Here is a 57,671-nt window from a genome sequence, read left to right as displayed (position 1 = left end):
GCAAACGGCATTAGACGAAGCGCTTGAAGCCTTAAATGTTCTTGGATACGGTGATCGTGAAATTAAAAAGGTTCTTCCATTATTAAAAGAAGAAAAGAATCTCACAACCGATCAATATGTGAAAAAAGCTTTACAAAAAATGTTGAAATAGGGTGATGTCTCATGGATGAACGGCTCGTCTCAACTGAAGCAGACAACCATGAATCAGCCATTGAGCAAAGTCTGCGGCCACAGACACTTAGCCAATATATCGGTCAGCAAAAAGTAAAAGATAACCTCAGTGTGTTTATTGAAGCTGCCCGCATGAGGCAGGAAACACTCGATCACGTCCTTTTATATGGACCGCCTGGACTCGGGAAAACAACGCTTGCGTCGATTATCGCCAATGAAATGAATGTTCAGCTGCGTACAACATCTGGACCAGCGATTGAACGTCCTGGCGATTTGGCGGCAATCTTAACTTCTCTTGAGCCAGGTGATGTGTTGTTTATAGATGAAATTCATCGCTTGCAGCGCTCAATTGAGGAAGTGCTTTATCCGGCAATGGAGGATTTTTGTTTAGATATCGTCATTGGCAAGGGAGATACAGCGCGCTCTGTACGGCTTGATTTACCGCCATTTACACTTGTAGGTGCCACGACCCGTGTAGGGCTTTTAACAGCACCGCTTCGTGACAGGTTTGGGGTACATGCAAGATTGGAATACTATGAGCAAAGAGATTTGGCTCACATTGTGGCAAGAACAGCCGAGCTGTTTGAGATTGGGATCGATCTTCGCTCAGCCGAAGAGATCGCAAGACGTTCCCGGGGCACGCCAAGGGTTGCCAATCGTCTGCTCAGAAGAGTAAGAGATTTTGCGCAGGTGCTTGGGAATCATGCGATTACCGAGGACATTGCGGAAGATGCCCTTGAGCGCCTTCAAGTCGACAGGCTTGGCCTGGATCATATAGATCATAAGCTGCTTTTAAGTATGATCGAAAAATTTAGAGGCGGTCCTGTAGGGCTTGATACAATCTCAGCGACAATTGGAGAAGAATCACATACGATTGAAGATGTGTACGAACCGTATTTACTGCAAATTGGTTTCCTGCAAAGAACACCAAGAGGACGGGTCGTCACAAGAGAAGCGTATGAACATTTTCAAATGGAGGTTCCGATTCGTGACTGAATTCCCTAAAATATTGATGATTTTAGGTGGTGTCCTTTTTGCCGCAGGATTAGTATTTCAATTGGTTGGTAAGCTTCCAGGTGATATTTTTGTGAAAAAAGGAAATGTGACGTTCTTTTTTCCTGTGATCACATGCATTGCCATTAGCATTGTGCTAACCATATTACTTAATATCTTTGGACGGATGAAATAACGTTAACTAGTTAACTACAGAATAGGTGAAGGAAATGAAGCTAGAACTATTTGATTTTGATTTACCAGAAAGATTGATTGCACAAGTGCCGCTTGAAAAACGAGATGCATCAAGACTGATGGTCTTAAACAAACAAACGGGTGCGATGACACATGATACATTCTCACAAATCACCGATTATTTTCAAACGGGTGATTGTCTCGTTTTAAACAATACACGCGTTCTGCCGGCACGTTTGTTTGGAATGAAAGAGGATACAGGTGCAAAAGTTGAACTTCTTCTATTAAAACAAGAGGAGGGAGACAACTGGGAAACACTTGTAAAACCAGCCAAACGGGTGAAAAAAGGAACGGTTATCACATTTGGTGATGGACGGCTTCAAGCGGTATGTACAGAAGAGATGGAACATGGCGGAAGAAAAGTTAAGTTTCAGTATACAGGCATTTTTTATGAAGTACTTGAATCCCTCGGTGAGATGCCGCTGCCTCCTTATATTAAAGAGCAGCTGGACGATCGTGAACGCTATCAAACGGTGTATTCAAAAGAGGTTGGCTCCGCTGCTGCTCCAACTGCTGGTCTTCACTTTACAAACGAGCTGCTGGATGCGCTGAAAGCAAAAGGTGTGCATATAGCTTTCATTACACTGCACGTGGGGCTTGGTACTTTTCGTCCGGTCAGTGCAGAACGTATTGAAGAACACGAAATGCACGCAGAGTTTTACGAAATGAATGAAGAAACAGCTGAAGAGCTCAATCGCGTTCGCAAGGAAGGCGGACGGATTATTTCAGTTGGGACAACGTCAACGAGAACGCTCGAAACCATTGCAAGTGCGCATGACGGCGAATTCAAAGCGTCAAGCGGCTGGACGTCAATCTTTATTTACCCTGGCTATACATTCAAGGCCATTGATGGCATGATCACGAATTTCCATCTGCCAAAATCCTCGTTAATCATGCTTGTCAGCGCATTAGCTGGACGAGAGCATGTACTAAAAGCGTACAATGAGGCTGTAAAAGAGGAATACCGATTCTTCAGCTTTGGCGATGCCATGCTGATTCAATAACATCATACAACAAAGACAGGAGGGCTCATTTTTGTCGCAATTACCGATACGTTATGAGTTCATTAAAACATGCAAACAAACAGGTGCACGACTAGGACGCGTTCATACACCGCACGGCTCCTTTGAAACACCTGTATTTATGCCGGTAGGTACACTGGCTACAGTCAAAACGATGGCACCTGAAGAACTAAAGGCAATGGATGCAGGCATCATCTTAAGCAATACGTACCACCTATGGCTCCGTCCGGGTCATGACATTGTGAAAGAAGCAGGCGGGCTGCACAAATTTATGAACTGGGATCGAGCGATTCTGACCGATTCAGGCGGATTCCAAGTATTCTCTTTGAGTGAATTTAGAAAAATTGAAGAAGAAGGCGTCCACTTCCGTAATCACTTAAACGGAGACAAGCTGTTCCTTTCTCCTGAAAAGGCCATGGACATCCAAAATGCGCTTGGCTCTGATATTATGATGGCATTTGATGAATGTCCGCCATATCCAGCAGAGTACGACTACATGAAACGTTCTGTGGAGCGGACAAGCAGATGGGCAGAGCGCTGTCTAGAAGCGCACCAGCGTCCAGAGGATCAAGGGCTGTTTGGAATTGTCCAAGGCGGAGAATACGAAGAGCTTCGGAAACAAAGTGCAAAAGATCTGGTTTCACTTGATTTCCCAGGCTACGCCATCGGAGGCTTATCTGTTGGTGAACCAAAAGATGTGATGAACCGTGTACTGGAGTTCACAACGCCATTGTTACCGGCAGACAAGCCAAGGTACTTAATGGGTGTCGGCTCACCAGATTCCTTAATTGACGGTGCCATTCGCGGTGTAGATATGTTTGACTGTGTATTGCCGACGCGAATTGCAAGAAACGGCACCTTGATGACAAGCGAAGGACGTCTTGTTGTGAAAAATGCAAAATATGAGCGTGATTTCAGACCAATCGATGAAAATTGTGACTGCTACACATGTAAAAACTACACACGCGCCTATATTAGACATTTAATCCGAACAAATGAAACGTTCGGAATTCGATTAACAACTTATCATAATCTTCATTTTCTGTTAAAATTAATGGAGCAAGTGAGAGAAGCTATCCGTGAGGATCGTTTAGGTGATTTTAAAGAAGAGTTTTTTGAGCGTTATGGCTTTAACAAACCGAATGCGAAAAACTTTTAACGCATAAACGAAAGGCTTTATAATGCTTTAGAAAGGGGTGAAATAGAATGGATGGTGGTATGGGTTCAATCATTATGATTGTTGTCATGTTTGCTGTGCTTTACTTCTTGTTAATCCGTCCACAGCAAAAGCAACAAAAAGCTGTGCGTCAGATGCAGCAATCTTTATCAAAAGGCGATAAAATCGTCACAATCGGTGGTTTACACGGTGAAATCGACTACATTGATGAATCAAAAGTGGTCATCAAAACTAGCGAGAACAACCGTTTAACTTTCGATCGACGTGCTATTAGAGAATTAGCTGACAAAGGTTAATCCTCCGATACATAGCCATAAAAAAAGAGCGATATGATCCGCTCTTTTTTTATTTGCCTCGAAGATTGACGCCAATCATTCCGCCCAGCATACAAATCCCTAGAAATGCCCCATGATAGATAAACTGCCCTGGTGAAAAGGTTTCTCCAAACCCTAAATATTGAAATAAGAATACAGTGAGAGAAAAGATCATAGAAGTGATCGCGCCAATGAGCCAGCCGCGCTCCTTTGCTTTTCCTCCAGAAATGATCCCCCCTAATAAAAGTGCCACAAAGGACAAAATCATAATCATCCATTTAAACGATGATTCCTGCATACTTGTGAAGGTAAGCATGAGCGATACAAGTAAGCTTGTGACAATCATCACGATAAAAATGGCCATTAAGCCGGATAAAATCCCTTTTCCGATTTGTTTCGTTTCCTGCATGTGATTCGTCTCCTCTCCAATTGACCGAAGCTTGTCTTTTACTAAAATGTATTCACCGTGAAGAAAAAATAGACATGTTTCTCACGATAAAAACAGAGGCTTTCTTTTCTACATAAATAAAGTGTTTTGACACAAGCTATGGTGGAGAAGGAGGGTTTACATCACATGCAGGACATCTTGATTATCTCCATGAGAACAATCATTTTATATTTTCTTGTTTGGTTTATTTTTCGGTTAATGGGCAAGAGAGAAATTGGCGAATTGAGTATTTTAGATCTTGTCATTTTTATGATGATCGCAGAAATTGCAGTTCTCGCCATAGAAGAAGTCGAAGATCACATGTTACATACGGTATGGCCGATCCTGCTGTTAACCTTCATTCAAATCACACTCGCCTACCTCTCATTGAAATTCCAAGGTGTCCGGCGCTTTCTAGACGGCAAACCGACCCTGCTCATCATCAATGGGAAAATCGACGAGGGTGCGATGAGAAAACAGCGATACAATTTTGATGACCTGCTTATACAATTAAGAGAAAACAACATCGATAGCATTCAGGACGTCTCTTACGCCATTTTAGAGCCATCCGGAAAGCTTGCGGTCGTTGAAAAAGAAAACAAGCACACACACGGAGCGCTTGAGCTGCCACTTATTGCAGATGGTGTTGTACAGCACGATCATCTGAAGCAAATTAATCAAAATGAACAGTGGCTGAAAGATGAGCTTGCCAAAAGGGGCTATCATGAAATTGATCAGATTTCCTACTGCAGCTTTAATCAAAAGACATTTTATATTGATTTGAAAGATGAAGTGATCAAGAAGAGATGAGCTAAAGCAGTTTCCCAATGAATGGGATGCGGCGAAGCTCTTCACGCTTCACTAGCCCTAGACAGATTAATAGAATGACATATAGCATACACGTAACAAAGATCAGCATCACAAGCTCAATAGGGGCAGAAAAGAGCCCGTTTACTTGAGACTTCAGCCAAAGGCTGACAGCCCCGGTGCCGATGATCACAAGAACGCATATCCCATATTCCTTCATTGGTAAATGAATAGGCAGTACTTTACCGACAGTTGCCGCATGAAGCAGCGTGACAAGGACGATGCCGATTAATATCGCGAGTGCTGCCCCCATAATGCCAAAGCCCGGCTGTGAAGCAAGGACAAAAATCATCCCTGTTTTCACAACAGCACCTATCAGACTATTCGTCATCGCCGCACCAGCTAAATTGAGTGCTTGCAGGACAGCTTGAAGCGGCCCTTGAAAATAATATAATAGAAAAAATGGGGCCATGAATTTTACATAGATAGCCGCATGCGATGAACCATACATAAAGAGCGTTAAATCTTCTGCATAAACGAAAAGAATAATACAGGAAATGCCTCCGCTGAGTAGACAAAGACGCATCGCCTGCTTCAGCCGGTATTCGACCGTTTTGCGTTTGTTCTGCTCCATTCCTTCACTGATCGCCGGGACCAATGCAGTGGATAGAGAGTACGTAATAAAGCTAGGCAGTGTCAAAAGGGTCAGCGCAAGACCAGTCAACTCCCCATACTGCCGTGTCGCTTCTACAGCCGCATATCCAGCAATAGCAAGACTTTGCGCGACAACTATCGGCTCTAAAAACCACGAAATATTCCCGATGAAACGGCTGCCTGTTGTTGGCAGGGCAATACTCATCAGCTGCTTAAACGTATCCTTACCGTCATGAATCGCCTTAAAAAATCGTTTTCGAATACGAATGGTCTTTTTATAACGAAAGGCAATCAGTAAATATGCAAGTGAAATCATCTCTCCAATGACAGATGAAATCATCGCACCAGCTGCCGCGTATTCAATCCCATAAGGAAGGAAAGCTGTTGTACATACTGCCACTAGAGAAATTCTTGCGACCTGTTCCAGTACTTGAGATATGGCAAGCGGGCTCATTTGCTGTCTGCCTTGAAAATATCCTCTCAACACACTGGAAATGGCGATGACTGGAACAACGGGCGTAATAGCAAGAAGTGGATAGACCGTTCTAGGATCTGTCAGCATATTTTCTGCCATAATGGGTGCAAACCATAAAAAGAGCGGCGTGAATATCAGGCTGAGTGTTCCTGTTATCGCAAGGGACATGACTAGAATACGTTTAGTTTTCTGTTTGTCACCCCGGGCTTCTGCTTCTGCGACAAGCTTGCTAATAGCGACAGGCAGTCCAAATTGTGTCAGCGTCACAGCGAGAAAAAAGGTAGGGGCAGCCATCATATAAAGCCCGACTCCTTCTTCGCCAATGAACCTTGCAATCACAATCCGATTGACAAAACCCAATATTCTCGTGATAAAACCTGCTAAAATTAAAATAATCGTGCCCTTTAAAAACGTTTGCTTCGTCAAATCAAAGATCACCTGCCTTCTCAAACGACATAGAATCATATACAATAAGATATGCGTGTATATCGTCCAAGCATGACAAGTCTCTCGATAAAAACTGAAAAGGGGGAGCATCCCATTGACACAACATCCGGCTGCAATTTACAAAGACCATTTAAAGCCTTTTCTGTTCAGTAAGCTTGAAGAATTCATCGTTTTGGGCTATAAAGATGTAGATTTAGAGGAATTATGGTCATACTTAGAGAATAAGAAGTGGAAGAAAAAACAAGAGTATCCGATTCATGAAATGGTTGCAGATATTTTATCTGTGAAAATTGGCGAATTTATGAACTATGCAACCGTTCAGTCGTTTAAAACGTCTGCTTTTTTGGACAGTGAAGATGGCAAGAATATGCTAGATGAACTGTTGAAATAAGCCATCTTAATGGATTCAGGTGTTTAAGGAGGAAATACATAATGAAAAAAGGGCGCATTCTTGCGTTTTTCTTAGTGGTTCTGTTAATCGGAACTGGCGTAGGCTTACTAACAAAGCCTGTTGCGAAAGATATGACGCTAGGGCTGGATTTGCAGGGTGGATTTGAAGTCCTGTATGATGTACATCCAGTGAAAAAAGAGGACAAGATTACAAATAGTGTCCTCGTCAGTACAGTGGAGGCTTTAAACCGAAGAGCCAATGTGCTAGGTGTAAGTGAACCGAACATCTCGATTGAAGGCAACAATCGTATCCGCGTGCAACTTGCGGGAGTAAAAGATCAAAACAGAGCTAGGGAGATTCTTTCCACTGAAGCACAGCTATCCTTCAGAGATACGAATGATAAAGAACTCCTAAACGGGGCTGACTTGGTCGAAAACAGTGCAAAACAAACATTCAGTCAAACGAATGAGCCAATTGTGACGGTTAAACTAAAGGATGCGAAAAAATTTGGTGACGTCACAAGAAAAGTAGCGGCGATGGCGCCGAATAACCAGCTTGTCATTTGGCTTGATTACCACAAAGGAGATTCCTTCAAAAAAGAAGTCTCAAAATCAAACCACAAGTATGTCTCTGCGCCGAATGTGAACCAAGAAATTAACAGCAGTGACGTGCAAATTGAAGGGAAATTTACTGTCCAAGAGGCAAAGGACCTTGCAAGTATTTTAAATGCTGGGGCATTGCCAGTGAAATTAACAGAAAAATATTCAACATCTGTGAGTGCACAGTTTGGTGAACAAGCACTGAACGAAACGGTGTTCGCAGGAATTGTAGGAATCGCATTTATCTTCTTATTCATGCTGCTTTATTACCGATTACCTGGTCTTATTGCTGTCATCACACTTTCAGCTTATATTTACATTACGCTTCAAGTGTTTGACTGGATGGGTGCAGTCATGACTCTGCCTGGAATTGCGGCACTGATTCTAGGGGTAGGGATGGCTGTTGATGCCAACATTATTACTTATGAGCGGATCAAAGAAGAACTCAAGCTCGGCAAATCTGTCCGTTCTGCTTTTAGATCAGGGAACCGCCGATCATTTGCGACCATCTTTGATGCAAACTTAACAAGTATCATTGCCGGCGGCGTGCTGTTCTTCTTCGGGACAAGCTCTGTAAAAGGATTTGCAACGATGCTCATCCTCTCGATTTTAACAAGCTTTATCACAGCTGTCTTCCTATCAAGATTCCTTCTTGGTCTTCTTGTTGAAAGCCGCTATCTTGACCGGAGAAAAAGCTGGTTTGGTGTTCGTCAAAAAAACATTATGAACATTCACGAAACAACAGAAAATACCGAGCCGAAAACGCCATTTGATAAGTGGGATTTCGTCAGCAAACGTAAAGGATTTATGATTTTCTCAGCTACTATCACCATTGCGGGAATCATCGTTCTTTCCATCTTCAAGCTGAATGCCGGAATTGACTTTACAAGTGGAACTAGAATTGATATCCAAAGTGATCACAAGCTGTCAACTGAACAAATCGAGCAAGACTTTAAAAAACTGGACCTTGAGACAGACAGTGTCGTGTTATCGGGTCAAAAAGAAAATCAGGCAGCAGCGAGATTTGTCGGTGTGCCGAACAAAGAAAAGATTGCTGAAGTGAAAGATTACTTCAAAGATAAATACGGAACGGAGCCGAACGTAAGTACAGTGTCTCCGACTGTTGGAAAAGAACTTGCCCGAAATGCATTATATGCTGTCATCATTGCTTCAATCGGGATCATTTTATATGTATCCATTCGTTTTGAATATAAAATGGCAATTGCAGCGATTATCTCACTACTATATGATGCGTTCTTTATCGTGGCCTTCTTTAGTATTACGCGTTTAGAGGTGGACGTCACCTTCATTGCGGCGATTCTCACAGTCATCGGATATTCGATCAACGACACGATCGTCACCTTTGACAGGGTTCGTGAACAAATGAAGAAACGCAAACCAAAAACCATTGAAGATCTTTCGTACATTGTGAACTTGAGTTTACAGCAAACCTTTACGCGATCTGTCAACACGGTATTAACCGTACTTGTCGTTGTGATCGCACTGCTTATCTTTGGATCAGCATCTATTACAAACTTCTCCATCGCCTTACTTGTCGGTCTGTTAACAGGGGTGTACTCATCTCTATATATCGCAGCGCAAATTTGGCTCATGTGGAAAGGCCGTGAGATGAAAAAACCGGCGAAGATTGATACTGAGCAAGATATTTAATGTAGCGAGACTGCCTAATTGGCAGTCTTTTTCTGTAGTTTCTCCGGATCAGCAGTCGATTCGAAAAAAACATTTCGGGTTTCATTGATCTTGAAATGGTCTTTTGCTATAATGACATACGTTTAGATCAGTATAGAAAGCAAGTGTCCGTTTGAGGCATTTGGCTTTATTCATTGGAGGGGCTGTTATGAAGGTTCGGGAAACTGAACTGCCAGGTATCGGTCACAAAGCCGAAATGATCACAAGAAATAATGAGAAGCTTGCCATCATTACACACGATGACGGCAGAAGAGAAATGTATCATTTTCAAGAGGACGACCATGAAGAATCTATTTCTGGTATTTTGCTAAACGATGAAGAAGCAAGACAAATTGCAGCTATTTTAGGCGGCATGGTATATAAGCCGAAAGCGCTTGAAACTGTAGAGGTAGCCATTGATGAACTGATGATTGAATGGTTTAAGATTGAAAAGAATGCACCAGCTGTTCAGCAGACAATCGGAGACCTCAATGTCCGCCAAAACTATCAAGTAACAGTCATCGCTATCGTGAGAAAATCACATGAGAAGATTTTAAATCCAGGACCTGATACGGTCATTGAAGAAGGGGATACCCTTGTTATTTCTGGAGAAAGACAAGAAATAAAGAACCTCATTAAAGAAAAACTCAGCAGCTAATCATGCCCATGCTGATAGATTTTCTTCCGCTCTTTTCTTTCTGTGTTTAAAAAGGACAAGGAAAAGGGAAGAATAAAAGAAAAAGCTTGGGGGATATGTAGATGAACAAACAACAATGGACCATCATATTCGCATTTATTTTCGTATTAATTGTTTCAGTATTTGCCGTGATCAATGTGCGGCCAGTGCAAGTTGACTACTTATTTGGAACGGCTGAATGGCCGCTGATTCTTGTCATTATTGGTTCTGTGCTCATGGGCGGACTCATTGTGGCTTTTGCAGGGATTTTCCAAATTGTGAAACTAAAACGTGAACTAAGGGCTTTAAAAGCTGAGCGTGCAGCCGCACCTGCACCTGCTGCTTCGAATAAAAAGATCGACAAAGACGTTCAAAAGAAACCGAATGTGACGCCTTTAAAAGAACAGCCAGCATCATTTGACCGGAAGGAAAAATAATCTTCCAGCACAATTTCATAAAATAAAAATTGAAACCCCTCAGGCCACTCTAGTATAATAGTGTGGTTGAGGGGTGAATTTATGTTATTATCCAAAATGCGCTGGGAATATGAACATCCAAGCGAAGAAAAAGTGAAATCACTCTCTGAAAATCTGAATATTTCAGCGCTGACTGCATCGCTTCTTGTAAAAAGAGGACTCGAAGAAGTAGAAGAAGCGAGGTCTTTTTTATTTGATCAAAAAGCCGAATTTCATGATCCATTTCTATTAAAAGGAATGAAAGAAGCAGTAGAGCGCATCAACAAAGCGATCGAAGAGCAGGAATCGATTGTGATCTTCGGAGACTATGATGCGGATGGTGTGACAAGTACGTCTGTGCTTTTACATACATTAAAAGAGCGGTCTGCGAAAGTAGACTTTTATATTCCAGATCGATTTAAAGAAGGCTACGGGCCTAATGAACAGGCTTTCCGATATATCAAAGAGCAAGGCGCATCGCTTGTCATCACGGTCGATACAGGCATTGCAGCTGTAAATGAAGCACGTATTGCAAAAGAAATAGGGTTAGACCTGATCATTACAGATCACCATGAACCAAGTGAGGAGCTGCCTGAGGCACTTGCGATTGTCCATCCTAAGCAGCCGGGCTGTGAGTATCCCTTTAAAGAACTTGCCGGTGTAGGCGTAGCGTTTAAAGTGGCGCATGCACTCCTTGGAAAGCTGCCAGCTCAGCTGTTAGATCTTGCGGCAATTGGGACAATAGCGGATCTTGTGCCGCTTCATGATGAGAATAGATGGCTCGCCAAAAAAGGGCTTGTGCAGCTTAGGCAGTCGAATAGACCGGGGCTGAAAGCGTTATTGAAAGAAGCGGGAGCTACTCTTGAAGAAGCAAATGAAGAAACGGTCGGCTTTCAAATTGCGCCAAGGCTGAATGCTGTAGGGCGAATTGAGCAGGCAGATCCAGCTGTTCATCTTCTCATGACAGAGGATAAGGATGAAGCAGAAGAGCTCGCTCGTTTTGTACAAGAACTCAATAAAGAACGTCAAAAAATTGTGAGTACGATCACAGAAGAAGCCATTCAAATGGTGGAAGAGACAGGTGATGACCAGTCTGCGATCGTTGTAGCGAAAGCTGGCTGGAATCCGGGTGTTGTCGGAATTGTTGCCTCTAAATTGACGGATAGATTTTCACGTCCGGCGATTGTGCTTGGAATAGATGAAGAGACGCAAATGGCAAAAGGATCAGCGCGGAGTATTCCTGGCTTCGATCTATTTTTCCATTTAAGCAAATGCCGCGACATTCTGCCGCATTTCGGCGGGCACCCGATGGCTGCGGGTATGACACTTCGAGCGGATGATGTTCCTTTACTAAGGGAAAGATTAAATCAATATGCGAATGAAACGTTGACAGAAGAAGATTTTATTCCGATTCAGCGGGTCGATGCCGTATGCAAGGTAGACGCATTGACGGTTGAAGCGATTGAAGAAGTGGGGATGCTGTCACCATTTGGCATGCAGAATCCAAAGCCGTTCATCATGATTGAAGATGCGAGGCTTGAAGAGATCCGAACGATTGGGGCAAATCAGAATCATATTAAAATGTCTCTGAAAGACGAAGACAAGCTGCTTGACTGTGTCGGTTTTCATCAAGGTCAATTAAAAGAAGAAATTGTCACAGGTAGCCGCATTTCCGTCATTGGTGAAATGTCCATCAATGAATGGAATAATCGGAAGAAACCTCAGCTCATGCTAAAAGATGCCCGAGTAGATGAATGGCAGCTGTTTGATTTGCGCGGCAAAAAGGATTGGGAAAAGACAATCTCCACGCTTGATCCAGAAAAATATGTGGTGGTCTGTTTTGACGAAGAAACAAAACAGGAAGTCAATATCCCAATTTATCATGTCCATGCAGAAAATGTTCCAACGTTCGATGTAGAGGGCAAGTATATCGTCTTTGCGGATGTTCCTGCAGATGAGCATTTGCTAAGGCAACTTTTAGAAAACCAAAAGCCAGCTAGAGTTTATACGGTTTTTCAAAGAAAAGAAGATCATTTTATGTCCTCTTTCCCTAGCCGTGATCAATTCAAATGGTTTTATGGGTTCTTGTTAAAACGAGGAAGTTTTCCCCTCAAAGAGCAAGGAATGGAGCTTGCGAAACATAGAGGCTGGACAAAAGATACAATGATTTTTATGACAAAGGTGTTTTTTGAACTCGGTTTTGTTAAAATAGAGAATGGTGTGCTGTCAATAGTACGTGATGCCCCTAAAAAAGATTTAACGGCATCGGCATCCTATACAGCAAAACAACGATTGATGGAACTCGATCAAACACTAACATATTCCTCAGCCAAAGAGCTGAAGGAATGGCTGAATAGCATGATGAGCGAAGTCTCACCTGTGCTTTGACGTACGAGGAGGAAAAGGAAAAGATGGATTTAAAACAATATGTGACAGTTGTACCTGACTACCCAAAGGAAGGTGTACAATTTAAAGATATTACAACGTTAATGGATAAAGGCGAAGTGTACCGTTATGCAACGGATCAAATCGTTGAATACGCGAAGGAAAGAGACATTGATCTCATTGTTGGACCTGAAGCGCGTGGATTCATTATTGGCTGCCCTGTAGCATACGCACTTGGTGTAGGTTTTGCACCGGTTCGTAAAGAAGGAAAGCTTCCTCGTGAAGTCGTTAAAGTCGATTACGGCTTAGAATATGGTAAAGATGTATTAACGATTCATAAAGATGCGATTCGTCCTGGTCAGCGTGTATTGATTACAGATGACTTACTTGCGACTGGTGGAACAATTGAAGCGTCCATCAAGCTTGTAGAGGAATTAGGCGGCGTTGTGGCAGGGATTGCATTCTTGATTGAGCTGACGTATCTGGACGGCAGAAAGAAGCTTGACGGTTACGACATCTTGACGTTAATGCAATACTAATGGAGTTTTACGCAAAAAGCACTCGGTAAGAAGGGTGCTTTTTTCCTATCAAAAATCTTTTAGCGGACTTCTTCTCTTTACATCTATCGAATTTTTCTTGATAATAAACTACAATACAGTTTTCATTTAAAAAGGTGATTCCATGGCGAACGAACAAGTTTTAACGGCGCAGCAGGTCATTGACAAGGCAAGAGAATACCTGTCCGCTGAACATATTCAATTTATAGAGCGAGCATATGAATATGCTGAAAATGCACACAAGGAGCAATACCGGAAATCTGGTGAGCCCTATATTATCCATCCAATTCAAGTGGCGGGGATTCTTGTTGACCTTGAAATGGACCCATCGACCATTGCAGGCGGTTTCCTGCACGATGTTGTCGAGGATACAGATGTGACATTACAGGATTTAAAAGAGCATTTTAACGAAGAAGTTGCGATGCTTGTTGATGGTGTAACAAAGCTCGGGAAGATTAAATATAAATCACAAGAAGAACAGCAGGCCGAAAACCATCGAAAAATGTTTGTGGCAATGGCGCAGGATATACGCGTCATCTTGATTAAACTGGCAGACCGTCTGCACAATATGAGAACGCTCAAACACCTTCCTCAGGAGAAGCAGCGAAGAATTTCAAATGAAACCCTTGAAATCTTTGCACCGCTTGCGCACAGATTAGGGATTTCCAAGATTAAGTGGGAGCTTGAAGATACAGCGCTCCGTTACTTAAATCCTCAGCAATATTACCGGATCGTGAATCTCATGAAGCGCAAACGAGCGGAACGTGAGGAATACTTGGACGAGGTTGTTAATGAAGTGAAAGACCGTGTGTCTGAGGTGAACATCAAGGCTGAATTTTCCGGCAGACCAAAGCATATTTATAGTATTTATCGCAAAATGGTCCTGCAAAATAAGCAGTTTAATGAAATTTATGATCTGCTGGCCGTTCGTATTTTGGTTGACAGCATTAAAGACTGCTATGCCGTGCTCGGGATTATCCATACATGCTGGAAGCCGATGCCAGGCAGGTTTAAGGATTATATTGCGATGCCAAAGCCGAACATGTACCAATCCCTTCATACAACAGTGATTGGGCCAAAAGGTGACCCGCTTGAAGTTCAGATCCGTACAGTGGAAATGCATGAAATTGCAGAGTACGGAATTGCTGCTCACTGGGCATACAAAGAAGGAAAAGAGTCAGCAGAATCAACGGAGGAAGCTGTCTTCCAGAAGAAGCTCTCTTGGTTTAGAGAAATCCTTGAATTCCAAAATGAATCGACAGATGCAGAAGAATTTATGGAATCGTTAAAGATCGATCTCTTCTCCGATATGGTGTTTGTGTTTACACCAAAAGGAGACGTCATTGAACTGCCGTCGGGTTCAGTTCCGATTGACTTCTCTTACCGGATTCACTCGGAAATTGGGAATAAAACGATCGGTGCTAAGGTCAACGGAAAGATGGTCACGCTCGATCATAAATTGAAAACAGGTGACATTATTGAAATTCTGACATCAAAGCACAGCTATGGGCCAAGTCAGGATTGGGTCAAACTTGCCCAAACCTCCCAAGCGAAGCACAAGATCAGACAGTTTTTCAAAAAACAGCGCCGTGAAGAAAATGTCGAAAAAGGCCGAGAACTCGTGGAGAAAGAAATCAAAAACCTTGAGTTTGATGTCAAAGACATACTGACAGCTGAAAACCTGCAAAAAGTGGCTGACAAATTTAATTTTTCAAATGAAGAGGACATGTATGCAGCGGTTGGTTATAACGGAATTACTGCACTTCAAGTCGCAAACCGTTTAACAGAAAAAGAAAGAAAACAAAGAGATCAAGAAGAACAGGAGAAAACTGTTCAAGAAGTGACAGTAGAGTCAAAGACGTATCATGGGAAAAAACGAGAAGCGGGCGTAAGAGTTAAAGGGATAGATAACCTGCTTGTCCGCTTATCTAAGTGCTGTAATCCTGTTCCAGGTGATAGCATTGTTGGGTTTATTACGAAAGGCAGAGGCGTGTCTGTTCACCGTGATGACTGTCCGAACGTGAAGACAGGAGAAGCGCAGGAACGGTTAATCCCGGTAGAGTGGGAGCATGAACAGCCTGCTCGAAACCGTAAAGAATACAATGTGGAAATTGAAATATTAGGATATGATAGACGCGGCTTACTCAATGAGGTGCTTCAAGCAGTCAATGAAACCAAAACGAACATCTCTTCGGTTTCTGGGAAGTCTGACCGTAACAAAGTGGCGACGATCCATATGGCGATCTTTATCCAAAACATTAACCATTTGCACAAAGTGGTAGAACGCATTAAACAAATCAAAGACATTTACTCTGTTCGCCGATTCATGAATTAGAAAGGAAGTATATCGTCTATGAGGCTTGTTGTGCAGCGTGTGACAAGTGCATCTGTGAAGGTAGAAGAAGAGATCACAGGTGCCATCAATGAAGGATATATGGTGCTCGTTGGTGTCACACATGAAGATACAGAAGAAGATGTGCTTTATTTAGCAGAAAAGCTTGCATATTTACGTATTTTTGAAGATGAAAACGGGAAAATGAATCATTCGTTATTGGATGTAAAAGGAAGCGTCCTGTCTGTGTCTCAATTTACCCTTTATGGTGATACGAGAAAGGGCAGAAGGCCGAATTTTATGAAAGCAGCCAAGCCAGATGCCGCGAACTCCCTTTACGAATGTTTCAATAAAGCCCTTAGAGAAAAAGGCATTCATGTAGAAACTGGTCGCTTTGGCGCGATGATGGATGTGTCATTGACCAATTCAGGGCCCGTCACCATCTGGATGGATAGCAAAGAATAGATTCGCTTTAGACTGTAGATAAACTCATGCAGGAGTTTGTTTAGAGTCTTTTTCTTTTGCGATCAAACAAAAAAGAGGCGCAGAGGCCTCTTTCTTTTTAACGGAAATATTGTTTTAATCCTTCCGTCATTCCTTCTGTGACTCGTTCTTGGTAAGAGGCGCTATAAATGATCGCTTCCTCCTGAGGATTGCTTAAATAGCCGAGTTCATATAAAAGAGAAGGGCGTTTGTTCTCTCTTAAAACAAAATAATCTCCGAATTTGACACCCTTATCAGGGATTTGAGAGCGTTTAGCGACTTCTGTATGGACATTTGTCGCTAATTGCTGGTCTTTTGCTGCTTGATAATAATACGCTGTACTTCCTCTGACACTTGGGTCCATAAAACTATCATAATGAAGACTAATAAATGCATCTGCATTTCTGTAATGAGATGTCGCGACCCTCGATTGAAGGCTGATAAAAGTATCATCACTTCTTGTTAAATAGACATTTGCACCAGAAGCCCTTAATTTGCCTGCAAGTAAATTGGCGGTTTTGATGGTAATGTTCTTTTCAAATGCACCATCTGCGCCAATCGTGCCGCTGTCTTTTCCGCCATGACCAGGATCAAGAACAATCGTTTTTCCTTTTAAAGACCCAGTTCCAGACGATGAATCCTGCTGTGGTCTTGGTGCTTCGCTGCTATTTTTATTCGTTTGAACGACCCAGCTTGCCACATAACCAGTTCCGCCGTTTGATAGTGTCACCTCGTACCAGTCACCTTGCGTGCGAACAATTTGATAGGCAGCGCCTTTTGTGGCTCTTTCTGCAATTCCAGCAGAGGTAGAAGCGCTTTTTCGGATGTTGGTGCCATCGTAGACAATGTACGCTTTCTTTTGGGAAGACGAAGAAGATGAATTCTGTTCACCCGCCGAACTCGCTCCATTGCTTGTGACGATGTAATAGCTTGCAGCCCATCCTTTTACGCCTTTTGCCTCAATTTCATACCAGCCGTTCTGCTCGCGCAAAATGGTGATCTGTGCGTTGCGGGCAAGTGAAGCGACGACTTGTGCATTCGGTGCCGCCGATTGCCTTACATTCAAGCTCGATACGCCAACTGTGCCTGTCTGTTTAGAGCGAGAGGACTCGCCAGAGCTTGATTGAGAAGCTTTTTTGCCGCCTGAAACATAATCAGAGTGAACCCAGCCTACTGCTTGTTTATACGAAATTTTTGTCCATTCGCCGCTTGTTTTCAGCTTTTTAGCGGAAGCGCCTTGCGGGAAAGTTCCGATGACTTGATAGGAAGTCCCAGGGCCTGTCCGTATGCGAAGATCCGAGGCTGTCGATGTAATGGAACTGCTGCCTGATGCGCTCTGATTTTGCGCCTTTGGCTTAGCAGATTTTTGGCTGCCAGATGATGTGGTAATCAGCCATGAGACGACCCAGCCTTTTTGACCGTTTGACAATTGGATCTGCACCCATTCTCCTTGTTTAATGAGAATGGGATAGCTTTCTCCGCGCTTCACAACAGCTGCGATTCCATAGCTTAAACCAGGGCCCGTTCTCACATTGATTTCATCTGTTGCAACCACAGCTTGATCTGTTTGTGCTGTAGCATGTGTCATAGGCAAAGTACTTGCGATGAGAACAAAACAGGTAAGAAGCATCAACATTTGATTGTGTTTTTTTAGATTCAAAACGGTGTTTTCCCCTCCCTTGTAAAACCGATGAATGTAAATTCGTTATGTAATGGACTAATTCCTTGCAGTTTCCCTAATAAAAATGAATCAATCTGTTTATACTAAATAAAAACGTGATAAAAGGATGTACAAACATGAGATTAAGCAGAAAATTAGGACGAGTGCAATATAATGGACACCGTGATATCGATCGCTGGCAGCACGACGAAATGGATCAACCAGGCTTCCTTGAAGAAACCGCATCTGAATACGGATGTACGTCAAAAGAAGAGCTGGAAAAGAAAAAGAGGCACGGCAAGGGTTGACAGAGTGGCAGCACCGACCTTATTATAATATAAATCAACACACTTGAAAATTTAAAATGTGGAACTGATGATAGAGAATAGTAGGGTAAATTGCGTGAGCAGAGAGGAATCGCCTTAGGCTGAAAGCGAATCCGCATGGCATTTATCACGAAAGAACACTCTGTAGGTTTCCTGCTGAACGCTCTAAAAATGAGTCAATAGGCGGAGAACGTGAATCTGCGTTAAGGATTTGAGCGGGAACATGGCTGGATCATGTTCCAACTAGGGTGGCACCACGGGTTTAACTCTCGTCCCTACTATACACATAGTAGAGGCGGGGGTTTTTTATATGTCCACATAAAAAATGAATGATGGTCGTAGGAGGACGAAAAATGAGTTTTAATATTCCAAGAGGCACACAGGATATTTTACCTGGAGAGTCAGAACGCTGGCAGTATGTTGAACAAATTGCAAGAGATACATGTGCAGCCTTTCAATACAAAGAAATCCGTACACCGATTTTTGAGCATACTGAGCTGTTTGCACGGGGAGTAGGCGAATCAACCGATATCGTTCAAAAAGAGATGTATACATTTGAAGATAAAAAGGGACGCAGCATCACCCTTCGTCCAGAGGGAACGGCTTCAACTGTACGTTCTTATGTTGAAAATAAATTATTTGCACAGCCCGCGCAGCCAACAAAGCTGTATTACATTGGACCGATGTTCCGCTATGAACGTCCGCAAACAGGGAGATATCGTCAATTTTATCAATTTGGGATTGAAGCGATCGGTTCAAAGGATCCTGCCATTGATGCAGAAGTCATTTCACTTGCGATGAGTGTTTATGAGAAAGCAGGCCTTTCTAACTTAAAGCTCGTCATTAACAGCCTTGGTGACAAAGAGAGCCGTGCAGACTACCGCAAAGCACTTGTCGAGCACTTTGAGCCAAGAATTGATGAATTCTGTCATGACTGTCAAACCCGTTTACATCAAAATCCGCTGCGAATTCTTGATTGTAAAAAGGATCGTGACCACGAATTGATGGCAACGGCTCCATCCATTCAAGATTACTTAAATGAAGAATCACGGACTTATTTTGAAAAGGTCAAACAATACTTAACAGATATAGGCATTGAATATGTCGTCGATCCGAACTTAGTGCGCGGTCTCGATTACTACAATCACACGGCATTTGAGATCATGAGTAATGCAGAAGGCTTTGGCGCGATTACCACATTAGCCGGCGGCGGCCGTTATGATGGACTTGTTGAAGGAATTGGCGGTCCTGAATCACCAGGAATCGGTTTTGCTATGAGTATTGAGCGTTTCCTATCAGCAATCGATGCTGAAGGGATTGATCTTCCTCTGCAAGATGGCATTGATCTATACATTGCTGCACTCGGTGATGAAGCGAAGGATTACTCTGTTTCATTATTAAATCGTCTGAGAAAAGAAGGCATTTCAAGTGAAATGGACTATACAGGGAAGAAATTAAAAGGGCAATTTAAAGCGGCTGATCGATTAAAAGCCAAGTTTATTGCAGTCCTTGGTGAAGATGAGCTGGCGCAGCGCATTGTGAATGTAAAAGATACGACAACGGGTGAACAAATTGAAGTGAAGCTTGATGAGCTGATTCAAATGATGAAGGCCCACAAGAAGGCGTAAAGAAGGAGTGGAATGTTTGTGTTTGGTAGAACTTTTTATTGTGGAGAAGTAACAGAAGACCAAATCGGTCAAACCGTTGTATTAAAAGGATGGGTTCAAAAAAGACGTGACCTTGGCGGATTAATCTTTATTGATCTGCGCGACCGTACAGGGATTGTACAAGCTGTCTTCAATCCAGACCTATCAAAAGAGGCGCTTGAGACAGCAGAGTCGATTCGTAATGAATATGTCCTTGATATTAAAGGAACGGTTGTCGCAAGAGAAGAAGCAACAATCAACCCAAATTTAAAAACAGGGAAAATTGAAATTCAAGTCGAAACGGTCAGCGTGTTAAATGAAGCGAAGACCCCTCCTTTTGTGATTTCAGATCAAGCGGACGAGGTATCAGAAGATGTGCGCTTAAAATACCGTTACTTAGACCTTCGCCGTCCTGCTATGTTTGAAACGATGAAAATGCGACATGAAGTCACAAAAGCATTCCGCCATTTCTTAGATGACAACGGCTTTCTAGATATTGAAACACCGATTTTAACGAAGAGTACGCCAGAGGGTGCACGTGACTATCTTGTTCCAAGCCGTGTACACGAAGGAGAGTTCTATGCCTTGCCTCAGTCTCCGCAACTATTTAAACAATTGCTGATGGTCTCAGGGATGGATCGTTACTATCAAATTGCCCGCTGCTTTAGAGATGAAGACTTGCGTGCTGACCGTCAGCCGGAATTCACACAAGTCGATATTGAAATGTCCTTTATGAGTCAAGAGGACATTATGACGCTTGCCGAAGAGATGATGGCAAAGGTGATGAAAGATGTCAAAGGCGTAGACCTGACATTGCCATTACCTCGTATGACATACGATGAAGCAATGAATTCTTATGGATCTGATAAGCCAGATACACGTTTTGAGATGAAGCTTGTCAACATTTCAGATACGGTAAAAGATTCCGATTTCAAAGTCTTTAGCGGAGCTGTGAAAAATGGTGGAGCTGTGAAAGCCATCAATGTCAAAGGTGCTGCAGCCAACTACTCAAGAAAAGACATTGATGCCCTTGGTGCATTTGCAGCGAACTACGGTGCAAAAGGTCTAGCTTGGCTAAAAGCAGAAGGGACAGAATTAAAAGGACCGATTGCTAAATTCTTTGATGAAGCAAAGCAGGCAGAATTAAAGGAGCAGCTGCAAGTCGAAGAAGGTGACCTGTTACTTTTTGTTGCAGATAAGACGTCTGTTGTCCATGATGCACTTGGTGCCCTTCGCCTAAAACTCGGCAAAGAGCTTGAACTCATTGATGAGTCTCTATTCAACTTCTTATGGGTTGTTGATTGGCCGCTGCTTGAAAAAGATGAAGAAGAAGGCCGCTTCTATGCTGCCCATCATCCTTTCACAATGCCAGTACGCGACGATCTTGAATTAATTGAGACAAGCCCGGAAGACATGAAGGCACAGGCTTACGATCTTGTGCTGAATGGCTATGAGCTTGGCGGAGGTTCGATTCGTATTTTCGAAAAGGATATTCAAGAAAAAATGTTTAGCTTACTTGGGTTTTCAAAAGAAGAGGCATATGAACAATTCGGCTTCCTTCTAGATGCTTTTGAGCATGGAGTTCCTCCGCATGGCGGAATCGCGCTTGGTCTTGACCGCTTAGTGATGCTGCTTGCCGGCCGCTCTAACTTAAGAGATACCATTGCGTTCCCGAAAACGGCAAGTGCGAGCTGTGTGCTAACAGATGCTCCTGGCACTGTAAGCGAAGCGCAGCTTGATGAGCTAAGTTTAGCCATTAAAACAAAGGTAAAACAGTAAAATAGACGCATGGATATGGGCATGTAAACGCTTGAAAAAGCGGCATGCCTATGATATGCTTTCTTCAATCAATAAATAAAGTCCTGATACGTACGGTGGTTACCTAGTTTTGACCGAACATTTTTTTATACGGGAGCTTGCCTTTCCTTTCTGAATAAATGCCTCTTTAGAGGACTTATAAAGTCAGGAAGAAAGCACCCACCTGCATGGTGCGGGGTTCAAAACGAAGGAAAAGCTGGCGGCGTTGTCGGGACTTTTTTGTGTTTTTTTCTTTTTCAGAAGGATGACGAAGAAGTTTGAATATGATATGATTCTTTCGATTCATTTTAAATAAAGGTGGAGTGAGGCACTTGTTACATCAGTTTTCAAGAAACGAGCTTGCTATAGGCAAGGAAGGCTTAGATATATTAAAAAACAGTACAGTTGCAGTGCTTGGTGTGGGCGGCGTTGGCTCATTTGCAGTTGAGGCACTCGCTCGTTCAGGCGTTGGCCGTATTGTTCTTGTTGATAAAGATGATATTGATATTACAAATGTGAACCGTCAGCTTCCAGCATTGCTTTCAACAGTTGGTCAGCCAAAGGTTGACTTAATGCAGGCGAGAATCGCTGATATTAATCCGGAATGTGAAGTAGTTGCACTAAAGATGTTTTATACAGAGGAAACATATGAGCAATTTTTTGAATATCCGCTTGATTATGTGATCGATGCGTCAGATACGATTCACTATAAAATTCATTTAATGAAAGAGTGTCTGAAACGCAATGTGAACATCATTTCGAGTATGGGAGCAGCAAACAAAACAGATCCGACCCGTTTCAAAATTGATGACATTTCAAAAACACATACCGATCCAATTGCAAAAGTTGTAAGAACGCGTCTGCGCAAAGAAGGGATTCGTAAAGGAATTGAAGTCATTTTCTCTGATGAAAGTCCGATTGTGATTCGCGAAGATGTCAGAAAAGAAGTTGGAAATGATGAAGCGAAGATTCGAAAGGCACAAATGCCGCCATCATCCAATGCGTTCGTCCCGTCTGTTGCAGGGCTGATCATGGGTGGTCATGTCATTATGCAGCTCTTAAAAGATATTCCAATTACACGTGTGAAGGATAAATAAACAGCCCGCCTGCTAACATGCAGGGGGCTTTTTTTATTTTTGACGTTTTAAATTCTCATATACCTGTTTCAGTGCGCCTTCAAATTTGCCTGTTTGCTTCGGTTCATAGTATTGCTTGTTTTTCAGCGGATCAGGTAAGTATTGCTGCTTCACCCAGCCGTTTTCATAATCGTGTGGGTATAAGTAATCGACACCTCTGCCGAGTGCTGTAGCTCCTTTGTAGTGAGCATCCTTTAAATGAACAGGGATTTCACCAATTTTCCCTGATCGAATGTCACCCAGTGCCGCATCAACCGCCTTATATGCTGAGTTGGACTTAGGAGAAAGACACAGTTCAATGACTGCGTTAGCCAGCGGGATTCGTGCTTCCGGGAAGCCGACTCTTTCTGCTGTTTGAACAGCGCTTAACACACGAGGACCTGCCTGCGGACTAGCTAAACCAATATCTTCGTAAGCCATCACGAGTAATCTCCTTGAAATGCTTTCAAGGTCTCCTGCTTCAATCAGTCTGGCAAGGTAATGCAGCGCCGCATCTGCGTCAGATCCTCTAATGGATTTTTGAAAAGCCGAGAGGACATCATAATGAGCATCACCATTCTTATCATGTGAGAAGCTCTTTTTTTGTAAACATTCTTCTGCTGCGGCAAGAGTGATCATAATATGCCCAGCCTCATCTGCTTTTGTCGATAAGACAGCTAGTTCTAGCGCATTTAAAGCAGAGCGTACGTCTCCGCCGCATCCATTGGCAAAATGATTCATCGCTTCATCGTTCACTGTCACCTCATAACCGCCAAGCCCGCGATGTTCATCCTGTAACGCTCTTGTTAACGCAGCCTTGATTTGCTCTGTTTCAAGCGGTTTCAGCTCAAATATTTGTGTCCGGCTTCGGATGGCAGGGTTGATCGCATGATAGGGGTTAGCCGTCGTTGCGCCAATTAAAATGATCATGCCATTTTCTAAATAAGGAAGAAGGAAATCCTGCTTTCCTTTATCAAGCCTGTGAACCTCGTCTAAAATAAGGATGACTTGGCCGCTCATTTTCGCTTCAGCGGCGACAGCTTCCATATCCTTTTTGTTATGAATGACTGCATTCAATGTCCGAAACGCAATGCTTGTACTGCCAGCGATCGCGGTCGCAATCGATGTTTTGCCGATGCCCGGCGGTCCGTATAAAATCATCGAGGATAAATGTTTTGCCTCGACCATTCGTCTAATAATTTGACCTTCTCCAACGAGATGTTCCTGCCCAATGATGTCTTCAATATGACTTGGGCGCATCCGGTACGCTAAAGGTTTCATGATTATCTCTCCTAAAGCAATGTCTTGTTTGTATAGAGTACCGAAATTTCTTCAAATAGAAAAGGGATGCGTCCTCCTAAAGCGCAGAACCGGCAAATGAAAGTTGGCTGAAAGTATGATATAATTGCTTTTGGTCTATATATCAGCGTATATGAAATCAGAAAAATAATTGATGACATAGAATAGAAAACGCAGAGGTGTTTAACTTGAAAATTTCAACTAAAGGCAGATATGGTCTGACGATCATGATCGAATTAGCCAAAAAACATGGCGAAGGCCCCACATCATTAAAATCAATCGCTCAAAACAATAATTTGTCTGAGCATTATTTAGAGCAGCTTGTCTCACCACTTCGTAATGCCCGTCTTGTGAAAAGTATTCGCGGTGCATATGGCGGCTATGTTCTTGCACATGAACCAAACGAGATCACAGCCGGTGATATTATTCGAGTATTAGAAGGACCGATTAGTCCTGTCGAAGTCATCGAAAACGAAGAACCAGCAAAGCGTGAACTTTGGATTAGGATTCGTGATGCAGTAAAAGACGTACTAGACAATACAACTCTTGAAGACTTGGCAAGCTATACAGATGACGGGAATCAAGACGCGTATATGTTCTATATTTAGATCAGAGGTGTACCGGAAATGGAACGAATCTATTTAGATCATGCGGCCACAACGCCGATGGATCAGCGTATTGTGGACAAGATGATGCCTTACTTTACAGAGATATTTGGCAATCCCTCTAGTATTCATTCATATGGGCGCGAGGCAAGAAAGTGGCTCGATGAAGCAAGAGAAGTGATTGCAGGAGAATTACACTGTAAACCGCAGGAGATCATCCTCACAAGCGGAGGGACAGAGGCGGACAACCTGGCGATTACAGGTGTGGCCATGGCAAGACAGCATGAAGGAAAACATATCATCACAGCAAAAACAGAGCATCATGCGGTGCTGCACACATGTGAACGCCTAGAGAAGCTAGGATTTGACGTGACATATTTAGATGTGGATGAAACTGGATTGATTCATCTTGAACAACTAAAACAAGCACTGAGAGATGATACGATTCTTGTGACCATCATGTACGGCAACAATGAAACAGGTGTGATTCAGCCAATCAAAGACATTGGCGAGCTTTTACACAATCACACTGCTCATTTTCATACAGACGCCGTGCAGGCGTTTGGAACAATGCCAATTGATGTAGCAGACCTTCATATTGATCTCTTATCTGCTTCTGGCCATAAGCTAAATGGTCCAATGGGAACAGGCTTTTTATATGTAAACGAAGGCGTGAAACTTTCTCCGCAAATATTCGGAGGAGAACAAGAAAGAAAACGCCGTGCTGGCACTGAAAATGTGGCAGGGATCGTGGGACTTGCAGAGGCTGTTCAATTAACGAAGCAAAATAGAAGAGAAAAAGCCATGCATTATGGTAAGCTCAAAGAAATCATGCTGCAAGTATTCGAAGAGGAATCACTTACTTTCTCTATCAATGGGCACCCGAAAGAGACATTGCCTCATATATTAAATGTTCATTTCCCGGGCGTTTCCATCGAATCGTTACTTGTGAATTTAGATATGGAAGGAATTGCTGTTTCAAGTGGATCTGCATGTACGGCTGGATCCGTCCTTCCTTCGCACGTGTTAAGCGCCATGTATGGCGAAGAAGCAGACAAGCTGACGTCCTCAGTCAGAATAAGCTTCGGTCTTGGGAATGAAGAGGATCATGTGAAACAGGCGGCACGCAAAATAGCAGCTGTTGTCAAACGCTTAGCCAAATAAACGTTCCTCTTTTGTTCGTGTGTGAAAAATGAAACAGCCAGGCACCTGAAGAACGAAACGCACATGCTGTTTCATTGAAAATGGAGTTGATGAAGATGACAAAAAGACCAGAAGACACAAGAGTTGTGGTCGGTATGTCCGGAGGAGTCGATTCATCAGTTGCTGCTCTTATGTTAAAGGAGCAAGGCTATGATGTAATCGGCATATTTATGAAAAACTGGGATGACACAGATGAAAATGGTGTATGTACAGCAACGGAGGACTATGAGGATGTCATCCGCGTGTGTAACCAAATTGGAATCCCTTATTATGCGGTGAATTTCGAGAAGCAATATTGGGACAAAGTGTTTCAATATTTCCTTGATGAATATAAAGCGGGCAGAACGCCAAACCCAGATGTCATGTGTAACAAAGAAATTAAGTTCAAAGCGTTCCTCGAGCATGCATTGTCACTCGGTGCAGATTATTTAGCAACAGGCCACTATGCGCGCGTCGACAGAACTGGTGATGAAGTCAAAATGCTAAGGGGTCTTGATGCCAACAAAGACCAAACGTATTTCTTAAATCAGCTGACTCAGGAACAGCTTGATAAAGTCATGTTCCCAATCGGAGATTTAGAGAAGAAAAGGGTTCGTGAATTGGCAAAAGAAGCAGAGCTCGCAACAGCAACGAAAAAAGATTCAACGGGTATTTGCTTTATTGGGGAAAGAAACTTTAAAACATTCCTCAGTCAATATTTGCCTGCGCAGCCTGGCGTGATGCAGACGATGGACGGAGAAGTCAAAGGTGAACATGATGGACTGATGTATTACACGATCGGTCAACGCCAAGGTCTTGGCATTGGCGGCAGCGGTGATCCTTGGTTTGTCGTTGGAAAAGACTTGAAACAAAATATCTTGTTTGTTGAACAAGGTTTCCACAATCCACTTTTATATTCTGAAAGCATTTCAGCCGTCAATATCAGCTGGACTCGTCCTCATATTGTCGGCGAAAATGGTGAATTAACATGCACAGCCAAATTCAGATACCGTCAAGAAGATCACCATGTGAAGGTCAAAATGACAGGTGAGCAAGAAGCGATGGTCATCTTTGATGAACCCGTTCGTGCTGTGACTCCAGGACAAGCAGTTGTCTTTTATGATGGCGACGAATGCCTTGGCGGCGGAACAATTGACGATGTTTTTAAGGACGGTCAAAAGCTGTCGTATGTGTAACATGTTTTCAAAACCTCAACGTCGCTGTTGAGGTTTTTTAATGAAAGGATGAGAGAGCGAATGAATCATAACGAAATTGGCATAGAAGCCTTAAATCAAGGCAACATCGAAAAAGCAGCTGAAGCTTTTACGAAAGCCATTGAAGAAAGCCCAAAAGATCCGGTTCCATATATTAACTTTGCGAATTTGCTTTCAAGCATCAATGAATTTGAACGCGCGTTAAACTTCTTTCAAAAAGCCATTGAACTTGATCACGCCGCAGCTGCAGCCTATTACGGGGCAGGAAATGTATACACATTAAAAGAAGACTTTATGAAAGCAAAAGACTATTTTGAACAAGCACTACAAGCTGGCATGGAAAATAGTGATTTATTTTATATGCTGGGGCAGACGCTCATCAAATTAGAGCAGCCGAAGCTTGCGATGCCCTATCTTCAGCGTGCCATCGAACTGAATGAAGAAGATAATGAAGCAAGATTCCAATTTGGCATGTGCTTAGCCAATGAACAATTGCTGGAAGAAGCGGTGACAACCTTTACCGAGGTGGTCGCGCGTGATCCGCAGCATGCAGATGCCTTTTATAATTTAGGGGTTGCGTATGCATACTTAGAGAAAAAAGACGAAGCACTTGAGATGCTAGGAAAAGCCCTTGACGTGCAGCCTGACCATATGCTGGCACTACATGCGCAAAAGCTGATTCAAGAGGCAGAATAGACGGAAGGAGGGAAGACCTGTGCAGGAACATTCAGATCAAATGAAGCTTGAGGACGAACCGTTTTTAAAGGGGACAGTTCAAGCCGTTATTTTCCATAATGAAAGTAATTTATACTCGGTGTTAAAGGTGAAAGTCATTGAAACATCGGAAAACTTAGAGGAAAAAACAGCATCTGTCACAGGCTACTTCCCAGCACTTCATGAGGAAGAAACTTACACCTTCTATGGCAAAGTCACAAGCCATCCGAAATTTGGTGAACAGTTTCAGGCCACTCATTTTCAAAAGGAAGTACCGACAACGAAGCAAGGAATCATTCATTATCTCTCAAGTGATTTATTTGAGGGGATAGGGAAAAAGACGGCGGAAGAAATTGTGGGGCAGCTTGGCAACCAGACGCTTCATAAAATTATGCGTGACCCAGCTGTTTTGTATGATGTTCCGCGCTTATCAAAAAAGAAGGCAGATAAGCTGGCTGCAGCGCTCCAGGAACATCAAGGATTGGAACAAATCATGATCAGCCTGAATCAATATGGCTTTGGTCCTCAGCTCAGCATGAAGATATACCAAGTGTACGAGAGTGAAACGCTGCAAAAGATTGAGGAAAACCCGTATCAGCTCGTCAAGGATGTCGAAGGGATCGGATTTATTAAGGCGGATGAGCTTGGCGCTAGAACCGGCATCTCAGGAAATGACCCAGAGCGAATCCGTGCAGCCCTGCTTTATACAGTCGAAACAGCAAGTCTTCAGGACGGTCATACGTACATACAAACGAAAGATTTGATCGTTGAAACCCGCAAGCTGCTCAATCAGACAGGCAATGAGTACAAAGTGACGGAAATGGATGTCGCCAATCAGATCATTGCACTTGGCGAAGGGAAAGAGATGATCATTGAAGATGAGCGCTGCTATCATCCGTCCTTATTTTATGCGGAGCAAAGTGTCGCCAAACGAATACAAAAAATCGTCTCCCAAACGGAATATGCAGATCAATTCCCTGAATCAGAATTCCTGCTCGCACTTGGCGAGCTCGAGGAACGGCTGGGCGTCCAGTATGCGCCGACACAAAAGGAAGCGATTCAAAAGGCACTCATGTCCCCGATGCTGCTTTTAACAGGCGGACCTGGGACTGGGAAGACAACGGTCATTAAAGGGATTGTTGAGCTTTACAGCGATCTTCACGGTGTATCTCTTGATCCGAGTGATTACAAAAAAGATGAATCCTTTCCATTTGTGCTTGCGGCGCCAACTGGACGAGCAGCTAAACGGATGACAGAATCAACAGGGCTTCCAGCTGTAACCATTCACCGTTTGCTCGGCTGGAACGGATCAGAGGGCTTTTCGCATGATGAGGAACAGCCGATTGAAGGAAAGCTTGTCATCATTGATGAATCAAGTATGCTGGATATTTGGCTTGCGAATCACTTGTTTAAAGCGATTCCTGATCATATCCAAGTGATCATGGTAGGAGATGAACATCAGCTTCCATCTGTCGGACCAGGCCAAGTGTTAAGGGATTTACTTGCCTCACAAGCCGTACCAGCTGTTACACTGACAGATATTTACCGGCAGGCAGACGGCTCCAGCATTGTTGAACTTGCACATGATATGAAAAATGGCGTCCTGCCAAAAGATATTACCGCACGTTCAAAGGATCGATCTTTCATAAAATGCTCAGCTGATCAAATGAAAGAAGTGATTGAGAAAGTCGTCAGCAATGCTGCTCAAAAAGGCTATTCAGCAAAAGACATTCAAGTGCTTGCGCCAATGTATAAAGGGAAAGCAGGCATTAATGAGCTCAATAAAATGCTGCAGCACATTTTGAATCCAAAAAAACCAAAGGGCAGAGAAATCCCGTTTGGTGATGTGGTGTACCGGACCGGTGATAAAGTGCTTCAGCTTGTGAATCAGCCGGAAAATAATATTTTTAACGGTGATATCGGCGAAATTGTCTCGATTTTTTATGCGAAAGAAAACACGGAAAAAGAAGACATGGCTGTGATCTCCTTTGATGGGAATGAAATCACCTTTACAAAAAAGGATTTTCATCAATTTACACATGCCTATTGCTGCTCCATCCACAAATCACAAGGCAGTGAATTCCCAATCGTTGTGCTGCCAGTCGTGAGAAGCTACTACAGAATGCTGCGGCGAAATCTGCTGTACACAGCTATTACACGAAGTAAAAAGTTTTTAATCCTGTGCGGCGAGGAATCAGCGCTGGAGTGGGGTGTGAAAAACAATGAGGATTCGCTCAGACAAACGTCCTTAACGATGCGGCTGATGCAAACTGATGAAGTTATGGATGCGGAGCTTGCAGCGCTCCAAAAAGAGCTTCCGTTTAGCGTACATGACGCAAATATTGGCATGGAGGGAATCACTCCGTTTGATTTTATGCATGAATAAAAGGCTTCCATACGGGAGCCTTTTTAGCGTGAAAAGAAATCCTCATATTACGTTCATGGAAGCCATTTCTTCGTATGAGTATCGAAGCAAACGCACACGATAAGACTGTTCCGCAAAAGGTGGTTGAGCACATTTTGAGAACATGTCGAGAGCTTGAAGGAATGTCAATCTATACAGGTGAGCTGTCTCATTCACTTGGTTCCATTAAAGATATTTGCTTATTAGCCGGAGGCAGCTGCGGAGGATATGTGTTAGATGGGAAAAAGAAAGACTGTGCACTCATTCCATTCTCTGCTGGTGATCAGCTGACAGACAAAGGCTTATATGTGAGCTGCCAGGAGGGAGTAGGCATGGATTCCTCTGCCCCATCCTTCTTATTTTCGAAATTGAAAAAGAAAATGATGCAGTCACCTGAGGGTGAAAATTTAGGCATTTTGGAAGATGTATACTTTTGCACAAATTCGGGCACAATCGTAGCATATGAACTCTCGGACGGCTTCTTTACAGAGCTATCAGGGATTCGAAAACAGCTGCAGGCTGCCGGAACCTTGATCAACGTTCAAAAGGAAGCACTTGTTCTAAACCGAACGTAAAGAGGTGCTGATTATGCTCATTTGCCCAAATTGCAAATGTAAAGACATCGGAAAAATTGGGGTCAATCAATATTATTGCTGGGGCTGTTTTATTGAATTGACGCTGTCAAAAGGCAAAATATCTACACACCAAGTGGAAGAAGACGGGACACTAAGCAGCTTAGATGATCTGTTTAGTGATGATGAACGTTCAATTCAACTATAAGTGTTAAGGGGGAATTTCGAATGGGCAAAATGACTTCTTCACTATTAACGCTTGGTGCAGGTGCACTCGCATATCACTTTGCAAGTCGATATGATATGCCATCAAAGCGGGATATGAAAAAGCTAAGAAAACGTGTTATGAGAATGATGTAAACAAAAAGGCATCCGCCAAAAGCGGATGTCCTTTTTTACGCCTGCCTGTATTCTAATCGGCGTGCAAGTAGTGATAAGCTGAAATTGACGACAAAATACATCATCGCCGCTAATAGGAAAATGGGCAGTAAGTAAGATTGGCTCTGACCGTTTAATATTTGAGCGTGATGCAATAGTTCTGGAAGTGCAATGACAACAGCAAGCGACGTATCTTTTAAAAGAGAGATGAATTGACTGACAATTGGCGGCACCATTCGGCGTAAAGCCTGCGGCATAATAATCATTTTTAACGTTTGAATATAGGTTAAACCAGAAGACCTGGCTGCTTCGATCTGCCCCTTATCAATTGATTTTAAACCGCTTCGAATAATTTCTGACAGCATCGCTGATTCAAATACGGTTAAAGCTGCAATAGCCGAGGCTGTAATGCTCAGCTTAATGCCGATTTCGGGCAGTGCAAAATACGTAAAAAAGATGATCAATAAGAGCGGCAGGTTTCGAATGGTTTCTACGACGACTGCAAGTATCTTTGATAAAACCGGAATTTGAGCGAACCGCAATGTGCCAATGACTAATCCAATGAGAAAGCTCAAAATGATGGAGATAAAAGCCACTTTTAAGGTGACAGCAAATCCTTCAAGTAAAAAGGCGAGATGATCAGGCTGGTAGGCACCTATAAAATCCATGGTGTTTCCTCCTTTCTAGTGGCTTCTTGCTAATCTTTTTTCTAAATAACCAACGCCTATACTGAGCGGAATCGTTAATAGCAGATAGAACATGGCAACAAAGATGTAGACATCAAATGTCACAAATGTTCTAGAAGCGATGAGGTCTCCTTGATACATAAGATCAAACCCTGCAATGACACCTAAAATAGAGGAGTTTTTGACAAGGTTAATAAATTGATTCCCAAGAGGGGGAATGACAATTTTAATCGCTTGCGGCAGAATGATATACCGCATCGTCCCGCCATAGGATAGACCTGAAGCACGGGCTGCTTCCATTTGTCCAAGCGGTACAGCTTGTATCCCTGCGCGAATGGCTTCAGCAATAAAGGCAGACGTATAAATGGCAAGGGCAATGGTGCCAGCGGTGAAGCCATCTGCTACAATACCTAGCACGGGTAAACCAAAGAAGAAAACAAATGTAATCAATAATAACGGAATATTCCGAATAAATTCCACATAAGCCGTTCCTAACCAGTTGAGCGGCCTGAGTGGCGCAATTCTCATAATGGCAATGAGTGTACCGATCAAAAAGCTTCCAATCAAAGCAATGACACTTGCACCAATGGTATATTTAAAGCCTTCTACATAAAGATTGAAGTTTTCAGTGAGAATGGAAAACCGCAGCAATCAGTTCACTTCCTTCCTGATCAACAGGGGAGCCAATGAGCGGCTCACCCTAAGATAATAGGTCTTAACAAGTCAAACGGTTATTCTTTGATCCATTTTTGATGAATCTTGTCATACTCTCCATTGTCTTTTAAGGTTTTTAGGGCTTTATTGATCGCAGTTGTTAATTCCTGATCCCCTTTCTTTACAGCAATGCCATAAGGCTCATCTGTAAAGGTGCCGCCGACGACTTCGTAATTTGAATCCTCATCTGCCATACCAAATAAGATCGCATTATCAGTTGTCAGCACTTGCCCTTGGTTTGATTTTAAAGCTGTAAAAGCTTCCTGATAGTTCTCAAATTCTAATACAGACGCTTCAGGTGCTTTTTCGCGGATATTTTGAGAAGAAGTAGATCCTTTCACTGCAAGCACTTTCGTCCCTTTTTTAAGATCATCAATCGATTGAATGTCGCTTCCTTTTTTCACAAGCAGTGATTGTCCTGCTTCAAAGTAAACATCTGAGAAATTGACTTCTTTTTTACGCTCTTCGGTAATCGTCATGGTTGCGACGATCGCATGAATATCTCCTTTTTGCAGTAAAGGGATTCTCGTTTTCGATGTCACTTCTTTGAATTCTGCTTTTCCTTCATCACCGAGCATTTCCTTTGCGATGGCTTTTGCTATATCGATATCAAATCCTTCGATATCTCCGCTGCTAGGATTTTTTAGACCGAAGAGACGTGTATCATTCTTGACCCCGAATATGATTTTTTTGTCTTTCTGAATGGCTTCTAAAGAGCTTCCTTGCTTTGCATTCGTCGAGCCTTTTTCAGCAGAGCCGCAAGCAGCTAAAGCGGCAATACAGCAAGTCATAAAGAGTAGTAGGCCAAAGCGTTTCATTTTTTTCATCAAATCTTTCCCCCTAGTGATTTAAAATACGGCTTAAAAAGAGCTGAGCGCGTTTCTCACGCGGTTTCTCATAAAATGCAGCCGGTGTTGACTCTTCAAGAACTCTGCCTTCATCAATAAAGACAATGCGGTCGGCCACTTCCCTGGCAAAGCCCATCTCATGTGTGACGACAACCATGGTCATTCCTTCTCGGGCGAGCTGCTTCATCACATCTAGTACCTCTCCAATCATCTCTGGGTCGAGTGCGGATGTCGGTTCGTCGAACAGCATGACCTCTGGCTTCATCGCAAGCCCTCTTGCAATGGCAACACGCTGCTGCTGTCCGCCTGAGAGTCTTGAAGGGTAGGCGTCAGCCTTATCAGGAATGCCGACTTTATTTAAATAAAATTCGGCTGTTTCCCTCGCTTCTTCCTTGCTCACCTTTTTCACCTTCATTGGCGCAAGCATAATGTTTTCAAGCACCGTTTTATGAGGATAGAGATGAAAATGCTGAAACACCATCCCGATATTTTGCCTGACAAGATTAATGTTGGTCTTCGGATGCTGAACAGGCACTTGGTTAACGAGTACCTTTCCCTCATCAATGCTTTCAAGACGATTGATGCATCTGAGCATCGTGCTTTTACCTGATCCTGAAGGACCGATGATCACGACCACCTCACCTTTTTGAATATGTAGGTTAATGTCCTTAAGTACATGGAACTGGCCATAATGCTTGTTGACTTCTTCGAATGTGATCATAAAAAACCTCCTCTTGTACATGATGGAATATTCAGTGGAGATATTTTAGTGACTTTTGATGGAGCTGTATGTTTCATGTGTATTCATTTTTAACAAAGTTAGGACAAATTTTATTTACATGGATAATTGCAGAAGAAGGTTAAACAATAAGAAAAGAGGTGAAAAAGGTGAAGAAACGTCCGATCCAATTTCTGATATATGCTGCAGGGGTCCTGCTTGTCCTTGCATCCTTGCTCATTTTACTGCAGCTCGACGAGTTATGGATGCCTATTTTTTTGTTGTTAAAGGCGGTTCTGATTCCGCTTCTCATTGCTATTTTTATTTCTTATCTGCTTTATCCGATAGTGGAAAGATTGCACGCGGGGGGCTTACCAAGGACTGTTAGTCTCTTATTGATTTATGTACTGTTTTTTGGCGGGATTGGGCTTGCGGTTTATAAAGGGGCACCTGTCATGATTAAGCAGTTAAATGAGCTGTCAGAGCAAATTCCTGTGCTTGCCGAAACGTATAATGGCGCCTTATCTCATATTCATCGTCATACTAGCCATTGGCCCGACGGACTTCACGACAGGCTGGACCGTTTGATTGTCCAATCGGAGACATATGCAGCTAACGGCGCAGAGCGGATGATTCTTAGCTGTAAAGTATTACTTGATTACGCATTAGTTGCAGCGCTCATTCCTTTTCTTGTTTTTTATATGGTGAAGGACATGAATACGATGAAGCGGGCTGCATGGTATTTAACGCCGCCCTCATTTCGAAAGAGGGGGCATGCGTTTGTGAAAGCAGTTGATGAATCGCTTGGTAATTATATTAGAGGGCAGCTGCTTGTCTGTTCCTTAATCGGCGGTGCAGCAGCCATTGTGCTCTGGCTGTTTCATATCCCGTATCCGCTTGTCCTTGGTATGCTGATTGGCGCAACGAATGTCATTCCGTATTTTGGACCGATTATTGGCGCAATTCCCGCTGTCTTTATCGCGTTTACCATCTCGGTCAAATCGGTTATTATTGTGCTGATTACAGTAGCAGTGCTGCAATTTTTAGAAAGCAACGTCCTCAGCCCGATCATCGTAGGGAGAAGCCTTCATATGCATCCTGTCGTCATTATGCTTGTCTTGCTCGCAGGAGGAGAGTTATTTGGCTTAATTGGGATGATTTTAGCGGTACCTACAGCTGCTATAATCAGGGTGATCATTGTGCAATATATCCTCATGAGACGAAGCGTTCATTGACAAGAGGAGCCGAGTTGTCTATAATAATTTCGATTCATACATACTGAATTCAATGACGGACCCGAGTACGTTAAAAAGCTGTTGCAGAGAGAGGCTTTATTTTGCTGAGAAAAGCCTTATCAGACCTTTAACGGAAGCTAGTCCCGAGTGCAGATAAACACTGCCGCTCTCTTCCGGCGTTATCGGATGTGAAGGTGATAGACGAATAGGTCTATAATCAGGGTGGTACCGCGAGAGCATCTCGTCCCTGTGTAAGTCGTTTTGTGCTTGCATAGGGCGGGATGTTTTTTCGTTTGTGTGGAGATTGATGAATGATAAGGGAGGATTTTTGAATGAAAACTTTAACTTCAGCTCAAGTACGCCAAATGTTTTTAGACTTTTTTAAAGAAAAAGGACATGCTGTAGAACCGAGTGCGTCACTCGTACCGCATGACGATCCGACACTTTTGTGGATTAACAGCGGCGTGGCAACATTAAAGAAATACTTTGATGGCCGCGTCGTACCTGACAATCCGCGTATTTGCAACGCGCAAAAATCGATTCGTACAAATGATATTGAAAATGTAGGAAAGACAGCACGCCATCATACGTTCTTTGAAATGCTCGGCAACTTCTCTATTGGTGATTATTTTAAAGAAGAAGCGATTGAATGGGCGTGGGAATTCCTCACAAGTGACGAGTGGATTGGCTTTGACCCGAATTTGTTATCTGTCACTGTCCATCCAGAGGACGAAGAGGCGTATGTTCTATGGAGAGATAAAATCGGTGTTCCTGAAGAACGTATTATTCGTCTTGAAGGAAACTTCTGGGATATTGGCGAGGGCCCAAGTGGACCGAATACGGAAATTTTCTATGACCGCGGCGAATCATACGGTGACGACATGAACGATCCAGAATTATATCCTGGCGGAGAAAATGAGCGTTATCTAGAAGTGTGGAACCTTGTGTTCTCTGAATTTAACCATAATCCAGATGGGTCATACACGCCGCTGCCGAAGAAAAACATTGATACAGGGATGGGTCTTGAACGAATGGTATCCGTCATTCAAAACGTGCCAACGAACTTTGATACAGATCTATTCATGCCGATTATTCGTGCAGTTGAGACCATTTCTGGAGAAAGTTATGGCGAGACAAAGGAAAAGGATACAGCATTCAAAGTCATTGCTGACCACATCCGGACGGTTGCCTTTGCTGTAAGTGATGGAGCGCTTCCTTCCAATGAAGGCCGCGGGTATGTGTTAAGACGTTTGCTTCGCCGTGCCGTGCGTTATGCAAAAACCATTCACATCCATCGCCCGTTTATGTTTGACCTAGTTCCAGTTGTGGCGGAAATCATGAAGGATTTCTACCCAGATGTACAAGCAAAAGAAGAATTTATTGCGAAAGTCATCAAAAATGAAGAAGAACGTTTCCATGAAACACTGAACGAAGGGTTAGCCATCTTGTCAGAAGTCATCAAAAAAGAAAGAGACAAAGGCAACACGCAGATTTCAGGTGAAGATGTCTTTAAACTGTATGACACGTATGGATTCCCTGTTGAGCTGACAGAAGAATACGCAGAAGATGAGAACATGACAGTGGATCGAGAAGGCTTCCAGGCTGAGATGGAGAAGCAGCGTGAACGCGCAAGAAATGCGAGACAAGATGTCGGCAGTATGCAGGTTCAAGGCGGCGCTCTAGGAGATATTAAAGTAGAAAGTACATTCGTTGGCTACGAAAATCTAACGGCAGATGCCCATATTGTCGAATTGCTTCAAAATGGTGAAATTGTCACAGAAGCACATGAAGGCGATACGGTACAAATCTTGTTAGATGAAACACCTTTCTATGCGGAAAGCGGCGGACAAGTGGCTGATAAAGGAACATTAAAAAGCGCTGAAGTCATCATCGACATTAAAGATGTGAAAAAGGCGCCAAACGGTCAGCATGTCCATGAGGGAGTGGTTGTAAGCGGTACAGCCAAAAAAGGACTTGAAGTCACTGCAAAAGTGGAATCAGCTCTTCGAAAAGGCATTGTGAAAAACCATACAGCGACACATCTTTTGCATCAGGCGCTAAAAGATGTATTGGGCAGCCACGTGAACCAAGCGGGATCATTGGTGAATGAAAACAGACTTCGCTTTGACTTCTCTCACTTTGGACAAGTGACAAAAGAAGAATTGTCTCAGATTGAAAAAATCGTGAACGAAAAAATCTGGGAAGGCATCTCTGTTGCGATTGACCTGAAGCCGATTGCTGAAGCAAAAGAAATGGGTGCAATGGCGCTCTTTGGCGAGAAGTATGGCGATATTGTCCGCGTGGTCCAGGTAGGCGATTACAGCATCGAGCTATGCGGCGGCTGTCACGTGCAAAACACGGCGGAAATCGGGTTGTTTAAAATTGCGTCTGAATCGGGTATTGGTGCTGGAACACGCCGGATTGAGGCTGTGACTGGTAAAGGTGCATACGAAGAATTAAATGACCAGCTGGCCATTTTAGAACAGGCAGCGAGTGAGCTGAAGTCAAATACGAAAGACGTACCAAAACGTATCGCCGCATTGCAGGCAGATTTAAAAGAGGCTCAAAGAGAAAACGAATCTCTTCTTGCAAAATTAAGCCAGGCTGAAGCAGGCTCTATTTTAGAGAAAGTGACAGAAATCGGCGGAGTGAAAGTGTTAACTGAAAAAGTAAACGCGAAAGACATGAACCATTTAAGAACAATGGTTGATGACTTAAAAGCCAAATTAGGATCAGCTGTCATTGTGCTCGGAGCCGTTCAAAACGGAAAAGTAAACATTTCAGCAGGAGTGACAAAAGACGTCATCGAAAAAGGTCTGCATGCAGGGAAACTTGTAAAGCAGGCAGCTGAAATCTGCGGCGGAGGCGGAGGCGGACGTCCAGACATGGCACAAGCAGGCGGTAAACAACCGGAAAAGCTAGAAGAAGCACTGGCAACTGTCGAAGAATCTGTCAAATCCGTTTTATAATCAGGCGATGTAGTGTAGAATAATGGTATTAGATGAGCGGTTAGAAAAAAGCTTGCTAGTAGAATGTTGGAAGAGAGGTGCAAGAAGCAGTGAGTTCATTTGATAAGACAATGAAGTTTAACTTCTCTGATGATTCAGCTGAAACCAATGTGAATGAAGTGCTCATTACAGTATATGACGCACTCCAAGAAAAAGGATACAACCCGATCAATCAAATTGTCGGATACTTGCTGTCAGGCGACCCTGCTTATATTCCAAGACATCAGGATGCACGCAACCTAATTCGTAAACTAGAACGAGACGAATTAATTGAGGAATTGGTTAAATCGTACTTAGAGACACATAAAGAGGCGTAAAACATGAGAATTTTAGGCTTGGATTTAGGCACGAAAACCCTTGGTGTTGCGATCAGTGATGAAATGGGATGGACAGCGCAAGGGATAGAAACAATTAAAATTGATGAAGCAGGCGGAGACTTCGGTCTCAGCCGCCTGTCTGAGATCGTCGCGCAATACGGAACGGATAAAATCGTACTTGGCTTTCCAAAAAATATGAACGGTACGGTCGGTCCTAGAGGCGAAGCCAGCCAATTATTTGCGAAAGTGTTAGAAAACACGTACAATGTTCCTGTTGTGCTTTGGGACGAGCGTCTGTCGACAATGGCAGCGGAAAAAATGCTCATCTCTGCAGATGTGAGCAGACAAAAGCGTAAAAAAGTCATTGATAAAATGGCGGCTGTTATGATCCTGCAAGGGTATTTAGACAGCTTAAATTAAAATGAGGTGAATCAAATGGAACACGGAGAAAAGCAAATTACAATCGTTGATGATAATGGAAATGAACAGCTTTGCGAAGTACTATTTACTTTTGAAAGCGACCATTTTAACAAATCATATGTTCTTTACTACCCAATTTCTGAGCAAGACAATGAAGAAATTGAAATTCATGCATCAAGCTTCACGCCGAACGAAGACGGTGAAGATGGCGAGCTAGAGCCTATTGAAACGGATGAAGAGTGGGACATGATTGAAGAAACGTTAAATACGTTCTTAGATCAAGAAGAAGACGAAGAATAGAACGAATAAAAGGCCTGTGAACGGATCTTGGTGATCTTTCTTCACAGGTCTTTTTTTACGATCAATATGTTAACTTTATTTTATTTTATGTTGACATAATAAACTGTACCTTTTACTCTATTTTTAACAATGAATTGAGTGAGGGGTATGAATATTGAAAATTCAAGACATGATGCAAATGGCGTTAATGACAGCGGTTATCGGAATGTTAGGGTTGATCCCGCCGATTTTACTTACGTTTACACCTGTACCAATCACATTGCAAACGGCAGGTCTTTTGCTTGCTGGGGGGCTGTTAAAGCCAAAACAGGCACTGATCAGTTTACTTCTGTTCCTCTTGGTTGTGGCAGCAGGCGCACCTCTTTTGTCTGGTGGGAGAGGCGGAATAGGGGTCTTTTTTGGACCAAGCGGGGGTTTTTTATTAGCTTATCCAGTGGCTGCCCTTATGATCAGTTTGTGGCTGAACCGACTAAAAAAAGTGACCGCTCTGCGTCTTTTTATGATCTTTGCGGTATGCAGTATTGGAATTTTGTATCTATGCGGCATTCCTTTTCAAGCCATGATGATGGATATAAAGGTCACTCAGGCAGCTCTTCTTAGTCTGATTTATATTCCAGGTGATCTCATCAAAGCGGGCATGTGTGCCGTTCTCACGGTGAAAATCATTGAGGCCATGTCATATCGAAAAAGGGATGTGCATAAAGGGAGGCGTGCGGTTTGAACAGAATAACGGATAGCTATGCATTACATGCAGAAATGAACCCAGATCATATCGCCATCATTGATGGAAAAGAAAGGGTCACTTATCAAGAGTGGTATGAACGTGTCCAGACATCGGCACAATGGCTACAACGAACGGCTCATGAGAAAAAAAGAGTCGCTTTTTTATTATCAAATGGTGCTTCTTTCTTGCAAATATTTGCTGGCGCTGCTTGTGCAGGCTGGACAGCTATCCCGCTTGATCCGAGATGGGGCCATGAGGAATGTGTAGAAAAGCTTTTGTTAAGTGAGGCAGCTCTCGTCATTATAGAGGATCGATATATGAAAAGATTTGAAAAACACAGCGTAGACATGCCGGTTTTTTCTTTATCTGAATGGAAGGAAAGAATGAGCCTGATCACACAAGGTCCATATAACAAAAGCGACAGCGAGAACGACCCTGTCTTTTATATGGGATTTACGTCAGGATCAACGGGTTCACCTAAAGCCTTTATCAGGCGTCAGCAGTCATGGATCGAAAGCTTTCGAACGACAGCGGTTACATTTGGAATCACTCATCAAGATCATGTTCTTATAGCAGGCACACTCTTATCCTCTCACTTTTTATATGGTGCCATCAGTACCCTATACTTTGGCGGCACAGTGACGCTTTTAGAAAAATTCACGCCAGTGAAAGCAAAGAAAGCTTTAGAGACAGGAGACATCACTGTTATGTATACTGTCCCGACAATGACAGAATCGTTACTGCAAATTAATGTTTTTGAGGGAGATAACCCGCTTCTTGTCATATCATCCGGAGCAGATTGGGGCATCTCATCAAAAAAACAACTTGTCACCAACTATCCGCATGTCACTTTTTTTGATTTTTACGGCACATCAGAGTTAAGCTTTGTTTCCTACTTATCTTCAAATGACTTTCTGCAAAAACCTTCTTCTGTCGGACGACCCTTTTCTTCCATTCAAGTTGAAGTGAGGCGGGCCGATCAATCTGTCTGCCAGCCAAATGAGACAGGAAGAATTTATGTGAAGAGCCCAATGTCTTTTTCAGGCTACTTACATGAGGTGAAACCGCCGGAGGAGTGGCTGACAGTTTATGATATGGGCTGGATGGATGAAGACGGCTATTTGTATATGAGCGGCCGTGAGAATGGCATGATCGTCTATGGGGGGCTGAATATTTTTCCGGAGGAAATTGAACGCGTGCTAAATGAACAGCCCGAGGTGAAGCGGTCGATTGTGGTTGGCGTTCCTGACCCATATTGGGGTGAAATTCCTGTTGCCATTATTGAAGAAGGACAGCAGACAAAGACGGTTCGGCAAGCTGTCAAAGAAAAATTGGCTGCCTACAAGATGCCTAAAAAATGGCTTGTCATTGATCAAATGATTGAAACATCTGGGGGAAAAATAGCACGTGCCAGCATGAAAAAGTGGGCGGAGGAGCAGTTGTCATGCAAGCAGTAATCGTACAAGCAAAACGGACACCCTTCGGTGATAAAAACGGGATGCTGAAGGATTATCGTCCAGAGCAATTAGCCGCGCCCCTTATTCAGCATTTGTCTCAAGGGATGACGCCGGACGACGTCATATTAGGCAATGTTGTAGGAGGCGGCGGAAATATGGCCCGTCTGTCCTCATTAGAAGCAGGGCTTTCTTTGCACGTTCCTGGTATGACGATTGATAGGCAGTGTGCCTCTGGTCTTGAAGCAATTCGAACAGCTTGCGTCATGGTTCAATCAGGGGAAGGTTCAATGTATATCGCTGGCGGGACTGAGAGCATTTCCAGATCACCAATGAAAGAAAGAGCCCGCTTTTCACCTGAATGGATAGGAGATCCGGCTATGGGCGAAGCAGCAGAGCTGACCGCCTCGAGATTTTCTGTGACAAGAAAAGAACAAGATGATTATGCGCAATTAAGCTGGGAAAGAAGTATAGACTCAATCAAACGTGGTACATATTCAGAGGAAATTGTTTCGATTAGCGGACTGAGCATTGATGAAGCGGCCGCTAAAATAAGACCGATGGAGAAGCTGATCCAGCGGGCAAAGCCTGTATTTTCACCGGGAAAAGGAACTGTGACTGCCGCCAATAGCTGCAAAGAAGCAGACGGGGCAGCAGCGGTCGTTGTGATGGAAAGAGCGTTAGCGGAGGCGAATGATTTTCAGCCGATGCTGCGATATGCTGGAAGTGCTGTGACGGCGATGCATCCACATTTTCCAGCTGCTGCGCCGATTGATGCGATCAAGAAACTTCTAGATCAAGAGAAAATTAAGGCAGAGGATGTAGCGCTGTTTGAAATCAATGAAGCCTTTGCTCTGAAAATAGCGTTGATTGCTCGTACGCTTGGTATTCCTTATGACCGGATCAATAAAAGAGGCGGTGCACTTTGTCTTGGTCATCCATACAGCGCATCGGGAGCTGCTATGATGGTGAGACTATTTTACGAAGCACGCGCTTTACCAAATGGAAGCTATGTCATGGCTGCTATTGGAAGCGGTGGCGGCGTTGGTTTAGCCGTATTATGTCAAGTTCTGTCATGAGATGCATGAGCAAGTAATTGCCGAACTCCGTCGAATCATGTACTATAAAAGCTAGATGTGAGGAGGGCCATGCATGTTTTCAGAACAAAAGAAACGACCATTTTTTAAAAGAAAAATGGGGATCGTCCTGTTATCTGTTCTTGCTGTCATCATCATTACAGCATTATCAGGCTTTTTATATGTTAAATCAGCACTTGGACCGGTCGATCAAAAAAGCAAACAAACGATTAATATTCATATTCCAAATGGGACATCTGTCCGTGAGATTGCAGGCATTTTAAAAGAAAATGGGCTCATTTCGAATGACACGATTTTCACTTATTATGCAAAATACAAAAATGCGTCCGGATTTAAAGCAGGGTATTTTCATTTAAAACAAACGATGGACGCAGACAAGCTGATTCAAAAGCTGACATCTGGAGGGACAGACTACGCCTTTCAGCTTGTGATTCCAGAAGGAAAACAGCTGTCTGATATTGCGGCGATTATTGCAAACCAGACGCATTTTTCAGCCAAGGAAGTGGAAGCAAAGCTTGATGATCCTGCGTTTATTCAAACGTTAATGAAAAAATATCCGAAAACGGTGACATCACAGGTAAATGGCAAACAGGTGAAACATCCGTTAGAAGGTTATTTATTCCCTGCGACGTATCCATTTTATCGCGAGGATGAATCACTCGAAACGATCATTGAAACAATGATTAAACAAACAGATCAATACGTGAAAACGTATGAAAAAGACATGAAAAAGACAAACATGTCCATACATGATGTGTTAACGATGGCATCACTGATTGAAATGGAAGCGACGGAAAAGACGGATCGAGCAAAAATCTCCAGTGTATTTTATAACCGGTTGAAAAAGGACATGCCGCTTCAAACCGACCCAACCGTTCTTTATGCACTGGGTGAGCATAAATCGCGCGTTTATTACAAAGACCTTAAGGTGAAATCTCCTTATAATACGTATAATAACAAGGGGCTGCCGCCTGGACCTATTGCAAATGCTGGTGAATCTTCATGGAAAGCGGCACTGCATCCAGAGAAAACGGATTATGTGTATTTCCTTGCGAAGAAAAATGGAGAAGTCGTCTTTACGAAAACGTTAAATGAGCACAACAAAGCGAAAGCAAAATACATCACAGGCAGTAATTAATGTACATGTGAATCGAAAAAGACTGTAGACAATACAAGATTGCCTGCAGTTTTTTTCGTTGAAATATCCATTTTATAGGTTCGCAATTACCACTTCTTTGTGGTAAAATATATCGGGTTGTTTTTACTTAGATGAACGAAAGATTGACGAGAAAGAGAGCTGCAATAGGCAGGACTCTTCTTTTTCAGGTCATGAAGGAGCTAGACAAATAATGACTATCGAAGATGATCAAATCAATGATTATATTGAACATTTAATTCACCCAAGTCCTGATGCAATCGCTCAATTAGAGGTATACGCAAAAGAGCATCATGTGCCAATTATGGAAAAGGTGAGCATCGAGCTTTTACTGCAGCTGCTGTCGATGAAAAAGCCGAAGAAAATTCTTGAGGTTGGGACAGCGATTGGCTACTCCGCCATTCGAATGGCGACAGCTCTGCCAGATGCTGAGATTTATACGATTGAGCGAAATGCGAAACGCTATGAAGAAGCGACACGGAACATTGAGGAATTAAAGTTAAAAGAAAGAATACACGTGTTCTTTGGTGATGCCATGGAATCGGCTAAAACGGTCCAAACGATGGCGCCCTATGACGTGATCTTTATTGATGCCGCAAAAGGGCAGTACAAACGTTTTTTTGAGCTGTTTGAACCGATGCTTGCTCATGACGGAATGATTATAACAGACAACGTATTATTCAAAGGCTTAGTGGCAACGAACTATGAAGAAGAAATTGAAGATAAACGAAAAAAACAATTAATTGGAAAAATTGATCGATACAATCAATGGCTCATGTCAAACCCTGATTTCCAAACGTGTATTATTCCAGTTGGAGACGGGATCGCCATTAGTACAAAAAGAGGTGACCAATCATGAAAAAACCAGAATTGCTTGTGACGCCAAGCAAGGTGTCAGACGTACTGCCATTAATCGAGGCGGGAGCTGATGCATTCTTCATAGGCGAACAAACATACGGTATTCGTCTTGCAGGCGAGTTTTCAAGAGAAGATGTGAAACAGACGGTTGAGCTGGCACATGCGCATCACAAAAAAGTGTATGTGGCGATGAACGCGATTTTTCATAATGACCGTGTGCAGCTGCTTGGAGATTATTTAACCTTTCTCGATGCATTAAACGTAGATGGCGTCGTCTTTGGAGACCCAGCCGTGATCATGGCCGCAAAGGAAACTGGGGTGAGCCTGAATCTCCACTGGAGTACAGAAACGACTGGGACAAACTATTACACTTGTAACTACTGGGGCAGAAAAGGCGCAACGCGTGCTGTTCTTGCCAAAGAGCTGAACATGGACAGTGTAATCGACATTAAAGAAAATGCTGAGGTGGAAATCGAAATTCAAGTTCATGGCATGACATGTATGTTTCAATCGAAACGTACGCTCATTGGCAACTACTTTGAATACCAAGGCAAACAAATGGACGTTGAAGGCAATAATATGGAGGAAGGACTATTCCTTCATGACCAGGAACGTCAAAACAAATACCCTATTTTCGAGGATGCAAACGGCACACATATTATGAGTCCTAATGATGTGTGTATGATTGACGAATTAGAAGAATTTGTTGACGCAGGCATTGACTCATTTAAAATTGACGGAATTTTAAAGTCACTTTCTTATATGACAGAGGTGACGTCACTATATAGAAAAGCAATTGATTTATTAGCGGCTGACAAAGACGCCTATGAAGATCAGAAAGAGGACTGGGTGAAGCGAATTGAAGAGATTCAACCAGTGAATCGTTCGATTGATACAGGATTCTTCTTTAAAGAAACGGTTTATTAATATAAGAGGAGGCAGAGGAAATGGCACTATTGAAAGATGGTATTTCTGAAATAATTGATGGAAAACGTGTCATTACAAAAAAACCAGAACTGCTTGCACCAGCAGGAAACTTGGAAAAGCTGAAAATTGCTGTACATTACGGAGCAGACGCGGTCTTTATTGGCGGGAAAGAATTTGGACTTCGCTCAAATGCCGATAACTTTTCAATTGAAGAAATGGCTGAAGGCGTCGCATTTGCAAACAAATACGGTGCACGAATTTATGTGACAACGAATATCTTTGCCCACAACGAAAACATGGACGGACTTGAGGAATACCTTCAAGGGATTGAAGGCGCTGGAGTAGCGGGCATTATTGTGGCTGACCCGCTGATCATTGAAACGTGTAAACGTGTCGCCCCGAAGCTTGAAGTCCATTTAAGCACACAGCAATCTCTTTCGAATTGGAAAGCTGTTCAGTTTTGGAAGGAAGAAGGTCTTGAGCGTGTGGTGCTTGCTCGCGAGACAAGTGCGCTGGAAATTAGAGAAATGAAAGAAAAGGTCGATATTGAAATTGAAACGTTCATTCACGGTGCAATGTGTATTGCTTACTCTGGCCGCTGCGTGCTCAGTAACCACATGACGGCAAGAGATTCTAACCGCGGAGGCTGCTGCCAGTCCTGCCGCTGGGATTATGATCTTTATAAACTAGAAGGTTCTGAGGAAGCGCCATTGTTTGGAGAGGAAGACGCACCATTTGCGATGAGTCCAAAAGACTTAAAGCTTGTCGAATCCATTCCTCAAATGATCGAAATGGGAATTGACAGCTTGAAAATCGAAGGGCGAATGAAATCAATTCATTATGTGGCAACTGTCGTGAGTGTATATCGCAAAGTCATTGACGCCTATTGTGCTGACCCGGACAATTTTGTCATTCAGCAGGAATGGTTAAATGAACTAGATAAATGCGCAAACCGTGACACAGCGCCAGCCTTTTTCGAAGGTGTACCAGGAACGGATGAACAAATGTTTGGCATTCATGGAAAGAAAACGACATTTGATTTCGCAGGTCTCGTTCTTCATTATGATGAAAAAGAACAAATCGTCACATTGCAGCAGCGCAACTTCTTTAAAGCTGGCGATGAAGTCGAATTTTTCGGACCAGAAATTGAGAATTTCACATGCAAAATTGAGACGATTTGGGATGAAAAAGGAAATGAACTAGATGCCGCTCGTCATCCGCTGCAAATCGTAAAATTCAAGCTCGATCAAAAAGTATACCCTAGCAACATGATGAGAAAGGGGAAATAACAGGCACATGAGGAGTAAACCAGTTGTCATTGGAATTGCTGGCGGCTCGGGTTCAGGTAAAACGAGCGTCACCAATTCGATCTATGAAAAATTTAAAGGACATTCCATCCTCATGCTTCAGCAAGATTTATATTACAAAAATCAAAGTCATATGCCATTTGAAGAGCGCTTGCTTACGAATTATGATCATCCGCTTGCATTCGACAATGACCTGATGTTTGAGCATTTGGAACAGCTCCTAAGGTACGAATCCATTGAAAAACCAATATATGATTTCAAGCTAAACACACGTTCAGAAGAGACTGTCCATGTTGAACCAAAGGATGTCATCATCGTTGAAGGCATCTTTGCACTAGAAGATGAACGTCTGAGAGACTTAATGGATATTAAACTGTATGTTGATACAGATGCAGACCTTCGCATCATTCGCCGCATTTTACGTGATACAAAAGAAAGAGGCCGTTCAATCGATTCTGTGATTGAACAGTATGTATCTGTTGTCAGACCAATGCATAATCAATTCATTGAACCGACAAAGCGATACGCCGATATCATCATCCCAGAAGGCGGCCAAAACCATGTGGCGATTGACCTAATGGTGACAAAAATTCAAACGATTCTTCAAAACCGAGCAGAGTAAATGGTGGAGAAGAAAAAGACCTTTACATTGTAAAGGTCTTTTCAACATCATGATAAAGAGAATAAATACCAATATTTCACTTGTTTCTATAAGTAGAAACTGCTTAAATATTTTTAGAAGGAACACCTTGAATGAAAGATTTGGTATGATAGGAAAACAATGATGTGAAATAGATGTAGAAAAATGCCGTTTTCAAGCTGAATATTGAAGTTGTTTCGATTTTGTAATAGTATATTAAAAAAACGACAAACAAATCATCACAAATTTTCAAACAATTCTTGATCAAAAAGCAATTTTGTAATAATATAGCATAGACATATCGTACACTGACCATATTATGTATTGGAAGATGGAGAATGGATAAGCTATTCTTCTACATATGATCGAAATGGCGAACGAGGTACAGGAGCTTCCTGTGCCTTTCCACAGTTTGTGCGATGAAGATAGATCATCTTTAGACCACTGAGAGTGGTTCTGTCTGAAAAAAGGCATAATAGTTGCATCTAAAAGGGACGCCATGTAAGATGGACTTTTACAAATATGGGACAGAAGGAATGAGGGCCTGAAGAAGTCCTCATTCTTGTATATTTCAGTCGTCACTCACGTGCAGAAAGTTTGTATGATGAGGATTAATAGAAGGAGTGAATGATTCATGGCACAAGAGAAAGTATTTCCAATGACAGAAGAAGGAAAACGTAAATTAGAAGAAGAGCTTGAATATTTGAAAACGGTTAAACGTAAAGAGGTTGTAGAGCGTATTAAAATTGCTAGAAGCTTTGGAGACCTCTCTGAGAACTCGGAATATGATTCTGCTAAAGAAGAGCAAGCGTTTGTAGAAGGCCGTATCACAACGCTTGATAATATGATTCGCAATGCCAAAATTATCGAAGATGAAGGAAACTCAAATATTGTCTCACTTGGTAAAACAGTCACTTTCGTTGAATTACCAGACGGAGAAGAAGAGTCTTACACAATCGTTGGAAGTGCAGAAGCTGATCCGTTCGAAGGAAAGATTTCAAACGATTCACCAATCGCAAAAAGTCTGTTAGGCAAACAAGTAGACGACAAAGTAACCGTTCAAACACCTGGCGGAGAAATGTTCGTCCAAATTGTAAAAATTTCATAATTACGTTTATACGATAAACACCTCGTCCACAATAGGGACGAGGTGTTTTTATGCGCAAAAAACGTAGAATTCAATGGACAGGTGCTATCATTTTTATGCTGCTGCTCGGTCTTCTCATGAGACTGGCAGAAATTCAACTGTTTTTCACAGAATCTTTTTCAAAGCTTGATATCAATTTAATACAAGAAAGTGTCAAACAGCGTACAGAAGAAGTGGTCATTTCAGATGGTCGCGGTGAATTTTTAGATCGAAACGGCGAAGCGCTTCTCACAAAAGAACAGCCCGCGGTTATCTTATTTCCTTTTCTGCAATATGATCTTCCTCATTTAAAACAAACCGCTTCTATTCTTGAGATGGAAGAAGATGAACTCAAAAAACAGCTGACAGAAACCAAAAAACCTCTGATTCTCAAAGATGACATCACGAAAAAAAAGTTGAAAGACATCAATGATATGAAATATTCAGGTGTTTACGGCGTATATATGAAAGAGAAGGACAAAAAAAGACTTGCCCTCCACACATTAGGCTTCACGAGTGAAAATCCAGAATTGCTCAGAAAGCGTTATCCTGACAAAAAAGAGCTTTCCATCCGTACAGAAATCGGTACTTTTGGGCTAGAAAGTACCTTTGACGAATTTCTATTACCCGAGCAAGACACAAAATTGTTATATCATGTGGACGGAAGGGGAAACCCTTTGTTTGGAATGGACGTCAAATATACAGCAGAGGCTCATTCATTTTATCCTCTTCAGGTTCAAACAACAATTGATGAAAACATGCAAGCTGAAATGGAGAAAGTTCTGAAAGAACAAGGCGTCGAAAAAGGCGGGGCCGTTCTGCTCGACATTGAAAGAAGCAGCGTGTTGGCGATGGCGAGTACGCCAAATGTCACAAGCAAAAACCGGCATGAGGCAAGAAATTATATGCTGACTGCCATGGCACCAGGCTCTGTCTTTAAAACCGCTGTACTTGCCGCAGCAATCGAAAAAAACCTCGACCAGCCACAAACGATGTATGACTGTCGAAAGAATTTATATGGAGAGCCAGAAGGAACGCAGGAAGTGCTGAATCTGTCTGAGAGCTTTTCGCAGAGCTGTAATTATACCTTTGCGACACTTGCTGGCAATATTATCCAAACAGATGATCAAATCATCGAAAAGACGGCTGCAAAGCTTGGACTCATTGATCGAGCTGGCTGGGAAGGGGATGTCTATCATAAGCAGCATTTCAAACAGTTTGATCGTGAAGAAACCGGCAGTGTGTGGGGAGATAAAAGAGACAAGCATGTCAAAAAAGCCATTGCCCAAACCGCAATAGGACAAAAAAATGTCAAAACGACTCCTTTGCAAATCGCCAATATGATGGCATCGATTGCGAGAGGCGGAGAACGAAAAGAAGTGAAAATCGCTGAAAAAGTGCTGTATCAAAACGGAACAACGATGCTAACCTTTCAAAACAAACGACCGGAAGGAGACAGTATTGACCGCTATACAGCTCAAAAGCTGCAAAAGTACTTAAGGCAGGTGGTGACGTCTGACAAAGGAACAGGAAGAAGGTTTCAAGATCTTCCATTTGATGTAGCGGGGAAATCAGGCACTGCCCAAACCGGCAGTAAAGATAAAAAGGGGAATCCGCTTTATCATAAGTGGTTTGCTGGGTACTTTCCGGTGGGAAAACCAAAATATGCTCTTGTCGTTGTTCACCTTGATGAGGCAAGTGGCCGGGCTAAGACAAATGATGCGTTTTATGATATTGTAAAAAAGGTCAATGAAATTGAAAAGAAACAGACATAGAACATCCCTTCATGTCATGTTAGAATAGTAACGACTTAGGGAACGAGGCAAAGGAGTGCAGAGATTTTGAGTAGAAATTCTCGATTTGAACATCGTGATAAGCGCAGAAAGGCGAATATGGTGCTTAACATATTAATTGGTATCGTTGTGGTGCTTATTTTGGTTGTCGCATCGAGTTTGTTAATTTTTAATAAACCGAAAGATACAGATGTAGCGAAAGAACCATCAAAAACGGCGCCTGCAACAAGTGAAAATAAACAAAACTCAGAAGAAGATGTGAAAGATCAAAAGAAAGACACATCCGATGATTCAGATGCAAAAAAAGAGGACTCATCTGATCAAGACGACGATACGAAGAAGACAGATGATGAAGAAGAGCCTAATAAAGATGCGTTAAAAGACGCCAAAGAAACAGACGGCGGCAAAACGAGTGACGTAGACAAAACATATGAAAGCGATGACTGGGAGCCTGTAGGAACAGAGCAATCCGGTTCACATACAGCAACCTATGATTCTAACTCAAAAGACTGGAAAGAAATGATTAAAGCCATGTCCTACGCGACGGGAATTTCAGAAGATCAAATGACGGTTCTTTGGTTAGGAAATAACGGAGGCCCTCAAGATGCAAAGGGAACCATCCGTGACAAATCATCAGGTGAACGCTACCGCGTGGAAATCACATGGGTAGATGAAAAAGGCTGGAAACCTGTAAAGGTTGAAAAATTAAAATAAACATGAAAAAAAGATAGCAGCCATGCTATCTTTTTTATTTAGATATTCGCCTTAAAATGAACAACCGCTGTATACAAAATCCGGTCATCAATTACAGTCGTTTGATGACTGACAGAATGAACAGTCAGCAAGATTGCCTGATTATGTTCAATTTGTTTTTGGATCTTTTGTTCAAGTTCTTTTAAAGACGATGCTTCAAAGAATTCAATTTTATCCTTTAGAAAATCCAACTGAAAATCCATTTGATTCACTCCTCCATACTCTCCATTCATCTTAATCTCTCTCCTCTAAAAGGGCAAATATTTTTCTACCCCTCCCAGTATTTTTTAGTAGGAAAGAAACAGAAGATGTGGTAGGATAAGAACTGTTCGACGAATTAAAGCATACTATACGCATAGGAATAAATAGATAAAGTGGAGGGAAAGAAAATGGGACGTGAGTTTCTTTCTTTATTTGATCATTGGGCTGAGTCTTATGACGACACGGTAAGTGGTCATGACGAGCAGTATGAAGAAGTGTTTCGCCGGTATCCGGCCATTTTAAAAGAGATTGTAGAACGTTCAGGTCAATATGTCCTTGAGTTTGGAAGCGGCACGGGTAATCTAACAGTGGCACTGCTTGCAGCTGATAAGAACGTGTTTGGTGTTGAACCATCAGACGCCATGAAGAAAGCGGCTCTTCAAAAGGGAGTACCCGATGTGTTTCATGATGGGGATTTTTTATCATTTCCAGCGCCGCCATTTGAGCCGGATACGATTGTCAGTTCATATGCTTTCCACCATTTAACGGACGAAGAAAAAAAACAAGCCATTCACACCTATAGCAACATCCTTCACTCAGATGGTAAAATAGTCTTTGCTGATACAATGTTTCAAAATCAAGCAGCACATCAAGCGGAAATCGACAAAGCGAAAGCCGCAGGATTCGATCAGCTTGCTGAGGATTTAGAAACGGAATATTATCCATCCATTGATGTGCTAAAGCAAATCTTTGAAGAAGAAGGTTTTAGCACGTCCTTTCATCAAATGAATGATTTTGTTTGGATCGTAGAAGCGAAGAAAAGGGAATGAAAGGATGTTTTTGATTTGAAAATCGCAGTCATAGGTGCAATGGAAGAAGAAGTGACAATATTAAGAGATCAACTAAAGAATGCTACACAAGAAAACATCGCTGGGTGTGAATTCACAACAGGTGTTTATGAAGATAAAGAAGTGATTTTATTAAAATCAGGGATTGGAAAAGTAAATGCAGCGGTCAGCACAACACTTCTGCTTGACCGCTTTCAGCCGGATTATGTGATCAATACAGGATCTGCTGGCGGTTTCCATCACACATTAAATGTAGGGGATATTGTCATATCTACTGATGTTCGACATCATGATGTGGATGTGACAATCTTTGATTACGAATACGGACAAGTACCAGGGTTGCCAGCTGCTTTCGCTGCAGACGAAAAGCTTGTGAAGCTGGCAGAGGCATCGGCTTTAGAGATCGATCATATTCAAGTGGCAAAAGGAACAATTGCAACAGGAGATTCGTTTATGAATGATCCGGATCGTGTAGCGTTTGTGAGAGAGAAGTTTCCAGAACTATATGCGGTGGAAATGGAAGCCGCAGCTGTTGCACAAGTTTGCCAGCTCTTTGGAACGCCATTTGTTGTCGTTCGAGCGCTATCTGATATTGCAGGGAAAGAATCCAATGTCTCCTTTGATCAATTTCTTGAGCAAGCAGCGATTCACTCAACTGACCTTGTCTTGCGTATGATAAAGCAAACTCAATAAAAGAAGGGGGTTCCCCCTTCTTTTCCATACAAAGGAAGGGAATCATATGGCTGTCATAAAGGATATTACAGAATTAATTGGCCGCACACCGCTTTTAAAGCTGTCAGGGATTGGCATCCCAGATGGTGTAGAGGTGTATGCAAAGCTTGAAATGATGAATCCGGGTGGAAGTATTAAAGATCGTTTAGGTGATATGCTCATAAGAGAAGCATTGGCATCAGGCAAATTGCGTTCAGGCGGAACCATCATTGAAGCAACTGCTGGAAACACAGGAATTGGTCTTGCCCTCAGTGCAAGAAAGCATCAATTGCGGACCATTTTTTGCGTACCAGAACATTTTAGTCAAGAAAAACAACAACTAATGAAGGCGCTCGGTGCAGAGATTATTCATACACCAAGAAAAGAGGGCATGAAGGGTGCGATTGATCGAGCTCTTGAATTAGAGGCAAGCCTTGACAATGCCTATTGCGTTTTACAATTTAAAAACCAAGTAAATCCATTGACTTACTATAAAACGCTTGGCCCAGAGTTATGGTCCGACCTACAAGGAAACATCGATGTATTCGTAGCAGGAGCGGGATCTGGAGGAACTTTTCAAGGGTGTGCTGCCTATTTAAAAGAGCAGCATCCGGCGTTAAAAACAATTGTTGTCGAACCTGAAGGATCGATTTTAAATGGAGGAGATCCGGGCCCGCATAGAACGGAAGGAATCGGCCTTGAATTTATCCCAGATTATATGGAATCTGCTTTATTCGATGAGATTTACACGGTCAGTGATGATGATGCTTTCCAAATGGTGAAAGAAGCTGCTGAAAAAGAAGGCGTTCTCATTGGAAGCTCTTCAGGTGCTGCATTATATGCCGCTTTAGAGGAAGCAAAGAAGGCAGCACCTGGGACAGTCATTGTCACCATTTTTCCTGACAGCAGTGAACGGTATTTAAGTAAAGGAATTTATGAGGGAGGAAAATAGAATGAAACCAAAAACAATGATGATACACAGCGGAACAACTGGTGATGAAAAAACGGGCGCTGTGTCTGTTCCGATATACCAAGTGAGCACTTATAAGCAGCCGAAAGCAGGCGAACATACAGGGTATGAATATTCTAGAACAGCGAATCCAACAAGAACGGCACTTGAAACCGTCATTCGTGATCTTGAAGGGGGAGCAAACGGCTACGCATTCGGTTCAGGGATGGCTGCCATTACGGCAGTCATGATGCTGTTTAACAGCGGAGATCATATTGTCCTGACAGATGACGTGTACGGCGGAACCTACCGCGTCATTACAAAGGTACTAAACCGTATTGGCATTCATGCGACCTTTGTGGATACAAGTGATCCTGAAGCGGTGAAAAAAGCAATTTTACCCGAAACAAAAGCGGTTTACATTGAATCACCAACCAATCCTTTACTGAAAATGACTGATCTCAAAGCGATCGGCCAATTGACAAAAGAAGCCAACATCTTAATGATTGTTGATAATACATTTTTTACACCTTATTTCCAAAAACCGATTGAATATGGGGCGGACATTGTCCTCCATAGTGCCACTAAATATTTAGGCGGCCACAGTGATGTCGTAGGCGGGCTTGTTGTAACAGCGACGAAAGAGCTTGGAGAAGAACTTCATTTTGTTCAAAATTCTACTGGTGGAATTCTTGGACCGCAGGATTCATGGCTTCTCATGAGAGGGATCAAAACGCTTGGACTAAGAATGGAAGCACATCAACAAAATGCGCAGAAAATTGCTGAGTTTTTAGAACAACATCCAGCGGTCACACGTGTTTATTACCCAGGTCTCGGTGCTCACCCTGGACATGAACTTGCGAAAACGCAAGCATCAGGCTTCGGCGGAATGATCTCTTTTGATATTGGAAAAGAAGAACATGTCGATGTGTTTTTAAGCCAGCTTAAGCTGTTTACAATCGCAGAAAGCCTTGGAGCGGTTGAAAGCTTAATCTCTGTTCCTGCTCGAATGACTCATGCGTCCATTCCGAAAGACCGCCGGAAGGAGCTTGGCATCACTGATGGTTTAATTCGTATATCCGTTGGGATTGAAGATGTGGATGATTTACTGAATGATATGAAGCAAGGACTAAACGCACTAGTGAATGGATAGATTTACATGCCACTACCTTTCTTTTACTATGTTAAGCTATCAATAGACATGTTAAACAGGAAGGTGATTCAAGTGAAGAAAAAGTGGAGTGGTTTAGTGACAGATTACAAGCAGTACGCTTTTATTTTGCTTGCTGTCAGCACCTTTTTATATATTGGTACGATCATACCAAACCAGCACATCGAAGCATCTCCAAAAATGCTGATGATGGGAATTGATTGTGTTTTCTTATTAGCAGCTTTTCTTTGTGTCAGACGCGCGATCTTTTTTCAAAAGAAACTGCAAGAACTAGATGAAGATTAATTCGAAAAGTCTCCTCATATACGTGAGGGGGCTTTTTTGATTGTATTGGACAAACGGACAAGAATAACTGTAGAAATTTAGTCAAAAACACAAAAATCATCTATATTACTAAAAACAGGTTTACAAAATGGTGCTTGCTGGATATACTTACAAAGTAATTAAAAACGTAAAGGAGGCTGAAGAATATGTTATTCGTATCTACTTGTGATCAATTCAACCAACAATTTCATCATGTCATCAGCCTGTGGAAGAGCTCGTGTCCTTCCTTTACCTTATACGGTGCACGCTTCAAAACTGTTTAAGTAAACGAGGATTTCACGCATCATCCATTGCAGGTTGGAAGACATTGTCTTTTGATCTGCATTTTTGTGTGCCCGCAGGTCAACTGATAAAGAAGATCTGCGGGCTATTTCGCATGCTGCGAACTGAAGGGAGGTGAGCGTATATGACAATCCATTTATTCTTTATTACATTGACGATTCAGCGTAAATACAAAGACATTGAGACCGTTCTTTATGAACAACAAGTCGAAACATTTTATGAAGAAATGAAGCAGAAACAACTAAAGTATATGAACTAAAACAGGAAAAGAAAAATTGGAAAAGGAGGAGATTGACATGTTTATGATGCTTGCAATGCTTGATTGTTATACTAGGGAGAAGGACCAGGTTTAGACACGCTCCACATTGATCACCTGCACATATGATATCCGTAAAAGGAGATTGTGAGGTGATCAATGAATGTCGATGTCACCATATATGAGGTTTCCGTCAGTGGGGCACGGGTATACGTCCATTCCGCATTCCTTAAAGCACGGGTACGGCAATCCATACCGAATGCAAAGAGAGCAACAAGAAATGCTTAGACGCTATATGTACAATTACAATTATCCAACTTATTGGTATTAAAGAAAAGGAGCAGGAAACAATACGTTTCCTGCTCCTTTTACATTAGTAAATCCAGCTTGCACCGATGATGATCAACAAAATGAACAGTACAACAAGCAATGCGAATCCGCCTGCAAAACCGCCACCGTAACCACCGCAGTCTCCAGAATAACCGCCACCAAAGCCCATAATCTAGCACCACCTTTATCTAATCAAGATACATTCATAAAATATGCAGCTCATGCAGAAAACGAAATCAATCTGAGCACAATTAATGAAAACGCCTATTCAGAACAAAATTTTTTAAAGTTCTGCGAAACATTTTCTGAAAAGATGCCGTCTAATCAATGACAACTAATTAGGACTAGGTCTTAAACTTTGTTAGGCGAGAGCCGATATGAAAAGTAAGAAAATTCGTAAATAGTTTTATTTACTGGTGCAAAGCAGGTGTTAACATTGATTCAAAGCTGGATTGGAAAACAAATGAGGGAACCAAAAGGCTTGTTCTCAAAATGGGTTGCCCGCTATATGGAAAAAAATCATCATAATATCAATGAATGGACGATTCAACTCTTAAATATACAAGAAAACGACCGGATTTTAGAAATCGGGACTGGAAGAGGCATGACATTATCGAAGGTAGCAGAAAAACTTGATCGCGGTAAAGTATATGGATTGGATGCCTCTCGTCATATGATCAAATATGCAAAAAGAAAACATAAGAAGCTTGTGGAACAGGATAAAGCCGTCGTGACTCTTGGTAAAGCTGAGCATTTACCTTTTGAAGACAGATCATTCAATAAATTATTTACGGTACAGACCATCTATTACTTGAAGGATATTGAGCAGGTCATGAAGGAAGTGTACCGCGTTCTTCAAGTGGATGGAGAAGTATTCTTATCTTTCCAACAGCAGGAACTGATGAAGGAACAAAAACGGTCACAATCTTTTTCATCGTATAGTGAACAAGAGATCAGCCGCCTATTTTCAGCGTATCACTTTAGAGAAGTTTCGGTTTATCACTATGATACATACATCTGTATCAAAGCGTTAAAATGATGAAAATATTTCCCAGGTAATGAACAAGCGTCTAAAAAGAGGCTCTTCGTCAGAGGAGCCTCTTTGCTTACAATTGTATCCGTGATTGATGGGACGCAAAGTTAAAAAAGAAGACTCTTCATCAGAAGAGTCTCAGATTGTAGAGAAACTCATGTTTTTCTACAATCTTTTTTATTTTCATCGTAATTATGATGGATGGGATTTAATGAAAAAGGCCTCCCACACACCTAGCCTAGCTTCGCTAGGTGTGTGGCAATC

Annotated in this window: 61 protein-coding genes, 1 other RNA gene and 2 other annotated features (1 of these 64 running past the window's edge); of the genes, 52 read left to right on the top strand and 10 right to left on the bottom strand. The window is 42.5% G+C overall.

The window, feature by feature from the left end; genetic code table 11:
* The 6 genes in view from ruvA to yajC are tightly spaced (at most 47 nt apart) and all read left to right on the top strand, a layout consistent with a single transcriptional unit that may run on beyond the window.
* Nucleotides 1–151: the end of a Holliday junction branch migration protein RuvA gene (gene ruvA / locus C6Y03_RS15855; protein ID WP_034321303.1), read on the top strand. The gene continues 455 nt to the left of window position 1, outside the view; the window shows 151 of its 606 coding nt (coding positions 456–606); the start codon falls outside the window, past its left edge; the stop codon is at nucleotides 149–151.
* 11 nt (nucleotides 152–162) lie between these two features.
* Nucleotides 163–1,167 (top strand): Holliday junction branch migration DNA helicase RuvB, encoded by a 1,005-nt coding sequence (ruvB, locus tag C6Y03_RS15850; RefSeq protein WP_060596875.1) that lies wholly within the window; start codon nucleotides 163–165, stop codon nucleotides 1,165–1,167.
* A complete protein-coding gene (locus C6Y03_RS15845) occupies nucleotides 1,160–1,360 on the top strand; it encodes a DUF2905 domain-containing protein (RefSeq protein ID WP_034661574.1) in 201 nt (66 codons plus the stop codon). The genes ruvB and C6Y03_RS15845 overlap by 8 nt, the downstream gene beginning before the upstream one ends.
* 34 nt (nucleotides 1,361–1,394) lie before the next feature.
* On the top strand, nucleotides 1,395–2,423 hold the full coding sequence (queA, locus tag C6Y03_RS15840; RefSeq protein WP_034661572.1) for a tRNA preQ1(34) S-adenosylmethionine ribosyltransferase-isomerase QueA: 1,029 nt from the start codon (nucleotides 1,395–1,397) through the stop codon (nucleotides 2,421–2,423).
* A gap of 31 nt (nucleotides 2,424–2,454) precedes the next feature.
* Nucleotides 2,455–3,600, top strand: a complete 1,146-nt coding sequence (tgt, locus tag C6Y03_RS15835) for a tRNA guanosine(34) transglycosylase Tgt (RefSeq protein WP_034661568.1) — start codon at nucleotides 2,455–2,457, stop codon at nucleotides 3,598–3,600.
* Nucleotides 3,601–3,647: 47 nt separating this feature from the next.
* Nucleotides 3,648–3,914, top strand: coding sequence for a preprotein translocase subunit YajC (yajC, locus tag C6Y03_RS15830; protein WP_003216659.1), 267 nt, complete (start codon nucleotides 3,648–3,650; stop codon nucleotides 3,912–3,914).
* A 49-nt stretch (nucleotides 3,915–3,963) separates the two neighbouring features.
* On the opposite strand, the gene C6Y03_RS15825 is transcribed toward yajC, so the two are convergent.
* Nucleotides 3,964–4,341, bottom strand: a complete 378-nt coding sequence (locus tag C6Y03_RS15825; RefSeq protein WP_106031239.1) for a TIGR04086 family membrane protein — start codon at nucleotides 4,339–4,341, stop codon at nucleotides 3,964–3,966.
* Nucleotides 4,342–4,506: 165 nt separating this feature from the next.
* Between C6Y03_RS15825 and C6Y03_RS15820 the strand changes: the two genes are divergently transcribed.
* Nucleotides 4,507–5,169, top strand: coding sequence for a DUF421 domain-containing protein (locus tag C6Y03_RS15820; RefSeq protein ID WP_034661562.1), 663 nt, complete (start codon nucleotides 4,507–4,509; stop codon nucleotides 5,167–5,169).
* A gap of 1 nt (nucleotide 5,170) precedes the next feature.
* On the opposite strand, the gene spoVB is transcribed toward C6Y03_RS15820, so the two are convergent.
* Nucleotides 5,171–6,721, bottom strand: a complete 1,551-nt coding sequence (gene spoVB / locus C6Y03_RS15815) for a stage V sporulation protein B (protein WP_034661559.1) — start codon at nucleotides 6,719–6,721, stop codon at nucleotides 5,171–5,173.
* 115 nt (nucleotides 6,722–6,836) lie between these two features.
* On the opposite strand from spoVB, the gene C6Y03_RS15810 reads away from it, so the two are divergent.
* The 8 genes from C6Y03_RS15810 (at nucleotide 6,837) to dtd (ending at nucleotide 16,291) form a co-directional block, all read left to right on the top strand.
* Nucleotides 6,837–7,133: a post-transcriptional regulator gene (locus C6Y03_RS15810; RefSeq protein WP_003216788.1), complete on the top strand. Its 297-nt coding sequence runs from the start codon at nucleotides 6,837–6,839 to the stop codon at nucleotides 7,131–7,133.
* Nucleotides 7,134–7,174: 41 nt separating this feature from the next.
* Nucleotides 7,175–9,403 carry a protein translocase subunit SecDF gene (gene secDF / locus C6Y03_RS15805; protein WP_106039603.1) on the top strand — a complete coding sequence of 743 codons (2,229 nt, stop codon included), beginning with the start codon at nucleotides 7,175–7,177 and terminating at the stop codon, nucleotides 9,401–9,403.
* 187 nt (nucleotides 9,404–9,590) lie between these two features.
* Complete coding sequence (locus C6Y03_RS15800; protein WP_106039602.1) at nucleotides 9,591–10,079, top strand: cation:proton antiporter regulatory subunit; 489 nt, start codon at nucleotides 9,591–9,593, stop codon at nucleotides 10,077–10,079.
* Nucleotides 10,080–10,180: 101 nt separating this feature from the next.
* The gene (locus C6Y03_RS15795) at nucleotides 10,181–10,534 is read left to right on the top strand and encodes a LapA family protein (protein WP_106031241.1); all 354 of its coding nucleotides are present in this window, start codon (nucleotides 10,181–10,183) and stop codon (nucleotides 10,532–10,534) included.
* 81 nt (nucleotides 10,535–10,615) lie between these two features.
* Nucleotides 10,616–12,940 (top strand): single-stranded-DNA-specific exonuclease RecJ, encoded by a 2,325-nt coding sequence (gene recJ, locus C6Y03_RS15790; protein ID WP_106039601.1) that lies wholly within the window; start codon nucleotides 10,616–10,618, stop codon nucleotides 12,938–12,940.
* Between the two features lie 23 nt (nucleotides 12,941–12,963).
* The gene (locus tag C6Y03_RS15785; protein WP_034661543.1) at nucleotides 12,964–13,476 is read left to right on the top strand and encodes an adenine phosphoribosyltransferase; all 513 of its coding nucleotides are present in this window, start codon (nucleotides 12,964–12,966) and stop codon (nucleotides 13,474–13,476) included.
* Between the two features lie 142 nt (nucleotides 13,477–13,618).
* Nucleotides 13,619–15,829 carry a RelA/SpoT family protein gene (locus C6Y03_RS15780; RefSeq protein ID WP_060596867.1) on the top strand — a complete coding sequence of 737 codons (2,211 nt, stop codon included), beginning with the start codon at nucleotides 13,619–13,621 and terminating at the stop codon, nucleotides 15,827–15,829.
* Nucleotides 15,830–15,847: 18 nt separating this feature from the next.
* Entirely contained in the window at nucleotides 15,848–16,291 is a 444-nt protein-coding gene (gene dtd / locus C6Y03_RS15775; RefSeq protein ID WP_106039600.1) for a D-aminoacyl-tRNA deacylase, read from the top strand.
* 97 nt (nucleotides 16,292–16,388) lie between these two features.
* Here the strand turns inward: dtd and C6Y03_RS15770 are convergent, their stop codons facing one another.
* Nucleotides 16,389–17,945 (bottom strand): N-acetylmuramoyl-L-alanine amidase family protein, encoded by a 1,557-nt coding sequence (locus tag C6Y03_RS15770; RefSeq protein WP_411266090.1) that lies wholly within the window; start codon nucleotides 17,943–17,945, stop codon nucleotides 16,389–16,391.
* 161 nt (nucleotides 17,946–18,106) lie between these two features.
* On the opposite strand from C6Y03_RS15770, the gene C6Y03_RS19215 reads away from it, so the two are divergent.
* The 5 genes from C6Y03_RS19215 (at nucleotide 18,107) to C6Y03_RS15750 (ending at nucleotide 22,835) form a co-directional block, all read left to right on the top strand.
* Nucleotides 18,107–18,277 carry a YrzK family protein gene (locus C6Y03_RS19215; protein WP_003216250.1) on the top strand — a complete coding sequence of 57 codons (171 nt, stop codon included), beginning with the start codon at nucleotides 18,107–18,109 and terminating at the stop codon, nucleotides 18,275–18,277.
* Between the two features lie 58 nt (nucleotides 18,278–18,335).
* Nucleotides 18,336–18,575: a binding site (T-box leader), on the top strand.
* Nucleotides 18,576–18,648: 73 nt separating this feature from the next.
* A complete protein-coding gene (hisS, locus tag C6Y03_RS15765) occupies nucleotides 18,649–19,923 on the top strand; it encodes a histidine--tRNA ligase (protein WP_060596864.1) in 1,275 nt (424 codons plus the stop codon).
* An 18-nt stretch (nucleotides 19,924–19,941) separates the two neighbouring features.
* The gene (gene aspS, locus C6Y03_RS15760) at nucleotides 19,942–21,720 is read left to right on the top strand and encodes an aspartate--tRNA ligase (protein ID WP_106039645.1); all 1,779 of its coding nucleotides are present in this window, start codon (nucleotides 19,942–19,944) and stop codon (nucleotides 21,718–21,720) included.
* Nucleotides 21,721–21,797: 77 nt separating this feature from the next.
* Nucleotides 21,798–21,978: non-coding RNA, 6S RNA (ssrS, locus tag C6Y03_RS15755), on the top strand.
* Between the two features lie 92 nt (nucleotides 21,979–22,070).
* Nucleotides 22,071–22,835: a tRNA threonylcarbamoyladenosine dehydratase gene (locus C6Y03_RS15750; protein WP_044140034.1), complete on the top strand. Its 765-nt coding sequence runs from the start codon at nucleotides 22,071–22,073 to the stop codon at nucleotides 22,833–22,835.
* A gap of 33 nt (nucleotides 22,836–22,868) precedes the next feature.
* On the opposite strand, the gene C6Y03_RS15745 is transcribed toward C6Y03_RS15750, so the two are convergent.
* On the bottom strand, nucleotides 22,869–24,134 hold the full coding sequence (locus C6Y03_RS15745; RefSeq protein WP_034661526.1) for a replication-associated recombination protein A: 1,266 nt from the start codon (nucleotides 24,132–24,134) through the stop codon (nucleotides 22,869–22,871).
* Between the two features lie 206 nt (nucleotides 24,135–24,340).
* Between C6Y03_RS15745 and cymR the strand changes: the two genes are divergently transcribed.
* The 8 genes from cymR to C6Y03_RS15705 all read left to right on the top strand — a co-directional run bounded on the left by cymR (nucleotide 24,341) and on the right by C6Y03_RS15705 (nucleotide 31,203).
* Nucleotides 24,341–24,760, top strand: coding sequence for a cysteine metabolism transcriptional regulator CymR (cymR, locus tag C6Y03_RS15740; RefSeq protein ID WP_012010726.1), 420 nt, complete (start codon nucleotides 24,341–24,343; stop codon nucleotides 24,758–24,760).
* A gap of 18 nt (nucleotides 24,761–24,778) precedes the next feature.
* Nucleotides 24,779–25,921, top strand: coding sequence for a cysteine desulfurase family protein (locus C6Y03_RS15735; protein ID WP_060596863.1), 1,143 nt, complete (start codon nucleotides 24,779–24,781; stop codon nucleotides 25,919–25,921).
* Between the two features lie 95 nt (nucleotides 25,922–26,016).
* On the top strand, nucleotides 26,017–27,135 hold the full coding sequence (gene mnmA, locus C6Y03_RS15730; RefSeq protein ID WP_060596862.1) for a tRNA 2-thiouridine(34) synthase MnmA: 1,119 nt from the start codon (nucleotides 26,017–26,019) through the stop codon (nucleotides 27,133–27,135).
* Between the two features lie 60 nt (nucleotides 27,136–27,195).
* Nucleotides 27,196–27,849: a tetratricopeptide repeat protein gene (locus tag C6Y03_RS15725; RefSeq protein ID WP_106036922.1), complete on the top strand. Its 654-nt coding sequence runs from the start codon at nucleotides 27,196–27,198 to the stop codon at nucleotides 27,847–27,849.
* 19 nt (nucleotides 27,850–27,868) lie between these two features.
* Nucleotides 27,869–30,253 carry an SF1B family DNA helicase RecD2 gene (gene recD2 / locus C6Y03_RS15720; RefSeq protein WP_106039598.1) on the top strand — a complete coding sequence of 795 codons (2,385 nt, stop codon included), beginning with the start codon at nucleotides 27,869–27,871 and terminating at the stop codon, nucleotides 30,251–30,253.
* 74 nt (nucleotides 30,254–30,327) lie between these two features.
* Nucleotides 30,328–30,846 carry a PRC-barrel domain-containing protein gene (locus tag C6Y03_RS15715; protein ID WP_045209900.1) on the top strand — a complete coding sequence of 173 codons (519 nt, stop codon included), beginning with the start codon at nucleotides 30,328–30,330 and terminating at the stop codon, nucleotides 30,844–30,846.
* A gap of 13 nt (nucleotides 30,847–30,859) precedes the next feature.
* Entirely contained in the window at nucleotides 30,860–31,051 is a 192-nt protein-coding gene (locus tag C6Y03_RS15710) for a hypothetical protein (protein WP_003216308.1), read from the top strand.
* A 20-nt stretch (nucleotides 31,052–31,071) separates the two neighbouring features.
* A complete protein-coding gene (locus C6Y03_RS15705; RefSeq protein ID WP_003216198.1) occupies nucleotides 31,072–31,203 on the top strand; it encodes a YrzQ family protein in 132 nt (43 codons plus the stop codon).
* 35 nt (nucleotides 31,204–31,238) lie between these two features.
* On the opposite strand, the gene C6Y03_RS15700 is transcribed toward C6Y03_RS15705, so the two are convergent.
* The 4 genes from C6Y03_RS15700 to C6Y03_RS15685 form a co-directional block, all read right to left on the bottom strand.
* The gene (locus tag C6Y03_RS15700; RefSeq protein WP_060596860.1) at nucleotides 31,239–31,889 is read right to left on the bottom strand and encodes an amino acid ABC transporter permease; all 651 of its coding nucleotides are present in this window, start codon (nucleotides 31,887–31,889) and stop codon (nucleotides 31,239–31,241) included.
* Nucleotides 31,890–31,904: 15 nt separating this feature from the next.
* Nucleotides 31,905–32,558, bottom strand: coding sequence for an amino acid ABC transporter permease (locus C6Y03_RS15695; protein WP_060596859.1), 654 nt, complete (start codon nucleotides 32,556–32,558; stop codon nucleotides 31,905–31,907).
* Nucleotides 32,559–32,638: 80 nt separating this feature from the next.
* Nucleotides 32,639–33,448: a transporter substrate-binding domain-containing protein gene (locus C6Y03_RS15690; protein WP_095285500.1), complete on the bottom strand. Its 810-nt coding sequence runs from the start codon at nucleotides 33,446–33,448 to the stop codon at nucleotides 32,639–32,641.
* 13 nt (nucleotides 33,449–33,461) lie between these two features.
* On the bottom strand, nucleotides 33,462–34,190 hold the full coding sequence (locus C6Y03_RS15685) for an amino acid ABC transporter ATP-binding protein (RefSeq protein WP_034661507.1): 729 nt from the start codon (nucleotides 34,188–34,190) through the stop codon (nucleotides 33,462–33,464).
* 167 nt (nucleotides 34,191–34,357) lie between these two features.
* On the opposite strand from C6Y03_RS15685, the gene C6Y03_RS15680 reads away from it, so the two are divergent.
* From C6Y03_RS15680 to C6Y03_RS15605, 16 genes are all read left to right on the top strand, one after another.
* Nucleotides 34,358–35,422: an AI-2E family transporter gene (locus C6Y03_RS15680; RefSeq protein WP_060596856.1), complete on the top strand. Its 1,065-nt coding sequence runs from the start codon at nucleotides 34,358–34,360 to the stop codon at nucleotides 35,420–35,422.
* A 43-nt stretch (nucleotides 35,423–35,465) separates the two neighbouring features.
* Nucleotides 35,466–35,674: a binding site (T-box leader), on the top strand.
* 80 nt (nucleotides 35,675–35,754) lie between these two features.
* Nucleotides 35,755–38,391, top strand: coding sequence for an alanine--tRNA ligase (gene alaS, locus C6Y03_RS15675; RefSeq protein ID WP_106039597.1), 2,637 nt, complete (start codon nucleotides 35,755–35,757; stop codon nucleotides 38,389–38,391).
* Nucleotides 38,392–38,480: 89 nt separating this feature from the next.
* Nucleotides 38,481–38,747 carry an IreB family regulatory phosphoprotein gene (locus C6Y03_RS15670; protein ID WP_024718370.1) on the top strand — a complete coding sequence of 89 codons (267 nt, stop codon included), beginning with the start codon at nucleotides 38,481–38,483 and terminating at the stop codon, nucleotides 38,745–38,747.
* A gap of 3 nt (nucleotides 38,748–38,750) precedes the next feature.
* Entirely contained in the window at nucleotides 38,751–39,167 is a 417-nt protein-coding gene (gene ruvX / locus C6Y03_RS15665; RefSeq protein ID WP_034661502.1) for a Holliday junction resolvase RuvX, read from the top strand.
* Between the two features lie 15 nt (nucleotides 39,168–39,182).
* Nucleotides 39,183–39,467 (top strand): DUF1292 domain-containing protein, encoded by a 285-nt coding sequence (locus tag C6Y03_RS15660; RefSeq protein ID WP_034321391.1) that lies wholly within the window; start codon nucleotides 39,183–39,185, stop codon nucleotides 39,465–39,467.
* Between the two features lie 154 nt (nucleotides 39,468–39,621).
* Complete coding sequence (locus C6Y03_RS15655) at nucleotides 39,622–40,188, top strand: biotin transporter BioY (protein WP_106039596.1); 567 nt, start codon at nucleotides 39,622–39,624, stop codon at nucleotides 40,186–40,188.
* On the top strand, nucleotides 40,185–41,648 hold the full coding sequence (locus tag C6Y03_RS15650) for an acyl-CoA synthetase (RefSeq protein WP_106031252.1): 1,464 nt from the start codon (nucleotides 40,185–40,187) through the stop codon (nucleotides 41,646–41,648). Before C6Y03_RS15655 ends, C6Y03_RS15650 begins: the two co-directional genes overlap by 4 nt.
* A complete protein-coding gene (locus C6Y03_RS15645) occupies nucleotides 41,636–42,724 on the top strand; it encodes an acetyl-CoA C-acyltransferase (protein ID WP_106031253.1) in 1,089 nt (362 codons plus the stop codon). Before C6Y03_RS15650 ends, C6Y03_RS15645 begins: the two co-directional genes overlap by 13 nt.
* Nucleotides 42,725–42,797: 73 nt before the next feature.
* Nucleotides 42,798–43,880 (top strand): endolytic transglycosylase MltG, encoded by a 1,083-nt coding sequence (gene mltG, locus C6Y03_RS15640; protein WP_106039595.1) that lies wholly within the window; start codon nucleotides 42,798–42,800, stop codon nucleotides 43,878–43,880.
* Nucleotides 43,881–44,091: 211 nt separating this feature from the next.
* On the top strand, nucleotides 44,092–44,757 hold the full coding sequence (locus tag C6Y03_RS15635; protein ID WP_034661491.1) for an O-methyltransferase: 666 nt from the start codon (nucleotides 44,092–44,094) through the stop codon (nucleotides 44,755–44,757).
* On the top strand, nucleotides 44,754–45,683 hold the full coding sequence (locus C6Y03_RS15630; RefSeq protein ID WP_106039594.1) for a peptidase U32 family protein: 930 nt from the start codon (nucleotides 44,754–44,756) through the stop codon (nucleotides 45,681–45,683). The genes C6Y03_RS15635 and C6Y03_RS15630 overlap by 4 nt, the downstream gene beginning before the upstream one ends.
* A gap of 20 nt (nucleotides 45,684–45,703) precedes the next feature.
* Nucleotides 45,704–46,972: a peptidase U32 family protein gene (locus tag C6Y03_RS15625; RefSeq protein ID WP_106039593.1), complete on the top strand. Its 1,269-nt coding sequence runs from the start codon at nucleotides 45,704–45,706 to the stop codon at nucleotides 46,970–46,972.
* A 7-nt stretch (nucleotides 46,973–46,979) separates the two neighbouring features.
* The gene (gene udk / locus C6Y03_RS15620) at nucleotides 46,980–47,612 is read left to right on the top strand and encodes a uridine kinase (protein WP_024423106.1); all 633 of its coding nucleotides are present in this window, start codon (nucleotides 46,980–46,982) and stop codon (nucleotides 47,610–47,612) included.
* 652 nt (nucleotides 47,613–48,264) lie between these two features.
* Complete coding sequence (gene greA, locus C6Y03_RS15615; RefSeq protein ID WP_007501433.1) at nucleotides 48,265–48,738, top strand: transcription elongation factor GreA; 474 nt, start codon at nucleotides 48,265–48,267, stop codon at nucleotides 48,736–48,738.
* Between the two features lie 50 nt (nucleotides 48,739–48,788).
* The gene (locus C6Y03_RS15610; protein ID WP_106039592.1) at nucleotides 48,789–50,531 is read left to right on the top strand and encodes a peptidoglycan D,D-transpeptidase FtsI family protein; all 1,743 of its coding nucleotides are present in this window, start codon (nucleotides 48,789–48,791) and stop codon (nucleotides 50,529–50,531) included.
* Between the two features lie 66 nt (nucleotides 50,532–50,597).
* Nucleotides 50,598–51,263, top strand: coding sequence for a YrrS family protein (locus C6Y03_RS15605; RefSeq protein ID WP_034661482.1), 666 nt, complete (start codon nucleotides 50,598–50,600; stop codon nucleotides 51,261–51,263).
* Nucleotides 51,264–51,301: 38 nt separating this feature from the next.
* Here the strand turns inward: C6Y03_RS15605 and C6Y03_RS15600 are convergent, their stop codons facing one another.
* On the bottom strand, nucleotides 51,302–51,505 hold the full coding sequence (locus C6Y03_RS15600) for a YrzA family protein (RefSeq protein ID WP_034620637.1): 204 nt from the start codon (nucleotides 51,503–51,505) through the stop codon (nucleotides 51,302–51,304).
* A 186-nt stretch (nucleotides 51,506–51,691) separates the two neighbouring features.
* Between C6Y03_RS15600 and C6Y03_RS15595 the strand changes: the two genes are divergently transcribed.
* The 7 genes from C6Y03_RS15595 (at nucleotide 51,692) to C6Y03_RS19210 (ending at nucleotide 56,375) form a co-directional block, all read left to right on the top strand.
* The gene (locus C6Y03_RS15595) at nucleotides 51,692–52,333 is read left to right on the top strand and encodes a class I SAM-dependent DNA methyltransferase (protein ID WP_106031258.1); all 642 of its coding nucleotides are present in this window, start codon (nucleotides 51,692–51,694) and stop codon (nucleotides 52,331–52,333) included.
* A gap of 15 nt (nucleotides 52,334–52,348) precedes the next feature.
* A complete protein-coding gene (mtnN, locus tag C6Y03_RS15590) occupies nucleotides 52,349–53,044 on the top strand; it encodes a 5'-methylthioadenosine/S-adenosylhomocysteine nucleosidase (RefSeq protein ID WP_106039591.1) in 696 nt (231 codons plus the stop codon).
* A 46-nt stretch (nucleotides 53,045–53,090) separates the two neighbouring features.
* The gene (locus C6Y03_RS15585) at nucleotides 53,091–54,014 is read left to right on the top strand and encodes a PLP-dependent cysteine synthase family protein (protein ID WP_106039590.1); all 924 of its coding nucleotides are present in this window, start codon (nucleotides 53,091–53,093) and stop codon (nucleotides 54,012–54,014) included.
* A gap of 1 nt (nucleotide 54,015) precedes the next feature.
* Nucleotides 54,016–55,164: a bifunctional cystathionine gamma-lyase/homocysteine desulfhydrase gene (locus C6Y03_RS15580; protein ID WP_106031260.1), complete on the top strand. Its 1,149-nt coding sequence runs from the start codon at nucleotides 54,016–54,018 to the stop codon at nucleotides 55,162–55,164.
* A gap of 72 nt (nucleotides 55,165–55,236) precedes the next feature.
* On the top strand, nucleotides 55,237–55,467 hold the full coding sequence (locus C6Y03_RS15575) for a YrhC family protein (RefSeq protein ID WP_041815772.1): 231 nt from the start codon (nucleotides 55,237–55,239) through the stop codon (nucleotides 55,465–55,467).
* Between the two features lie 445 nt (nucleotides 55,468–55,912).
* Complete coding sequence (locus C6Y03_RS15570; RefSeq protein ID WP_008342648.1) at nucleotides 55,913–56,047, top strand: YrzI family small protein; 135 nt, start codon at nucleotides 55,913–55,915, stop codon at nucleotides 56,045–56,047.
* 166 nt (nucleotides 56,048–56,213) lie between these two features.
* Complete coding sequence (locus C6Y03_RS19210; protein ID WP_212040727.1) at nucleotides 56,214–56,375, top strand: hypothetical protein; 162 nt, start codon at nucleotides 56,214–56,216, stop codon at nucleotides 56,373–56,375.
* A 42-nt stretch (nucleotides 56,376–56,417) separates the two neighbouring features.
* Here the strand turns inward: C6Y03_RS19210 and C6Y03_RS19675 are convergent, their stop codons facing one another.
* Nucleotides 56,418–56,543: a YjcZ family sporulation protein gene (locus C6Y03_RS19675; protein WP_080869492.1), complete on the bottom strand. Its 126-nt coding sequence runs from the start codon at nucleotides 56,541–56,543 to the stop codon at nucleotides 56,418–56,420.
* A gap of 267 nt (nucleotides 56,544–56,810) precedes the next feature.
* On the opposite strand from C6Y03_RS19675, the gene C6Y03_RS15560 reads away from it, so the two are divergent.
* On the top strand, nucleotides 56,811–57,413 hold the full coding sequence (locus C6Y03_RS15560) for a class I SAM-dependent methyltransferase (protein ID WP_106031261.1): 603 nt from the start codon (nucleotides 56,811–56,813) through the stop codon (nucleotides 57,411–57,413).
* The last annotated feature ends 258 nt before the right edge of the window (nucleotides 57,414–57,671 follow it).

It is taken from the genome of Bacillus sp. LNXM65, assembly GCF_002998575.1.
Classification (GTDB): domain Bacteria; phylum Bacillota; class Bacilli; order Bacillales; family Bacillaceae; genus Bacillus.
This window is presented reverse-complemented; position numbering and strand designations above follow the sequence as displayed.

Coding starts and splice junctions, on each gene's coding strand:
- ruvB (WP_060596875.1), top strand. CDS start 163: ATGGATGAACGGCTCGTCTCAACTGAAGCAGACAACCATGAATCAGCC.
- queA (WP_034661572.1), top strand. CDS start 1,395: ATGAAGCTAGAACTATTTGATTTTGATTTACCAGAAAGATTGATTGCA.
- yajC (WP_003216659.1), top strand. CDS start 3,648: ATGGATGGTGGTATGGGTTCAATCATTATGATTGTTGTCATGTTTGCT.
- C6Y03_RS15825 (WP_106031239.1), bottom strand. CDS start 4,341: ATGCAGGAAACGAAACAAATCGGAAAAGGGATTTTATCCGGCTTAATG.
- C6Y03_RS15820 (WP_034661562.1), top strand. CDS start 4,507: ATGCAGGACATCTTGATTATCTCCATGAGAACAATCATTTTATATTTT.
- secDF (WP_106039603.1), top strand. CDS start 7,175: ATGAAAAAAGGGCGCATTCTTGCGTTTTTCTTAGTGGTTCTGTTAATC.
- C6Y03_RS15800 (WP_106039602.1), top strand. CDS start 9,591: ATGAAGGTTCGGGAAACTGAACTGCCAGGTATCGGTCACAAAGCCGAA.
- C6Y03_RS15795 (WP_106031241.1), top strand. CDS start 10,181: ATGAACAAACAACAATGGACCATCATATTCGCATTTATTTTCGTATTA.
- recJ (WP_106039601.1), top strand. CDS start 10,616: ATGTTATTATCCAAAATGCGCTGGGAATATGAACATCCAAGCGAAGAA.
- C6Y03_RS15785 (WP_034661543.1), top strand. CDS start 12,964: ATGGATTTAAAACAATATGTGACAGTTGTACCTGACTACCCAAAGGAA.
- C6Y03_RS15780 (WP_060596867.1), top strand. CDS start 13,619: ATGGCGAACGAACAAGTTTTAACGGCGCAGCAGGTCATTGACAAGGCA.
- dtd (WP_106039600.1), top strand. CDS start 15,848: ATGAGGCTTGTTGTGCAGCGTGTGACAAGTGCATCTGTGAAGGTAGAA.
- C6Y03_RS15770 (WP_411266090.1), bottom strand. CDS start 17,945: ATGTTGATGCTTCTTACCTGTTTTGTTCTCATCGCAAGTACTTTGCCT.
- C6Y03_RS19215 (WP_003216250.1), top strand. CDS start 18,107: ATGAGATTAAGCAGAAAATTAGGACGAGTGCAATATAATGGACACCGT.
- hisS (WP_060596864.1), top strand. CDS start 18,649: ATGAGTTTTAATATTCCAAGAGGCACACAGGATATTTTACCTGGAGAG.
- C6Y03_RS15745 (WP_034661526.1), bottom strand. CDS start 24,134: ATGAAACCTTTAGCGTACCGGATGCGCCCAAGTCATATTGAAGACATC.
- C6Y03_RS15735 (WP_060596863.1), top strand. CDS start 24,779: ATGGAACGAATCTATTTAGATCATGCGGCCACAACGCCGATGGATCAG.
- mnmA (WP_060596862.1), top strand. CDS start 26,017: ATGACAAAAAGACCAGAAGACACAAGAGTTGTGGTCGGTATGTCCGGA.
- C6Y03_RS15725 (WP_106036922.1), top strand. CDS start 27,196: ATGAATCATAACGAAATTGGCATAGAAGCCTTAAATCAAGGCAACATC.
- C6Y03_RS15715 (WP_045209900.1), top strand. CDS start 30,328: ATGAGTATCGAAGCAAACGCACACGATAAGACTGTTCCGCAAAAGGTG.
- C6Y03_RS15710 (WP_003216308.1), top strand. CDS start 30,860: ATGCTCATTTGCCCAAATTGCAAATGTAAAGACATCGGAAAAATTGGG.
- C6Y03_RS15705 (WP_003216198.1), top strand. CDS start 31,072: ATGGGCAAAATGACTTCTTCACTATTAACGCTTGGTGCAGGTGCACTC.
- C6Y03_RS15700 (WP_060596860.1), bottom strand. CDS start 31,889: ATGGATTTTATAGGTGCCTACCAGCCTGATCATCTCGCCTTTTTACTT.
- C6Y03_RS15690 (WP_095285500.1), bottom strand. CDS start 33,448: ATGAAAAAAATGAAACGCTTTGGCCTACTACTCTTTATGACTTGCTGT.
- C6Y03_RS15685 (WP_034661507.1), bottom strand. CDS start 34,190: ATGATCACATTCGAAGAAGTCAACAAGCATTATGGCCAGTTCCATGTA.
- alaS (WP_106039597.1), top strand. CDS start 35,755: ATGAAAACTTTAACTTCAGCTCAAGTACGCCAAATGTTTTTAGACTTT.
- ruvX (WP_034661502.1), top strand. CDS start 38,751: ATGAGAATTTTAGGCTTGGATTTAGGCACGAAAACCCTTGGTGTTGCG.
- C6Y03_RS15660 (WP_034321391.1), top strand. CDS start 39,183: ATGGAACACGGAGAAAAGCAAATTACAATCGTTGATGATAATGGAAAT.
- C6Y03_RS15645 (WP_106031253.1), top strand. CDS start 41,636: ATGCAAGCAGTAATCGTACAAGCAAAACGGACACCCTTCGGTGATAAA.
- mltG (WP_106039595.1), top strand. CDS start 42,798: ATGTTTTCAGAACAAAAGAAACGACCATTTTTTAAAAGAAAAATGGGG.
- C6Y03_RS15635 (WP_034661491.1), top strand. CDS start 44,092: ATGACTATCGAAGATGATCAAATCAATGATTATATTGAACATTTAATT.
- C6Y03_RS15630 (WP_106039594.1), top strand. CDS start 44,754: ATGAAAAAACCAGAATTGCTTGTGACGCCAAGCAAGGTGTCAGACGTA.
- C6Y03_RS15625 (WP_106039593.1), top strand. CDS start 45,704: ATGGCACTATTGAAAGATGGTATTTCTGAAATAATTGATGGAAAACGT.
- udk (WP_024423106.1), top strand. CDS start 46,980: ATGAGGAGTAAACCAGTTGTCATTGGAATTGCTGGCGGCTCGGGTTCA.
- greA (WP_007501433.1), top strand. CDS start 48,265: ATGGCACAAGAGAAAGTATTTCCAATGACAGAAGAAGGAAAACGTAAA.
- C6Y03_RS15610 (WP_106039592.1), top strand. CDS start 48,789: ATGCGCAAAAAACGTAGAATTCAATGGACAGGTGCTATCATTTTTATG.
- C6Y03_RS15600 (WP_034620637.1), bottom strand. CDS start 51,505: ATGGATTTTCAGTTGGATTTTCTAAAGGATAAAATTGAATTCTTTGAA.
- C6Y03_RS15595 (WP_106031258.1), top strand. CDS start 51,692: ATGGGACGTGAGTTTCTTTCTTTATTTGATCATTGGGCTGAGTCTTAT.
- C6Y03_RS15585 (WP_106039590.1), top strand. CDS start 53,091: ATGGCTGTCATAAAGGATATTACAGAATTAATTGGCCGCACACCGCTT.
- C6Y03_RS15580 (WP_106031260.1), top strand. CDS start 54,016: ATGAAACCAAAAACAATGATGATACACAGCGGAACAACTGGTGATGAA.
- C6Y03_RS15570 (WP_008342648.1), top strand. CDS start 55,913: ATGACAATCCATTTATTCTTTATTACATTGACGATTCAGCGTAAATAC.
- C6Y03_RS19210 (WP_212040727.1), top strand. CDS start 56,214: ATGTCACCATATATGAGGTTTCCGTCAGTGGGGCACGGGTATACGTCC.
- C6Y03_RS19675 (WP_080869492.1), bottom strand. CDS start 56,543: ATGGGCTTTGGTGGCGGTTATTCTGGAGACTGCGGTGGTTACGGTGGC.